The organism is Leuconostoc pseudomesenteroides KCTC 3652, from assembly GCF_014634745.1.
Taxonomy (GTDB): domain Bacteria; phylum Bacillota; class Bacilli; order Lactobacillales; family Lactobacillaceae; genus Leuconostoc; species Leuconostoc pseudomesenteroides.
In genome coordinates, this window is sequence record NZ_BMBP01000006.1 from 57672 (window position 1) to 102305 (window position 44634).

General features: G+C 39.7%; 50 protein-coding genes and 2 tRNA genes (1 of these 52 cut by a window edge). 46 read left to right on the top strand and 6 right to left on the bottom strand.

Going from position 1 to position 44634, the window contains the following annotated elements; translation table 11 throughout:
• The 8 genes from uvrA to IEU65_RS07030 form a co-directional block, all read left to right on the top strand.
• Positions 1–2353 carry the 3' portion of an excinuclease ABC subunit UvrA gene (gene uvrA / locus IEU65_RS06995; protein ID WP_010279921.1) on the top strand. The gene continues 509 nt to the left of window position 1, outside the view, so only the last 2353 of its 2862 coding nucleotides appear in the window; the start codon falls outside the window, past its left edge; it ends in the stop codon at positions 2351–2353.
• Positions 2354–2475: 122 nt separating this feature from the next.
• Entirely contained in the window at positions 2476–2598 is a 123-nt protein-coding gene (locus tag IEU65_RS07000) for a putative metal homeostasis protein (protein WP_004911390.1), read from the top strand.
• A gap of 76 nt (positions 2599–2674) precedes the next feature.
• Complete coding sequence (locus IEU65_RS07005; RefSeq protein ID WP_010279919.1) at positions 2675–3643, top strand: gluconeogenesis factor YvcK family protein; 969 nt, start codon at positions 2675–2677, stop codon at positions 3641–3643.
• Positions 3644–4588 carry a DNA-binding protein WhiA gene (gene whiA / locus IEU65_RS07010; RefSeq protein WP_010279917.1) on the top strand — a complete coding sequence of 315 codons (945 nt, stop codon included), beginning with the start codon at positions 3644–3646 and terminating at the stop codon, positions 4586–4588.
• Between the two features lie 86 nt (positions 4589–4674).
• Positions 4675–5277, top strand: a complete 603-nt coding sequence (locus tag IEU65_RS07015) for an ATP-dependent Clp protease proteolytic subunit (RefSeq protein ID WP_004911383.1) — start codon at positions 4675–4677, stop codon at positions 5275–5277.
• 317 nt (positions 5278–5594) lie between these two features.
• Complete coding sequence (locus IEU65_RS07020) at positions 5595–6590, top strand: D-2-hydroxyacid dehydrogenase (RefSeq protein ID WP_010279916.1); 996 nt, start codon at positions 5595–5597, stop codon at positions 6588–6590.
• 177 nt (positions 6591–6767) lie between these two features.
• Positions 6768–8006, top strand: a complete 1239-nt coding sequence (locus IEU65_RS07025; RefSeq protein WP_010279914.1) for a PTS sugar transporter subunit IIC — start codon at positions 6768–6770, stop codon at positions 8004–8006.
• 45 nt (positions 8007–8051) lie between these two features.
• A tRNA-Ala gene (locus IEU65_RS07030) sits at positions 8052–8122 on the top strand.
• 131 nt (positions 8123–8253) lie between these two features.
• On the opposite strand, the gene IEU65_RS07035 is transcribed toward IEU65_RS07030, so the two are convergent.
• Positions 8254–9096 (bottom strand): VOC family protein, encoded by an 843-nt coding sequence (locus IEU65_RS07035; RefSeq protein ID WP_010279912.1) that lies wholly within the window; start codon positions 9094–9096, stop codon positions 8254–8256.
• A 396-nt stretch (positions 9097–9492) separates the two neighbouring features.
• Between IEU65_RS07035 and IEU65_RS07040 the strand changes: the two genes are divergently transcribed.
• The 21 genes from IEU65_RS07040 (at position 9493) to IEU65_RS07140 (ending at position 26302) form a co-directional block, all read left to right on the top strand.
• Positions 9493–10143: an aggregation-promoting factor C-terminal-like domain-containing protein gene (locus IEU65_RS07040; protein ID WP_031941040.1), complete on the top strand. Its 651-nt coding sequence runs from the start codon at positions 9493–9495 to the stop codon at positions 10141–10143.
• Between the two features lie 74 nt (positions 10144–10217).
• A complete protein-coding gene (locus tag IEU65_RS07045) occupies positions 10218–10754 on the top strand; it encodes a YqeG family HAD IIIA-type phosphatase (protein WP_031941039.1) in 537 nt (178 codons plus the stop codon).
• Entirely contained in the window at positions 10744–11889 is a 1146-nt protein-coding gene (yqeH, locus tag IEU65_RS07050; RefSeq protein ID WP_010279903.1) for a ribosome biogenesis GTPase YqeH, read from the top strand. The genes IEU65_RS07045 and yqeH overlap by 11 nt, the downstream gene beginning before the upstream one ends.
• Positions 11889–12200: a ribosome assembly RNA-binding protein YhbY gene (gene yhbY / locus IEU65_RS07055; protein ID WP_010279900.1), complete on the top strand. Its 312-nt coding sequence runs from the start codon at positions 11889–11891 to the stop codon at positions 12198–12200. The genes yqeH and yhbY overlap by 1 nt, the downstream gene beginning before the upstream one ends.
• Before the next feature lie 10 nt (positions 12201–12210).
• The gene (locus tag IEU65_RS07060) at positions 12211–12849 is read left to right on the top strand and encodes a nicotinate-nucleotide adenylyltransferase (RefSeq protein WP_139968279.1); all 639 of its coding nucleotides are present in this window, start codon (positions 12211–12213) and stop codon (positions 12847–12849) included.
• Positions 12842–13426, top strand: coding sequence for a bis(5'-nucleosyl)-tetraphosphatase (symmetrical) YqeK (gene yqeK, locus IEU65_RS07065; protein WP_010279894.1), 585 nt, complete (start codon positions 12842–12844; stop codon positions 13424–13426). Before IEU65_RS07060 ends, yqeK begins: the two co-directional genes overlap by 8 nt.
• 3 nt (positions 13427–13429) lie before the next feature.
• Complete coding sequence (rsfS, locus tag IEU65_RS07070; RefSeq protein ID WP_004911956.1) at positions 13430–13801, top strand: ribosome silencing factor; 372 nt, start codon at positions 13430–13432, stop codon at positions 13799–13801.
• A gap of 48 nt (positions 13802–13849) precedes the next feature.
• Positions 13850–14605, top strand: coding sequence for a class I SAM-dependent DNA methyltransferase (locus IEU65_RS07075; RefSeq protein ID WP_010279890.1), 756 nt, complete (start codon positions 13850–13852; stop codon positions 14603–14605).
• A complete protein-coding gene (locus IEU65_RS07080; RefSeq protein WP_010279887.1) occupies positions 14602–15774 on the top strand; it encodes a nucleotidyltransferase in 1173 nt (390 codons plus the stop codon). Before IEU65_RS07075 ends, IEU65_RS07080 begins: the two co-directional genes overlap by 4 nt.
• Position 15775: 1 nt before the next feature.
• On the top strand, positions 15776–16321 hold the full coding sequence (locus IEU65_RS07085; protein ID WP_010279881.1) for a DUF177 domain-containing protein: 546 nt from the start codon (positions 15776–15778) through the stop codon (positions 16319–16321).
• A 101-nt stretch (positions 16322–16422) separates the two neighbouring features.
• Positions 16423–17112: a response regulator transcription factor gene (locus IEU65_RS07090; protein WP_004911968.1), complete on the top strand. Its 690-nt coding sequence runs from the start codon at positions 16423–16425 to the stop codon at positions 17110–17112.
• Between the two features lie 16 nt (positions 17113–17128).
• Complete coding sequence (locus IEU65_RS07095) at positions 17129–18232, top strand: sensor histidine kinase (RefSeq protein WP_010279875.1); 1104 nt, start codon at positions 17129–17131, stop codon at positions 18230–18232.
• Positions 18213–18485, top strand: a complete 273-nt coding sequence (locus tag IEU65_RS07100) for an acylphosphatase (protein WP_010279871.1) — start codon at positions 18213–18215, stop codon at positions 18483–18485. The genes IEU65_RS07095 and IEU65_RS07100 overlap by 20 nt, the downstream gene beginning before the upstream one ends.
• 71 nt (positions 18486–18556) lie before the next feature.
• A complete protein-coding gene (gene yidC, locus IEU65_RS07105) occupies positions 18557–19477 on the top strand; it encodes a membrane protein insertase YidC (RefSeq protein WP_010279868.1) in 921 nt (306 codons plus the stop codon).
• Between the two features lie 46 nt (positions 19478–19523).
• Positions 19524–20300: a TrmH family RNA methyltransferase gene (locus tag IEU65_RS07110; protein ID WP_010279865.1), complete on the top strand. Its 777-nt coding sequence runs from the start codon at positions 19524–19526 to the stop codon at positions 20298–20300.
• Positions 20301–20379: 79 nt separating this feature from the next.
• Positions 20380–20616 carry a preprotein translocase subunit SecG gene (secG, locus tag IEU65_RS07115; protein ID WP_277950318.1) on the top strand — a complete coding sequence of 79 codons (237 nt, stop codon included), beginning with the start codon at positions 20380–20382 and terminating at the stop codon, positions 20614–20616.
• Between the two features lie 100 nt (positions 20617–20716).
• Entirely contained in the window at positions 20717–23041 is a 2325-nt protein-coding gene (gene rnr, locus IEU65_RS07120; RefSeq protein ID WP_010279857.1) for a ribonuclease R, read from the top strand.
• An 11-nt stretch (positions 23042–23052) separates the two neighbouring features.
• Positions 23053–23514 (top strand): SsrA-binding protein SmpB, encoded by a 462-nt coding sequence (smpB, locus tag IEU65_RS07125; protein ID WP_010279855.1) that lies wholly within the window; start codon positions 23053–23055, stop codon positions 23512–23514.
• Between the two features lie 118 nt (positions 23515–23632).
• Entirely contained in the window at positions 23633–25189 is a 1557-nt protein-coding gene (gene rny / locus IEU65_RS07130; RefSeq protein ID WP_010279851.1) for a ribonuclease Y, read from the top strand.
• 147 nt (positions 25190–25336) lie between these two features.
• Positions 25337–25738: a DUF948 domain-containing protein gene (locus IEU65_RS07135; RefSeq protein WP_010279847.1), complete on the top strand. Its 402-nt coding sequence runs from the start codon at positions 25337–25339 to the stop codon at positions 25736–25738.
• Positions 25739–25741: 3 nt separating this feature from the next.
• Positions 25742–26302 carry a hypothetical protein gene (locus IEU65_RS07140; protein WP_010279844.1) on the top strand — a complete coding sequence of 187 codons (561 nt, stop codon included), beginning with the start codon at positions 25742–25744 and terminating at the stop codon, positions 26300–26302.
• Positions 26303–26320: 18 nt separating this feature from the next.
• Here the strand turns inward: IEU65_RS07140 and rnhC are convergent, their stop codons facing one another.
• A complete protein-coding gene (gene rnhC, locus IEU65_RS07145) occupies positions 26321–27226 on the bottom strand; it encodes a ribonuclease HIII (protein ID WP_031941038.1) in 906 nt (301 codons plus the stop codon).
• A gap of 140 nt (positions 27227–27366) precedes the next feature.
• Between rnhC and IEU65_RS07150 the strand changes: the two genes are divergently transcribed.
• The 6 genes from IEU65_RS07150 (at position 27367) to IEU65_RS07175 (ending at position 32563) form a co-directional block, all read left to right on the top strand.
• Positions 27367–27438 (top strand) — tRNA-Glu (locus IEU65_RS07150).
• Between the two features lie 206 nt (positions 27439–27644).
• Positions 27645–28199, top strand: coding sequence for a WxL domain-containing protein (locus IEU65_RS07155; protein WP_010279838.1), 555 nt, complete (start codon positions 27645–27647; stop codon positions 28197–28199).
• 84 nt (positions 28200–28283) lie between these two features.
• Complete coding sequence (locus tag IEU65_RS07160; RefSeq protein ID WP_168441527.1) at positions 28284–29291, top strand: WxLIP family cell surface protein; 1008 nt, start codon at positions 28284–28286, stop codon at positions 29289–29291.
• Positions 29281–31197, top strand: coding sequence for an autotransporter outer membrane beta-barrel domain-containing protein (locus IEU65_RS07165; protein ID WP_031941037.1), 1917 nt, complete (start codon positions 29281–29283; stop codon positions 31195–31197). Before IEU65_RS07160 ends, IEU65_RS07165 begins: the two co-directional genes overlap by 11 nt.
• A 101-nt stretch (positions 31198–31298) precedes the next feature.
• Positions 31299–31460, top strand: a complete 162-nt coding sequence (locus tag IEU65_RS07170) for a hypothetical protein (RefSeq protein WP_010279827.1) — start codon at positions 31299–31301, stop codon at positions 31458–31460.
• A gap of 485 nt (positions 31461–31945) precedes the next feature.
• Positions 31946–32563: a hypothetical protein gene (locus tag IEU65_RS07175; RefSeq protein ID WP_010279821.1), complete on the top strand. Its 618-nt coding sequence runs from the start codon at positions 31946–31948 to the stop codon at positions 32561–32563.
• Positions 32564–32675: 112 nt separating this feature from the next.
• Here the strand turns inward: IEU65_RS07175 and IEU65_RS07180 are convergent, their stop codons facing one another.
• Both IEU65_RS07180 and IEU65_RS07185 read right to left on the bottom strand, forming a co-directional pair.
• Complete coding sequence (locus IEU65_RS07180) at positions 32676–32936, bottom strand: SemiSWEET family transporter (protein WP_010279817.1); 261 nt, start codon at positions 32934–32936, stop codon at positions 32676–32678.
• 82 nt (positions 32937–33018) lie between these two features.
• Positions 33019–33315, bottom strand: a complete 297-nt coding sequence (locus IEU65_RS07185) for a DUF3892 domain-containing protein (protein ID WP_010279814.1) — start codon at positions 33313–33315, stop codon at positions 33019–33021.
• Between the two features lie 262 nt (positions 33316–33577).
• Here IEU65_RS07185 and zapA point away from each other — a divergent pair, with 262 nt between their 5' ends.
• From zapA to IEU65_RS07205, 4 genes are all read left to right on the top strand, one after another.
• A complete protein-coding gene (gene zapA / locus IEU65_RS07190; RefSeq protein ID WP_010279809.1) occupies positions 33578–33973 on the top strand; it encodes a cell division protein ZapA in 396 nt (131 codons plus the stop codon).
• Positions 33970–34491, top strand: coding sequence for a CvpA family protein (locus IEU65_RS07195; protein WP_010279806.1), 522 nt, complete (start codon positions 33970–33972; stop codon positions 34489–34491). The genes zapA and IEU65_RS07195 overlap by 4 nt, the downstream gene beginning before the upstream one ends.
• 15 nt (positions 34492–34506) lie before the next feature.
• Complete coding sequence (locus IEU65_RS07200; RefSeq protein ID WP_147651947.1) at positions 34507–36906, top strand: endonuclease MutS2; 2400 nt, start codon at positions 34507–34509, stop codon at positions 36904–36906.
• A 146-nt stretch (positions 36907–37052) separates the two neighbouring features.
• Entirely contained in the window at positions 37053–38357 is a 1305-nt protein-coding gene (locus tag IEU65_RS07205; protein WP_010279802.1) for an NCS2 family permease, read from the top strand.
• A gap of 35 nt (positions 38358–38392) precedes the next feature.
• On the opposite strand, the gene IEU65_RS07210 is transcribed toward IEU65_RS07205, so the two are convergent.
• Positions 38393–39841, bottom strand: coding sequence for a peptide MFS transporter (locus tag IEU65_RS07210; protein WP_010279799.1), 1449 nt, complete (start codon positions 39839–39841; stop codon positions 38393–38395).
• 217 nt (positions 39842–40058) lie between these two features.
• Between IEU65_RS07210 and IEU65_RS07215 the strand changes: the two genes are divergently transcribed.
• Together IEU65_RS07215 and IEU65_RS07220 are read left to right on the top strand one after the other, a co-directional pair.
• Positions 40059–40409: a hypothetical protein gene (locus IEU65_RS07215; RefSeq protein ID WP_010279795.1), complete on the top strand. Its 351-nt coding sequence runs from the start codon at positions 40059–40061 to the stop codon at positions 40407–40409.
• Between the two features lie 47 nt (positions 40410–40456).
• Positions 40457–41533 (top strand): hypothetical protein, encoded by a 1077-nt coding sequence (locus IEU65_RS07220; RefSeq protein ID WP_010279791.1) that lies wholly within the window; start codon positions 40457–40459, stop codon positions 41531–41533.
• 74 nt (positions 41534–41607) lie between these two features.
• On the opposite strand, the gene IEU65_RS07225 is transcribed toward IEU65_RS07220, so the two are convergent.
• Positions 41608–41949 (bottom strand): hypothetical protein, encoded by a 342-nt coding sequence (locus tag IEU65_RS07225; protein ID WP_010279787.1) that lies wholly within the window; start codon positions 41947–41949, stop codon positions 41608–41610.
• 258 nt (positions 41950–42207) lie between these two features.
• On the opposite strand from IEU65_RS07225, the gene gmk reads away from it, so the two are divergent.
• From gmk to IEU65_RS07250, 5 genes are all read left to right on the top strand, one after another.
• The gene (gene gmk, locus IEU65_RS07230) at positions 42208–42801 is read left to right on the top strand and encodes a guanylate kinase (protein WP_010279784.1); all 594 of its coding nucleotides are present in this window, start codon (positions 42208–42210) and stop codon (positions 42799–42801) included.
• A 21-nt stretch (positions 42802–42822) separates the two neighbouring features.
• Entirely contained in the window at positions 42823–43035 is a 213-nt protein-coding gene (gene rpoZ, locus IEU65_RS07235) for a DNA-directed RNA polymerase subunit omega (RefSeq protein WP_010279781.1), read from the top strand.
• Positions 43036–43052: 17 nt separating this feature from the next.
• The gene (locus IEU65_RS07240; protein ID WP_010279778.1) at positions 43053–43640 is read left to right on the top strand and encodes a peptidylprolyl isomerase; all 588 of its coding nucleotides are present in this window, start codon (positions 43053–43055) and stop codon (positions 43638–43640) included.
• An 80-nt stretch (positions 43641–43720) separates the two neighbouring features.
• The gene (locus tag IEU65_RS07245; protein WP_010279775.1) at positions 43721–44104 is read left to right on the top strand and encodes a CvfD/Ygs/GSP13 family RNA-binding post-transcriptional regulator; all 384 of its coding nucleotides are present in this window, start codon (positions 43721–43723) and stop codon (positions 44102–44104) included.
• A gap of 11 nt (positions 44105–44115) precedes the next feature.
• Complete coding sequence (locus IEU65_RS07250; RefSeq protein WP_010279773.1) at positions 44116–44487, top strand: hypothetical protein; 372 nt, start codon at positions 44116–44118, stop codon at positions 44485–44487.
• Positions 44488–44634: the final 147 nt, after the last annotated feature.

A 44634-nucleotide genomic window follows, 5' to 3' on the forward strand; every position in this document is an offset into this window, starting at 1 on the left:
GATGCGGAAACAAGGCTACATTCGCGCCCGTGTTGATGGTGATTTGATTGAGTTAGACTCAGACAATAAGACATTAGATAAAAATGAAGCACACGATATTGATGTTATGGTTGACCGCATTGTTTTACGTGATAATTCTCGATCACGTTTATATGATTCAATTGAGTCAGCAGTGCGTCTCGCGGCTGGGCGCGTGACAATTGAGGTCGTATCACGAGATGAAAAAGCAGAATCAATTGTTTTAAGGTATTCTGATCATTACCTTGGCGAATTGAAAGATTTTCGTGTTGGTCGGCTAGAGCCACGACTATTTAGTTTTAATGCACCGCTAGGTGCTTGTGAATTTTGCCAAGGATTAGGCGTTACCCGTGAGGTTGATATTGATTTGGTTATTCCGGATCGGCACAAATCGCTTAACGAAGGGGCCATCGTACCGTGGAATCCTATTTCATCTAACTATTATCCTGAAATGCTAAAGCAGTTTGCCGAACAATTCAAAATTGATATGGACAAACCGTTTGAGAAACTAACTGCTAAACAACAAACACTCATCTTAAATGGCTCTGGCAATAAAGATTTTCATTTCCATTATGAAAATGATTTTGGTGGTGTTCGTGATGTTGACATACCATTCGAAGGTGTGATTAACAACATTTCTCGTCGTTTTAACGAAACTAATTCTGACTTTACACGGGATCAGATGGCCAACTATATGACAGAGTTAACTTGTAAAGCATGTGGTGGCTATCGTTTGAACCCGGCAGCTTTATCAGTGAAAATTTCGGGCAAGCATATTGGTGAAGTTTCTGAAATGCCTGTTGACCAAGAACTTAATTTTTTTAATGGTATCAGCTTGGGTCAACAAGATACAGAAATTGCGGCACCAATTATTAAAGAAATTAAAGATCGTTTGGGATTTTTGGAAAGTGTTGGCTTAAAGTATTTAACGCTTTCTCGTTCTGCTCGGACACTATCCGGTGGCGAGTCACAGCGTATTCGCTTGGCTACGCAAATTGGTTCTAATTTATCTGGTGTGTTATATGTTTTAGATGAACCATCTATTGGGCTGCACCAAAGGGATAATGACATGCTTTTGGCATCATTACAACGCATGCGTGATTTAGGTAATACGTTAGTAGTTGTGGAACATGATGAGGACACAATGCGTGCTGCTGACTACCTAATTGATGTTGGCCCTGGTGCTGGTGAACTTGGTGGAAAAATTGTTGCCAGTGGCACACCGGCGATTGTAGAGGCCAATCCCAACTCCTTAACGGGGCAATATCTATCCGGTAAAAAGTATATTCCCGTGCCGATTAAGCGTCGATCAGGAAATGGTGAGTACATTACCATTAAAGGCGCTAAAGAAAACAACCTTAAAAATGTCACCGTGAAGTTTCCTTTGGGGAAGTTTATTGCTGTTACTGGGGTGTCTGGATCAGGAAAGTCAACGTTAGTTAACACGATTTTAAAACGAGCCCTCAAGCAAAAACTAAACAATAATTCTGAAAAACCTGGCCGTTTTCGTGCCATTGATGGTGTTGAAAATATTGAACAAGTTGTTGACATTGATCAATCACCAATCGGGCGGACGCCTCGTTCAAATCCTGCTACTTATACTGGCGTATTTGATGATATTCGTGATTTGTTTGCACAGACAAATGAAGCAAAAATGCGTGGCTACAATAAGGGGCGGTTTTCATTTAATACCAAAGGAGGGCGTTGCGAAAATTGTCGTGGTGATGGTGTTATCAAAATTGAAATGAACTTTTTGCCAGATGTCTATGTGGCTTGTGAGGTATGTGGTGGCACACGTTATAATTCTGAGACACTTGAAGTGAGCTACAAAGGCAAAAATATTTCACAAGTACTGAATATGACAGCAACTGAAGCACTTGATTTTTTTGCACCAATTCCTAAAATTGCCCGAAAATTGCAAACCATTAATGACGTTGGATTAGGGTATGTCAAATTGGGTCAATCAGCCACAACACTTTCTGGTGGCGAGGCCCAGAGAATGAAGTTGGCGTCGGAATTGCATCGTCGTACTAATGGTAAAACAATGTATATTTTGGATGAACCAACCACGGGACTTCATACAGATGATATTGCGCGTCTACTGCAAGTTCTTGAACGGTTGGTTGATGCTGGTAATACAGTGGTTGTGATTGAACATAATTTGGACGTGATTAAATCTGCAGATTGGTTGATTGATATGGGACCTGAAGGTGGTGCAGGCGGTGGTGAGGTATTAGTCACGGGCACACCCGAAAAAGTCATGAAAACAGAGCAGTCCTATACTGGACGTTATCTCAAAACAATTATTGAACGTGACTTAGATCGCGGTAAATAGTTGCATTTCCATTAAAACGTGGTATAGTTATTAAATGTAAGTAAGATTGCTAGAGTAATTAATTGAAAAATATTGATTACTCCGTCCCTATTTGCAAAAAAACAAATTGGAGATCTCATACAATGACAGAAAAATTAGACATTGCCTCAGCGGCTCGCAAGTTGAAAAGTCCTAATATTAAGACGCGTAAGCGTGCTCTAAAGGCAATTCATGACCTTGCCCGTCAAAAAACAGTTTCTAAGTAACAGGTAGTCGTCCTACAAAATTGTGGGGCGACTTTTTGTGTTAAAATGAAGTTAGTTTTTGGAAAGGTTAAAAAATATGAACCCTAAAATCGTGATTATTGGTGGCGGTTCCGGTTTGCCAGTTATCATTAAGCCTCTAGTCAGAGAAGCGGTTGATTTATCGGCCGTGGTGACTGTTGCTGATGATGGTGGCTCGAGCGGACTGCTAAGAGATTACATTAATATCGTGCCACCAGGTGATATTCGTAATATTTTGGTGGCAATGGCCGATGTCGATCCAGAAATATTAAAGCTCCTACAATATCGTTTTCATGCAGAAGACGAATTCTTCGCTGAACATGCTGTGGGTAATTTAATTATTGCTGCGATGACGGAAATGCAGGGTAACATTTTTGATGCTGTGCAACGGTTAGCAACGTTTTTGCACGTCTGTGGTCACGTCTATCCTGTTTCAAATGAGCCGTTAGTTTTACATGCAGAATTTAAAAATGGATCGACTTTGGCGGGTGAGTCTGAAATTACGCATGCGCATCAAACAATTGATCATGTGTGGGTCACTGGTGATGAACCAGGTGAGGAACCGAAAGCAGCACCGGAAGTTGTGACAGCAATTATGAACGCTGACATGGTAGTGTATGGGCCGGGTAGCTTGTTTACTTCGATTTTACCAAATGTTGTGGTGCCAGAAGTGAGACAGGCTCTCCAGCAAACATCAGCCAAACAAGTCTATATTGCTAATATCATGACGCAAAAAGGCGAAACAGATGCCTATACAGATGCACAACATTTGCTAGCCCTTAATGCACATATTGGTGCACCCGTTGTTAATTATGTTGTTTCAAATAGTAAAAAGGTACCAGACGATTTCGTTGATTTTCAGAAGTGGAATGAGATTTCGAAACAAGTTAAACTTGATGAATCAGCTGTAAAGGTTCAGGGCGCTCAGCAAATTGCGGGTGATTTTTTGCAATTACGTGATGCTGGGGCCTTCCATGATGGTCAAAAGATTGCTGATAAGTTGATGGAAATTTTAGGAAAAAAATAGATGTCTTACGCTGCTGAAGTAAAAAAGGAACTAACTGGTTTGATTGTGCATGGCGGTAATGCCAAGGCAGAGTTATCGGCACTCATGCGCATGAATGGCGTCAGCACACTCGGGCTAGATCAAAGCATTCGCGTTCAGACCGAAAATGCGGCAATTGCTAGACGCATTTACACGCTTTTAAAACAAAGTTATGATAATGTTGAGGTCGAAGTGACAGTCAGTGATCACAACCATTTGTCTCGACATAAGTCATACGGTGTATTGTTGAAAAGCCAGATCGATGATGTGCTAAATGACCTTGGGGTTGATCCTTTTGGTCTTCATCCAGAGATTCCATCGCGTCTTCTAAATCAAGTCGATAAAAAAAGATCTTTTTTACGTGGCGCTTTTTTGGCGACGGGTTCTGTCAATTCGCCGGAAAAAGCAAATTATCATTTAGAAATCTATACGACACATGAAGAACTAGGCGAGCAACTTTTGATAATGATGTCCGGGTTTGATTTGCCAGCCAAAATGACTGATCGCGGTAATGGTTTCATTGTCTATTTAAAACGTGCTGAGAAAATTGTTGATTTTTTACAAACTATCGGTGCAACGCAATCTATGCTGAGATTTGAAGACATTAGAATGATGCGTGATATGAGAAATTCGGTGAATCGGTTAGTCAATGCTGAAACAGCCAACATGCAAAAAACGGCGATTGCCGCTAATAAGCAGGTGTCACAAATTCAGACGATTGCAAAGCAAATCGGTGGTTTGGATTTTCTGCCCCAAAAGCTTCGAGAAGTGGCACAGGCGAGACTAGATAATCCGGATGAATCATTGGCAGAACTAGGTGAAATGTTAGAAATTAGTAAATCAGGTGTTAATCATCGTATGCGAAAATTAAAACAATTGGCAGAAATGATTGAAGCTGGTGAAGCGTATGATTTGACTAAATTGTAAATTTTTAGCACTCACGCTGTTAATGTGCTAAAATAATAATAAGTTAATTATTTGAATTAACCAAGCTAGGATACGAGGTAAAATTTATGTGGCCCGGAGTTATTGAACAAACTGCAAATGGACGTGAAAACTATGATTTACCATCACGTTTATTAAAAGATCGTATTATTTTGGTTCAAGGAGAAGTCGAAGATAGTATGGCAACCTCGATTGTTGCTCAGTTACTATTTTTGGAAGCTCAAGATCCAAACAAAGAAATTTCAATGTATATCAACTCACCAGGTGGTTCTGTTACAGCCGGACTATCGATTACTGACACAATGAACTTTATTAAGGCGCCGGTAACAACAATCGTGATGGGCCTTGCGGCATCAATGGGTACTATTATTGCTGCTTCAGGTGAAAAAGGTCATCGTTATATGTTGCCAAATGCCGAGTATTTAATTCATCAGCCAATGGGTGGTGCTGCCGGTGGCACACAACAGACAGACATGGCAATTATTGCTGAACAATTGACCAAAACACGTGCAAAGTTGAACAAAATTTTGGCTGATGCTTCTGGTAAAGATTTGGATCAAATCGCGCACGATACTGAACGTGATAACTGGATGAGTGCCGAAGAGACATTGGAATACGGCTTTATTGACGGTATTTTAACAAAGTCTGGTGATAAGCCTATCTCAAAATAAAAACAACCGAGAGGTTGTTTTTTAATGCAGAAAAAAAGCAGCTTCATCACGGCTGCTTTCATGAATTTAGATGTTGCGGGCATCTAAAAAATTCGAAGGAGAGTCATCTAGCGATGACGTTATTTAGGAGAGTTTCCAGCGCGTGTTGCTCTGGAATATCTATAATATTACAGCTTAATTGTGAATAAAGTGTGTTTTTAGTTTAAGCATTTTGAGAACAAATTATGAGAAAAAGGTTGATTACTGATAATTAAATGTCGTGCTTTCATTAGTGAAATAGGGTACAATGTAAGTGTAATAAAATTTTGGAGGAACTCATGAAGATTTTTGCTTACGGTATTCGTGATGATGAAAAGCCATCACTTGAAGAATGGAAAGCTGCCAACCCAGAGGTTGAAGTTGACTATACACAAGATTTGTTGACACCTGAAACAGCTAAATTAGCTGAAGGGGCTGATTCAGCCGTTGTTTATCAACAATTGGATTACACTCGTGAAACATTGACTGCTTTAGCCAATGTTGGGGTTACTAACTTGTCTTTGCGTAACGTTGGTACAGATAATATTGATTTTGATGCTGCGCGTGAATTCAATTTTAACATTTCAAATGTCCCAGTTTATTCACCAAATGCAATTGCTGAACATTCAATGATCCAATTGTCACGTTTGTTACGTCGTACAAAGGCTTTGGATGCAAAAATTGCCAAACATGACTTGCGTTGGGCACCAACAATTGGTCGCGAAATGCGTATGCAAACGGTAGGTGTTATTGGTACAGGTCATATTGGTCGTGTTGCTATTAACATTTTGAAGGGATTTGGCGCAAAAGTAATTGCTTATGACAAGTTCCCAAACGCTGAATTGCAAGCTGAAGGTTTGTATGTTGACACGCTGGACGAATTGTATGCGCAAGCAGATGCTATTTCACTCTACGTGCCAGGTGTTCCTGAAAACCACCATTTGATTAACGCTGATGCGATTTCAAAGATGAAGGATGGTGTTGTTATCATGAACGCTGCCCGCGGAAACTTGATGGATATTGATGCTGTGATTGATGGCTTGAACTCTGGTAAAATTTCCGACTTTGGTATGGACGTTTACGAAAATGAAGTTGGTTTGTTCAACGAAGACTGGTCAAATAAGGAATTCCCAGATTCAAAGATTGCCGATTTGATTGCACGTGAAAATGTTTTGGTTACACCACACACGGCTTTCTATACAACAAAGGCTGTCTTAGAAATGGTTCATCAATCATTTGATGCCGCTGTTGCGTTTGCTAATGGTGAAACGCCAGCTATTGCAGTTAAATATTAATTGAGCATTTTTTTACAAATACAACTATTAAATTCCCAGACTAGACCTCTGGGAATTTTTATGCGGAGTACTTGTGAAATAATAATCAAGTGATATAATTGTTAGTGTAATATACTTATGTGCTGTGGTGTTGAGATAGTGGGAGACATCACAAGCGTTGGAAAGAGGAAGTTTGATATGACTATCAAAGCAGACGGCCAGAAATGGTCATCGAAAGCGTCGCAGGAAGTTCGGAATGAAGCTTATGCACGCAAAGCCAAAGAAAATGCGCCCGTAGCATTTAGCGGCCAAACAAATTTACATTTAAAGGATTTTTTCTTTAAAGTACTATCTGGATCAGCCCAAGGAATTTTGATTGGTGTTTTGCCATCAGCTGTGATGAAGTACATTATTCAGTATTCAGGTTTAGGGACAACTGCTTTTGGTGCTAACTTGAGTGCTATTCTAACTTTGTTTACATCGTTGATTCCGTTCTTAATTGGTATGGCTGTTGCTTTACAATTTAAGATGAAGAGCTTGGATGTTGGTGTTGTGGCTATTGCAACGGCGGTGGCATCTGGCTCAATCAAGTGGGCAGTTGCACCAGCAGGGTTTGTTAATCCAGTCACTGGCTTGAAATCGGTTGCACCGGCAAACGTATACATCGCCAGTGGTGCTGGTGATGTTATCAATGCTATGATTGTGTCTGCGATTGCTGTTTTTGTGACATGGTTGGTAGCCCGCTATTTGAAAGGATTTGGTTCAGTTGCCATCATTTTGAGCCCAATTATTGTTGGTGGTGGTGTTGGATTAATTGGAAAATCAATTGCACCATACGTTGGTGATATTACGACTTGGATTGGTAACTTGGTTGAAACATTTACCAAGTTAGCCCCAATCCCAATGGCGATGTTAATTGCAATGGCGTTCGCCATTATCATCATCACACCTGTGTCAACTGTTGGTATTGCCTTGGCAATTAGTTTGTCTGGTATTGGTTCTGGTGCCGCTGCAATGGGAGTTGTTGCTACGACTATTGTCTTGCTAATTAATTCTTGGAAGGTGAACAAGCCTGGTGTGACGGTTGCAATTGCTTTGGGTGCTATGAAAGGTATGATGCCTTCTGTATTTGCTAAGCCTGTGACAATGTTGCCATTCTTATTGACAGCGGCAATTTCAGGTATTCCAGTAGCGCTATTTAATATTCAAGGCACACCAACAACCGCTGGATTTGGTTACATTGGTTTGGTTTCACCAATTCAATCAATGGTTAAAGATGCTGCAGTGCCATCATCAGTGATGAATAACTTTATCAATCCGTTTGTGGCAATTATTGCATGGTTGGTCATTCCAGTGATTGCAGGGTTCATTGCACAATTTGTCTTCAGTAAGTTATTGAAATTATATACACCTATGGATTTCCAACAAGATTTATAATTTACAATAAAAAAATACAATGGTTTAGCAAAGCCATTGTATTTTGGGGCTATAGTATAGAGGGAGTACGGCTGGTTCGCAATCAGCAAACACGGGTTCGATTCCCGTTAGCTCCAATTAAATTAGGCTGCTTTACCGTTATTGTCGGTAAGCAGCTTTTTTGATTGTCAAACATTGATTCGATTGAAATCCAATACTGTAGTATTAATCTTGCCAAACATAAAAAAAGCAATGGCACTGCTTGGTTTCACATCTGGTTGGCATAGTCTTCATTAATCAATAATCGGCTACCAAAAGGATCTACCAAACAAATCTGACTTGATTGCGTTGAGTGATTTTGGTCGTGGAGTGAATGTTGTAATATTGTAAAAAGTTGTTTGTCAACTAAAATTGTCCAATCGACTAAACCATTTTCATCAGAGCGCCGTCGTGCCACGTTGGGTCCAAACCATGTATTATAGGCGTGGTGATGATGGTAGGCATTGTGAGCGTAAAAGTGTGCGCTCTCCGTTATTTTTGCAGTTAATGACATTTGTAACATAGTGATAAAAAACGCATCGCCTTTATGAACACTATCTCCCACGAAGTGTAGGTGGCCGATCGTCATACCAACAGGAAATCCCGACCAATCGGCTTGCTTAGTCTGTAATAGGCTTAAGACATCTACTGCTTTCGTACCCATTTTGACGAACCCTTGGTCCCATTCCCACAGTTCTGTCGGTCGATCGTGATAGAGTTCAATGCCGTTGCCATTGGGATCATTTAAATAGAATGCTTCACTGACATCGTGGTCTCCCGTGCCTAACGGATATTCGGACAAAATTAACCGTTCTATCAAACTTGCTAAACTCGCTTTATCTGGGAAAAGCAACGCAAAATGATACAATCCTTGTCGTTGCTTTAATGGCTTACGTCCAGTAAATGTTAAGGTTAGGAAAGGCTGATCTTGATTAGTGAAGGCATAAGAAAACTGATTTTTCGCTTTCTTTCGTTCGACAAGTCCTAACATGTCACGATAAAAGCTACGCATATTTTGTTCATCATCTGCCAACAGGGTGATGTGGGCAATTTTATAATTTACGTTAAACATACAATCTCCTACCACTTACTATTTATTAGTATAATAATATAACTAGTTAATTTTGTCTAGGTTTTAAGAGATTTAACCATTAATCTACGAATAAATAAAAAATTAAATCAGGGCTTGACGGAAATAAAATGACTGTTATAATAATATTGTAAGCGTTTTCATGTGTGATTCGTTTATAGTCTGATACCGTACAATCAGATTACTCCTTAAACAGCACAACACTGTGCAAATAGATCAACAATGAGACTGACAAATTCATTGTTGATTTTTTATTTTAATAATAATTGTTATTTTTCCTTATATAGTATACAAATTATTGTTAAATTGTTTATTATGTATTTTTGGTCTACGTTTTTGTTAATTTTCGTAACGCCCATGTAACATAAACAAGGCACAATGGAAGACATGATAAAGAGAATATTGATTGCAAGCGCTACAATGACGGGAGTTGCATTGGGTGCATTGGGAACACAACTACAAACAGAAAATCAGCCAACTGATGCTGCAAGTCTTGACCAAAAAGTCGACGTCAAAGCAGTTGACGCGGCTGCTGAATCATTGGCTGATGTTAAGATGATTTCATTGCCTAAGGCACAAGTGCCAAAGCCTTCAGAAAAAGTTGACGACAAGACTAAAGATCAGCCAGTGGCTACATCTGAAACAGCAACGGCTCAAAGTGACGCTAATCAGGCACCAACAGTAACTGAGGTTAGCACTAATGCTAATACAAACAACACGGATAATGTTTCATCAGTCGCTAATAGTCAAGCCACAGTGACAGCGGTATCGCAACCCGCTACGCCAGCAGTATCCGCCGACATTCAGTGGTTGATTCAACGCGAAAGTGGTGGCAATCCAAATGCTCAAAACGGTCCATATTATGGTATTGGTCAATTAACTGAAGCATATTACGCGCAATATGTTCCTGGTCAAGATTACCGTGGTAATTACGCTGTTCAGTTAGAAGCTATGCAAAAATACATTGCCGCTCGATATGGTTCAGTAGCTAATGCAATTGCACATTGGCAAGCCAATAATTGGTATTAATAAACGTGTAACCCGTCTTACGGGTTTTTTTGTTATAATAGATAAAGAAACAAACGAGATGAAAGATGGATACGATGCGCTTAGAACACTTTACACCGACATATATGGTCGAACGAATATATGATTTAACAGTCGATGATTTGAAGGCGCATGGAATTAAAACAGTGCTCGCAGATTTAGACAATACATTGCTGGCATGGAACAATCCTGAGGGTACGCCCGAATTACGTCAATGGTTACAGGACCTACGTGATGGCGGTATTGAACTAATTGTAGTATCAAACAATACGACAAAACGAGTGGCTAAAGCAGTTGCACCATTGAACGTCAATTTTGTTTCATGGTCGCTAAAGCCATTGCCGCGTGGCATACTACACATACTAAGAACTCATCATCTTAAGCGCGATGAAGTAATTATGGTTGGCGATCAAATGCTAACTGACGTTTGGGCTGCACACAGTGCTGGCATTAGAAGTGTTTTAGTTCAACGTCTAATCGAGTCGGATATGTGGCAAACATGGCTTAATCGCAGTATTGAAAAGTACATTAAGAAAATTGTCTTTAAAGCACATCCATATTTAAAATGGGAGAAAACATTACGTGACAACTGAAATCACTGACGACTACGTTCAAACACAATTAAATGAAGGCTTACGCTGTATTGGCTGTGGAGCTTTAATGCAAATTACTAGCCCAGAAAAAGCTGGATATTTGCCATTAAGCGCCTTAAAAAAATCCATTGATAGCGATGCGCTTTTCTGTCAGCGCTGTTTTAGGCTACGTCATTATAACGAAATTCAACCAGTCGAATTAACTGACGATGACTTCGCCAGATTATTGCATCAAATTTCTGAGACAAAAGCGTTGATTGTCTATGTAGTGGATTTATTTGATGTGACTGGGTCTGAAATTGCTGGGTTGCCACGTTTTGTAGGTGACAACAACCCTATTTTAGTGGTGGGAAATAAAGTAGATTTGCTTCCTAAGCTATTGAAGCAGAATCGACTAAAACAATGGTTGCAGGCAATGCTTAAAACTCAAGGGATTAAACCAGCTGATATTTTTTTGACTTCTGCTGCGCATCCTAAAAATTTAGATGAATTACTTGAATGCATTGACCAATTGAGACACGATCGTGATGTTTACGTAGTGGGTGTGACTAATGTTGGTAAATCAACACTGATCAATCAAATTATCAAGTCACGGACTGGTGTTCAGGATTTGATAACAACTTCACGTTTTCCAGGGACCACATTGGACCGCATTGAAATTCCGTTAGCAGATGGTCATCAATTAATTGACACACCAGGCATTATCAAACGTGAGCAAATGGCACATGTTATTGCTGATAAAGATTTAAAGTATGCGTTGCCGAAGAAAGAAATCAAGCCACGTACTTATCAGCTCAATCCGGAACAAACGCTGTTCTTAGGTGGATTGGCTAGGTTTGATTTTCTGAGTGGGGAACGTACGGCTGTCACGGCTTATTTTGAAAATAATTTAAATATCCACCGCACTAAATTAAATGGCGCAGATGAATTTTATAATCGACATGTTGGTGAATTACTAACACCAGCGCCACTGAATTTGACGACTTCACCACTTGTCAAACGTGAATTCAATATCATCGAAAAAAGTGATCTCGTTTTTGCTGGATTAGGTTGGATTACCTTGCCAGCGGGCATTAAAGTTGCCGGATGGGTACCAGAGGGCGTTGACGTTCTAATTAGAAAGGCTATGATTTAATGACACTTACAGGAAAACAAAAGCGTTTCTTACGCTCACAAGCAAACACTTTATCGCCAATTTTTTCGGTCGGTAAAAATGGTTTGACGACAACTTGGCTAGAGGAATTAGTGATGGCGATTGCAAAGCGTGAACTAATTAAGATTAGTTTGCAACAAGGATCTGAGGAAACGGTTGATTCAGTTGCCGACTATATCGAGACGCACTCAGATATTTCAGTTGTTCAAACGATTGGCCGGACAATTGTCTTATATTTACCAGCAGTAGAAGAGAAATATCAGAAAGTTTCAGTTGCTTTAGAAAAAATCTAAGGGTGTCAATATGCGAGAAACAGTAACCATTGCGCCACAAGTCCAAACGGAAACAGCGCCTCAGAAAGAAAAAAAACGAATAGGTATTTTTGGTGGGACGTTTAATCCGCCGCATATCGGACAACTCGTTTTAGCTGAAAGTGTTGGGCGACAATTAGGCCTTGAAAAAGTTTATTGGATGCCGAATGCTCAACCCGTTGATGGCACACATGCCAGTGCGATTGCGCCATCATATCGTATGCAAATGGTTCACTTGGCAATTACTGATAATGCTTTTTTTGACATAGAACTTTTGGAAATTCGCAATGGTGGTGAGTCGCATACCTTCAATACGATGCGCGAATTAGTCTCATTGCATCCTGAAAATGAATACTATTTTATTTTGGGAGCAGAAAAAATCAAAACATTAGCAACTTGGGACCATATAGATGAGCTGAGTCAACTGGTTACTTTTGCTGCTGGTGTGCGTGAAGGACAATCTACTTCATCAGATTACCCAGTATTGTGGTTTAACGTGCCGGATATTCGTGTCAGTGCATCAGAAATACGAACTAGAATTAGAATGAATCAAAGTATTAATTATTTAGTACCTGAACGCGTGGCCCTATTTATGCAAGAATATAATTTATATCGAGGATTTTATGACTAAATATTTTGATGGCAGTATTGCTCAACTCGAAGAAAAAGTTGAGGCTCAGTTATCAGATTACCGTTTTCAACATGTACGCCGTGTACGGGATTATGCGGTTCAATTAGCGGAAGCAAATGGTGTTGATCCCGATCAAGCAGAGGTAGCGGCATTAGTTCATGACTATGCTAAAGAACGCTCAGATAGTGACTTTATAGCTGTTATCAAACGCAAAAAAATGGATCCCGATTTATTGAATTGGGGCAATTATATTTGGCACGGTGTCGTTGGTGCTGAAATGATTCATGATGAACTAGGCATTACGGACCCTGATATTTTAACGGCTGTGCGTGAGCATACCACTGGTGCTGGAGCGACGATGAGTAAGCTTTCACAAGTGATTTTCATGGCAGACTATTTGGAAGTGGGTCGTGATTTTGATGGCGTCCAAGTGGCAAGAGATATTACTAAGCAGTCCCTTGAGCAGGGTGTAAAATACCAAATTGTGCATACGTTGGCACGATTGGTGAAAAAAGAAACGCCAATTTATCCCAAATCATTGGAAACTTATAATTACTGGGTTAGGAAAGAAAACTAAAATATGACAACAATTTTAAATGTGAACACAGTTTTGGAAACAGCAGTTGCGGCAGTTGATGCCAAAAAGGCTAATAATATTGTAGCGCTAGATATGCGTGAAGTGAGCTTGATGGCAGATTACTTTGTGATTGCCGATGCTGCCTCTACCAGACAAGTACAAGCCATTGCGACGGAAGTGAAAGATAAAATTGAGGCTGCCGGTGGTGAAGTACGATTTACAGAAGGTTTTCGAGAAGGTCAATGGGTATTGATGGACTTAGGGGACGTTATCGTACACATCTTTGATACTGAAAGTCGTGATTTTTATAACTTGGAACGATTGTGGCATGATGCACCATATGTTGATTTAACAAGTTTATTAGTAGAGGATTAAAAAGGCTGGGACAACTTGTGCCAGTTTTTTTATGTTAAAATTGAGAATATGACTAAGAACATTAACGATAATTACACAACTTTTGCTGCTAAATATGACCGATTATTTGATTCGGACATGTACCAGGATTGGCTATCCTATGTCACCCAATACACCACTCCGACAAATGTACTCGATCTGGGTGGTGGCGCTGGACGGCTAGGTGTTTTGTTAGCAGAACATCAATATCAGGTCACAGTTTTAGATTTGTCACCAGATATGTTATCTTTAGCTCAGACACATGCAAGTCATGCTAACGTTGATTTGACACTTTTACAGGCAGATATGCGTGAATTTAGTGATTGGTCAACGGCATATCCGTTGATTGTTAGCTTTGCAGATGCGTTGAACTATTTACCAAATATTGCTGATTTAGAGGCTGCGTTGATCCAGGTTTTTGATCATTTAACTGATGGTGGCATGTTCCTGTTTGATGTGATTACACCTTATCAAATTAATGTTGGTTATGATAATTACTACTATAATAATGACGACGATCCAGAAAATATTTTAATGTGGACTAGTTTTGCTGGAGATGAAATGAACAGCGTCGATCACGATCTTAAATTTTTTGTTTATGATGAAACGATTGATGGTTTTAAAATTATGCGTGAAATTCATCATGAGCAAACATATAGTTTAGCGACCTATGAACAGTTGTTAGCAAAAGTCGGTTTTCAAAACATTGAAGTTAGTGCAGATTTTGGTCGTGATGACATTCAAGAAGATACAACGCGTTGGTTCTTTAAGGCGGTGAAACCATGAAAGCAGTTGGCTTAGTCACGGAGTACAATCCTTTTCACAACGGTCATATTTACCATATTGAAGCAGCCAAAGCTGCAACAGGTGCTGACGTTGTTGTCGCTGTCATGTCTGGCAATTTTGTTCAACGCGGTGAACCAGCGCTTATTGATAAATGGCATCGAGCGCAATTAGCTTTGTTGCATGGTGTTGATTTGGTCATCGAGTTACCAACCTTTTTTGCAGTACAGCCCAGTCATTTATTTGCTGATGGCGCGATTCAACTGTTAACCGCCTTAAATGTGAAACAAGTTGTGTTTGGGAGCGAACATGCTGATGTTGATTTTTTATCTTTGGCACAACAGGCACCAGACGTTAATCAAAATGATCAATTTAAGCAACATAATCAAACGTTCGCAAGCGTATACGCACAACAACTTTCAGACAAAACTGGTTTTGAGCTAAAAGAGCCCAACGATATTTTGGCGTTGGGATATGCAACAGCTGTTTTAAAGCAACAGTCACCGATTGAACTGATACCGATTCAACGCGTAGCTGCAGGATATCATGAATTACATTTTTCAGAAACACAAGAAATTGCGTCTGCTTCTGCCATTCGTCTGGCCCTCCACAAAGATCGTGCAGAAAAAATAAAAAATGTTGTACCAAATGATGTTTATCAAACTTTGACGTCTGAAGCCTCCACAATCAATTTTGAGGAAAAGTTTTGGCCCCTGTTGAAGTATCGTATTACAACAGATACGGTTGGCCAGCTAGGGCAAGTCTACCAAATGGCGGAAGGATTGGAACATCGTTTGGCCTCAGTTATGTTAACAGAACCAGCACCTACGAATTACCAAAATTTTATTAAAAGAACTAAATCAAAACGTTATACGTTTGCACGAATGCAACGCACATTATTGTACACGTTGCTGAATGTTAAGGTTGACCAAATGCAGGCCGCAATGCAAGACCCATATTTGAGAGTTTTGGGTTTCACACCGAATGGGCAACAGTATTTGAATGAAATCAAAAGAGACGTAACTTTACCATTGATTAGTAAAGTTGACAGTAACTTAGCCAGAGCGCAATTGCGTTTAGACTATAAAGCCGGCAAACTATGGCAACTCCTTGCCAACAATGCGACTGAACAACAAGATGTGACACGCGCACCAATATTTGTGGAGAAATAAAATGAAATTTGCAAAGAACCAATTATTAAAATATCGTCAAAAGCCCATGCTGTTGGCTGAACAGATAAATCTTGAACCTATTGCTAAAGAACGTTTCCCTGAGACCGTTTTAGCGTTGTCGCCTTTAGAAGTTGTGGGGCAAATCAGTTATTTAGGTAACGAAGATATCATTTTAAAAGTGACGGTTAAAGGCACAATTACCGTACCCTCGTCACGTTCTTTGGATGCTGTTGAGCTGCCAATTGATGTGACATTTGAGGAACGATACATTGAAGAAGTGACGCGCTTATCCGAATTTGAAGAAACAGACGCCGTATTTGTCCTTGAAAACGATGTGCTGAATGTGGATGATGCTATTTTAGATAATATTATTGCTAATTTACCGCTACAAATTTTAACGACTGAAGAAGAAAATAGTGATATTTTGCCATCAGGCAACGATTGGCATGTCATCAGTGAAGAAACATATAAAAATGAGAAAATGAGTGATAATAGCGCTAAATTAGACCCTCGTTTAGCAAAATTAGATGATTTTTTCAAAGAATGAGAAAACACTTGCAAAAAATATCAAAATCATCTAAACTAAAGTGAGTAATAGAATATAATATAGACTCGGTTTAAACCGATTTAAAATGTTGAGGACAAAAAATGAGTAAAGTATTGATTGTTGAAGATGAGGAAAACTTGGCAAAGTTTGTTGGTCTTGAACTTAAGCATGAAGGATATGAAGTTGAAACAGTTCATGATGGCCGTTCAGGTTTAGATTTGGCATTAGAAAATGATTATGATGTTATTTTGCTTGATTTGATGTTGCCTGAGTTAAATGGTTTGGAAGTAGCGCGTCGTCTTCGTGAGGCAAAGAAAACGCCAATTATCATGATGACAGCTCGAGATTCAGTGATTGATCGCGTTTCTGGTTTGGATTATGGTGCTGACGATTACTTGGTTAAGCCTTTCGCTATTGAAGAACTTTTGGCTCGAATTCGCTCGCTTTTGCGTCGTATTGCCATTGAGACGGAAGTGAACGATAAGCACCGTTCAATCATTAATTTTAAAGATTTGCGCATCGAAAAGGAAAATCGTATTGCACGTCGAGATGATCAAATTATCAACTTGACAAAACGTGAGTACGATTTGTTATTGACACTCGTTGAAAATATCAACGTTGTACAGTCTCGTGAGCAATTGCTTAAAGAAGTTTGGGGATTCGACTCAGAAGTTGAAACAAACGTTGTTGATGTTTATATCCGATATCTTCGCAATAAGATTGATGACCCAGAAAGCAAAGCGTCATATATCCAAACAGTACGTGGTACCGGTTATGTTATGCGTAGCTGATTTTAGGAACTAAAATATGGATACTGATAGAAACACAACTGAAAAAGCCGCACGTCGCTTCTCACTGCGTTGGCAGTTAGCAATTGGAATGGCGTCTGGCTTTTTTGTTATCTTTATTATTTTTGCACTCATTGTAACGGCATTAGTTCAAAAGTATTATGGCAATCCGCCAGATGCGATGATTATGTGGTTGTGGTCGATTGTTATTCTGGGTGGATTTGCTATTTTCATTTTTGCTTTTTTGTTGACACGATTAATTTTGAGACCAGTCACATCGATAGAAAGTACAATTGAGGCGTTTGAAGATGATCCAATGACAGACGTGCGTGTTAGTGAAGTAGGTGCTAATGATGAATTTTCGGATTTAACACGAATTTTAAATCGTACGATTGATCGATTACAAGGTTTAATTGGCGCGCAACAACAATTTGTGTCGGATGTTTCACATGAGTTGCGGACACCTGTTGCCATTGTTAAAGGACATATGGAACTGCTGAACCGTTGGGGTAAAGATGATCCGGAGGTACTTGATGATTCGATAAAGTCATCTCTGGCTGAAGTACAACGGATGGAGACACTCATCAATGAAATGTTAAATTTGACACGAGCAGAACAAATTCCAATCGAAAATATCAAAGAAATCACTGATGTTGGTGGTACCGTTCATCGCGTGTATGATAATTTCAAATTGATACATCCGGATTTTATTTTTACACTTGACGACGATTTATCTCAGCAAGCTGAAGTTAAAATTCGTCAGGACCATATGGAACAAATTTTGATTATTTTAGCAGATAACGCGGTCAAATATTCGTTAGACCGAAGAGAAATTCATTTTGCCTTGTCTCAAACAGCTAATCGTGTGGAAATTGGGGTGCAAGATTTCGGTGAGGGCCTTTCTGCTAAAGACTCTCAACGTGTGTTTGATCGCTTTTATCGTGTTGATAAGGCTAGATCTCGCGCCAAAGGCGGTAACGGGCTTGGGTTAAGCATAGCCCAACGATTGGTAGAAGCTTATGGTGGTGAAATTGCCTTGGAAAGTGCTGAAGGGTCAGGTTCAATTTTTACAATTCATCTCCCTTTGTACCATGAGGATGAAAATGAAAACGCTGGAAGTTAACGTATTTGGTGTTGTACAAGGTGTTGGGTTTAGATGGTTTGCGCAACAGGCGGCACAAAAAAATAATATCGTTGGTTGGGTGCGTAACCGAAAAGATGGCTCGGTCACAATACAAGCCCAAGGGACAGAAGAAAACATGGCTAATTTTTTAACCACTATCAAAAAGGGACCGGGATTTTATAGTCGCGTTGATGACGTTGAAATTGAATCAATTGCACCATTTGAATCAAATGTTTTTGCTATTCGATACTAATTCTTGGTATAATTATAATTTGTAATTATACGATGATTTTTAAACACGGTTTTCGAGGAGAAACTTTGATTATGAAACAACTAAAGCGCGTTTTAACTATTGCGTTTGTGATTTTAGATATTGTGTTATTGACGGGCGGTTATGATCAAAATAGTCGTATGTATCGTTGGATTGGTCATCCGCTTGCTGAAGTAATGACCAACATTGCTCACTTTATTGGTGGGGTTGACGGCATTGGTTGGGCGATTGTGATTATCACAGCCATTCTACGTTTGATTTTGTTACCGTTTTTCTTGAATCAACAAGTGAATACGACAATTAATCAAATCAAGATGCAGACACTGAAACCTGAAATTGACAAATTACAGGCCATTTCGCGTAAAGCTGGTACACCAGAAGAGCAACAAAAGGCTAGTATGTCAATGATGTCACTCTATCGAGAAAACGATGTCAGTGTCATGGGTGGCATGTCCTTTTTGACAATGGCGATGCAACTGCCAGTCTTTTCAGGCTTGTATTCAGCCATTTTGCATGCACCAGCCCTAAAGGGGGCATCATTTTTCAATTTTGATCTTGGGAAACCACAACTTGTCTTTGCGATTATCGCCGGTATTATTTATTTAGCTCAAGCGTGGTTAATGATGCAACACATGCCACAAGAGCAACGTAAAACATCAGCAGCTATGATGTTTATTAGTCCAATCATGATTTTTGGTTTTGCGATGATTGCAAGTGGCGCGATTGGTCTTTACTTTGTGGTTGGTGGTATTTTTGCTTTGATTCAATCGTTGATTCAGCATTTGCAACGTCCAGGTCTCGAAAAGCGCGTGGCTGGTGAATTTAAGATTAAGAAAACTGCTGATGATCTAATGGCTGAAGCGGCGACTGCACCAACTAATCCATCGATTCTTAATAACGCTCAAGCGTCGAGAAAGCCTTCTCAGAGCAATCAAAGCAAAAAAGGACGCAATGCCGGTAAACAAAAACGCTAGAATTAGAGTAAATTTTGCGTTTCAACAATCATAGAAAGAAAAGTACATGGAAAGAATTATTTCAAATCAAAATTCACGTGTCAAAGCATGGGCAAAATTATCGTCAAAAAAAGGTCGATTAGAAAATCATACTTATTTGCTTGATGGCTGGCACTTAGTCGAAGAAGCGGTTAAGGCGAACGCTAAGTTTCATGCAGTCATGGCAACATCATCACAAATGGCACTACATTTACCAGAAGTACCACATGGTGTACCCGCTTTTGAAATCAGTGAAGAAGTTGCTAAGCATATTGCTGGCACTAATACACCACAAGGGATTTTTGCAGAGATCAGTTTACCTGAAAAGACATTCGATCCCGCATACGTTCATGATGGTGCGTGGTTATTGCTTGACCAAATTCAAGATCCCGGTAACGTTGGAACATTAGTTAGAACAGCTGATGCTGCTGGCTTTAAAGGTGTTGTACTAGGTGAAGGCACTGCAGACGCTTTTGCGCCTAAAGTAGTACGAGCTATGCAAGGCTCTCAATTTCACTTAGAAGTTCTAAATGGTGATCTCAATCAATGGGTTGATGCGTTGACAAATAACGGTTTGCCAGTATATGGTTCTCAGTTGAATGAAGCAGCGCAATCATATCGTGATATTGAGCCAAGCACACAGTTTGGATTGATTTTAGGAAACGAAGGGCAAGGCATGTCAGATGAATTGGCAGCTAAAACAACAGCTAATTTGTATATTCCAATTCAGGGACAAGCAGAAAGCTTAAATGTCGCCATCGCTGGCGGTATTCTCATGTTCAGCTTGTCTCTAGGCAATGAATGAGCGACGGTTTCTCCAATACTAGCGATTTAGGGATAGATTTGCTATAATAGAAATATCGATTTAAGTAGAGGTTATGATTGTGGAAAAGACACTCACCGTTGCTTTGATTGTCGTAGGCTTTATGCTTATCGTCACAGTCATGATGCAACCTAGTAAACAACAGGACGCGTTATCAGCTTTATCTGGTGGTGCTGGCGATTTGTTCGCTGAGCGCAAGTCTCGAGGATTTGAAGCGGTTATGCGCCGTGTAACGTCTGTTCTTGGGGCGCTATGGTTCATTATTGGTTTTGCGCTGATGTACGTCTCAGCTCATTAAAAAACGAATTGGTCAGTTTACGCTTTTTTCGTAGACTGACTTTTTTTGTAGCAAACGTTGCGTTATTAAAAAGAAAATACTTAATTTAAAAGGAAAACACATGCATTTAGAAGAATTAAAAGCACAGCTGAATGGCTTTTTAAAGGCCAATTCATCACAGTCCTTTTCAGCTCAAAATCTAGCTGATGGTCTACGTATGAATGATAGTGCTGGTTATAAACAAGTGGTTAATGCGCTGAACGCGCTTGTCCGAAGTGGCGATGCACTTGATCGTGAACAACAATATCAGTATAACCCGAATGCGGGCTACACGTTTGGTGAGTACCGTGCTAATGACAAAGGTTTTGGCTTTGTCAAGTATGATGATGAATTACCAGACTTTTTTATCAATCCCGAAAACACATTGCAAGCAATGCAAGGTGACCGTGTTCGAGTTGAAACGATTAAACCTTCGCCTTCTCCAGATCGCGGTCCTGAAGGTAAAGTAGTTGAAATATTAGAGCATGCTTACGAGAGAATTGTGGGTACTTTTTCGCTTGGCTCTGATGCCAAGGACATGATTGGGGAACTTACCATTAGCGATAAAAAAGCGATGAGTTTCAAAGTCTTGGTTAATGGGGAAGGCTTGAAGCCAAATGATGGTCAGGTTGTTGTGGCTGAAGTTGTACGTTTTCCCGACCAAATTCACCCCAAAGAGCTCGTAGCAACCGTCACTGAAACGCTTGGTTACAAAGATGAACCAGGAATGGATATTTTGCAGATTGTTTACAGCAAAAAAGTTCCCAATGAGTTTCCTGCTGATGTGCTAGCGGATGCTGGTAAAATACCAACAGATGTACCAGAATCTGAATGGGCTGGTCGTGAGGATATCACCGAGCAAACATTGGTGACCATTGATGGTGCGGATACCAAAGATATTGATGATGCGGTTGTTGCTTGGAAGTTAGACAATGGTAATTACCATTTAGGTGTTCATATTGCTGACGTTTCCCATTACGTGACGGAAGGCTCGAGCATTGATCGCGAAGCATATAATCGTGGTACATCAGTGTATTTGACGGATCGTGTCATTCCAATGTTGCCACGTAATATTTCTAATGGTATTGCTTCACTTAATCCCAATGTTGTTCGTTTGGCCATGTCAGCTGAAATGGAAATTAATCCACAAGGTAAAGTTGTCAAACATCGGTTACATACTTCGGTTATGAAGTCACATGCTCGTATGACTTATGATGCAGTGAATAAAATTCTCGAAGGGGACGTTTTTGTTCAAGAAGAGTATGCAAACTTAGTACCTATGTTCAAAGTGATGGGGGAGTTGCATGATATTTTGTACAATATGCGTAAGCAGCGTGGTGCGATTGAGTTTGACGCACCAGAGGCGCAAATCATTGTTGACGACGAGGGTAAAGCCGTCGATATTAAGCTGCGCGAACGTGGCACAGCTGAGCGTATGATTGAATCCTTTATGTTGGCAGCTAACGAAACTGTTGCTGAGCATTTTGACAAATTAGAAGTACCATTTTTATATCGTATTCATGAAACACCAGACGCAGAACGTGCCAAATCATTTTTTGAATTTTCAAAAGCTTTAGGACATCCAGTGATTGGAGATCCAAATAAAGTGACACCAATTATGCTGCAAAAACTAATGAATGATGTTGCCGGTGACCCTGCTGAACAAATGATTTCGACAATGATGTTGCGTGCGATGAAGCAAGCTAAATATTCACCGGATCCAGTTGGGCACTTTGGTTTGGGCGCTGATTTTTATACACACTTCACTTCACCGATCCGACGCTATCCCGATTTAACTGTGCATCGGTTGATTAAATGGTACACTCAAAACGGTTATGGTGTATCAGCACAAGAAAAGTATGCCAGCCATCTTGGCCAAATCGGTGAAGATACTAGTACTCGTGAGCGTCGCGCCATTGATACAGAACGTGATGTTGATGCACTCAAAAAAGCTGAATATATGCTTGATAAGATAGGACTAGAGTTTGACGGTGTTGTCAATTCAGCTCTGAAATTTGGTCTGTTTATTAGTCTAGAAAATACTGTTGAAGGACTGGTGCATATATCAAATCTGACAGATGATCATTATGAGTACGATGAGTCACACGCAGCACTGATTGGGCGATCCAAACACCATATTTTCCAGATTGGTCAAAAGGTTCGTGTCAAAGTGATTCGAGTTAATAAGGATGAGCGTACAGTTGACTTTATGTTGGTCAATCCGCAAGATGCACCAACCACTACTATCCGCGTTGCTTCTCAATCGCATGGCAAATTTGGAAAAGGACGTAACCGCGATGAACGTCGTAAAAATGAACGTCGCGGCAAGTCAGAAGGTCCAAAAACTAAGCGAGGACCATTGGACAGCAAACAAGGGCACAAACGAGATAGTAAACGTAATTTCTAAGGTGGTTTTGAATGGCAAAGAAAAAACAGAATGAACAATATCTTGCTCAAAATCGAAAAGCTAGGTTTAATTATGCAATTTCAGAAACCTTTGAGGCGGGTATTTCGCTGACGGGGACAGAAATCAAGTCAGTGCGCGCCTCACAAATTACAATTAGTGACGGATTCGTTACCATACATGATGGGAATGCGCTGTTAACGAATGTCAATATTGCTTCTTATGCGCAGGGTAATCAATTTAATGTTGATCCTTTACGTACTCGGCAACTTTTACTTCACAAGCGAGAAATCCTCACGTTAGCAAAAGCTGCACAAGAACAGGGTGTGACAATTGTACCGCTCAAAGTGTATCTGAAACATGGCTTTGCCAAAGTATTGATTGGCATTGGTCGTGGCAAAAAGAAGTACGATAAACGTACTGATATAAAAAAACGTGATCAAGAAAGAGAACTAGCACGGCGATTTAAAAATTAAATTTGATCCGTAACAATAACCGTTTAGCCACTATCCTCACTATTGACCGGAACTCTAATAATCGCTATACTTAATGTATGTGAAAATAGAGTTTCACAAGCTGAAAGGAAATGCTAACATGATAGTTACAATCATTTCAGCGCTCTTCGCAATTGTGATTGGTTATGGCATTGGCTACTATATGCGTAAATCTCAAGATGCACGCCAAGTAGCTTCTACTAAACAAATTGCAGCTAACATTCTTGAACAAGCAAATAAAGAAGCTAAAAGTTTAAAACGTGCAGCTGAAGTTGATGCCAAAGATTTGGCACAGACTTATCGTAACAAGGTCGATGATGCATTCAAAGACCGGCAAACGCAGTTGCAACAACAAGAACAAAGGCTTGAAGACCGTATCAGTAACCTCGATAAAAAAGATGCGGCCCTCAATCAACGTGATGCTTCTCTGATTCAAAAAGAAAATCAGGTCCAGACACGTTTGGACGATGCAGAAAAGAAACACACGGTTGCCCAGAATTTGATGGTATCACAACAGGAAAAGTTGGAAGAAATCGGTCAACTTTCTCCAGACGATGCTAAAGAACAAATTTTAAGTAAAACAAAGACAACGCTCGTTCGCCAGCGTGCTGCCCTAATTAAGGAAGCACAGGACGACGCAACGAGCGAAGCTGAAAAACGAGCACGTAATATCGTCGTGCAAGCGATTCAGCGGTCGGCAGCAGACTCGGTGGCTGATGTTACTGTATCTGTTGTGAACTTACCAAGTGAAGATATGAAAGGTCGAATCATTGGGCGTGAAGGCCGCAATATTCGAACACTTGAGTCTTTGACTGGTATTGATTTGATCATTGATGATACACCTGAGTCGGTTGTCTTGAGTGGCTTTGACCCTGTTCGTCGAGAAATTGCCAAAATGGCCCTTGACGCATTAGTGGCAGACGGTCGAATCAATCCGTCTCGTATTGAAGAGATGGTTGAAAAATCAAGACGCCAAATGGATGAAACCATTCGTGAAAAAGGTGAACAGACTGTATTTGAATTGGGTCTACGCGGTATTCACCCTGATTTGATCAAAATGATTGGACGTATGAATTATCGAACTTCATACGGACAAAATGTGCTCCAACATTCAATCGAGGTCGCAAAACTTGCGGGAATGATGGCAGCAGAGCTTAAAATGGATGTCGCGCTTGCGAAGCGCGCTGGTTTATTACACGATATTGGAAAAGCAGTTGATGCTGAAGTTGAAGGATCACATGTTGAGTTAGGCGTTCGATTGGCTGAAAAGTTTGAAGAAAAGCCGATTGTTATCAATGCAATAGCTTCTCATCATGGTGACGTTGAGTCGATTTCTCCAATTTCAGATTTGGTTGCTGCAGCTGATGGCATTAGTGCAGCTCGACCTGGGGCTCGTAGTGAGTCACTAGAAAATTATGTACAGCGTTTAAAGGATTTGGAAGCTATTGCTAACAATTATCCTGGCGTGCATACTGCTTATGCGATTCAAGCAGGACGAGAAATTCGCGTCATTGTTGAACCTACCAGAGTCAATGATTTGCAGGCCACAGTATTGGCACATGATATTAAATCTACTGTTGAAGAAAAGTTGGACTATCCTGGTCACGTTAAGATTACGATTATTCGTGAAACGCGTGCTGTGGATTATGCCCACTGATATAACAAATTGAAGTGTAAGATCAAGTTTAAAAAAAGTCGTTCATTGAACGATTTTTTTTGTTATAATTAACCTAATTGAAAACGTTTTATTTTTCATAAAAGTTTAACAAAACGTGATTCTAGTAGCATCAACAAGGAGGAGTATATGGAACCTGGACAACTTGCTTTACTGATTTTCGCCGTTGCATTTTTAATTTTGGTGATTTTTATCGGTATTTTCCTAATGCGTTTAACACGCTCTCTAGGTGTTATTACGCTGGACGTCGATACAATTGCAAGATCAAGTAATGAAATACTCGGTAATGCTAACACATTGTTGAACGATGTGAACGGCAAGGTTAAAAAACTTGACCCGACTGTTCAAGCGATGGCTGATCTGTCGGAAACGGTATCACATCTCAATAGTTCGGTGCAAAATGTTACGAACCGATTCTCTAGTGCAAAAGCTACGGCGAGTGCTGGAGCTGGTGGTGTGGCGGCTGTGGTTGCAAAAAAAGCAACGTCAGCTGCAATGAACAAATTCAAATCAAAAAAGACGGAGGTCTAACACATGTCAAAAGCAAAAGGTTTATTTTTTGGAATTTTAGCTGGGGCGGCAGCGGTTGTTGCATTCAAAGCTTTACCTAAAACTAAGCAGGATCAGCTCACTGAAAAAGCACAAGAAACAGGTGTTCTATTGCGTGACAAAGCCTATGATGCTGCTTATGCTGCTGCGGATTTAGCGGGAGACGTCACTGAAAAAGCTAAAGCTAAAGCCACAGAACTAAAGTCACAAAGCCAAGAAAAATATGGTGATCAGTTAGATTCAGCTTCTGGTAAGCTCAAGGAAATTACCGATCAAGCAGCACCGTACGTTGATAAGGCGAAAGACTTTGTATCGCCTTATGTTGCCAAAACACAGGATGCAATTGCCGATTTACGTGACAAGTTTGCCAGTGAGGATATCGAATTAACGCAGGATGATGTTGATCTGGAATCTGCACTAGATGATTTGGCTGATGAGGAAAAATCAGATGAGACAGTTGCAGCAGAGTCTACTGCTGATGTAGAAGAAGTTTCTGCTGAAAAAGCTGTTGACGAATTAACAGATGATAAGCCAAAAGCAAACTAATTTAAAAAGCTGAACACTTTATACAAGATGTTCAGCTTTTTTTGTGTTGGCGAAATGTAATTTGGCAAATTGACTAAGGTCTTTGCCGTTGCGTAGTAGTTGAGCGGCAACTTCGTCAACCGCGTGACCAGCGCCAATAGGCAGTGCCACACCGGCGTCTTTGCTGAGTTGTTTGAGTGTGTTCAGCTCTACGACTCTAGCTAGAATTGAAGCTGCGGCAACGCTTAGGTGGTATTGCTCGCCTTTCGTCGTGAAATAAACATTTTCTGAAATAATACGCGGTTGGTGTGATCTACTAAGATAACGATAGTAGGTATCGCGTTGTGCAAATTGATCGATTAAAATTGCTCGTGGTTTTGCCGGTGCAATTTTGTCAAGCACTTTTGCCAACGCAAAATTGTGCGAAATTGCTTTTAGTTGATTGACATTATTATTTGGTTGCAGTTGATTGTACTTTTCTGGCATCAAATTAACGACATGATGTGGTAGACGTGCAATTATTTCTGGTGCAATGGCTCTCATTTTTTGATCGGTTAACGTTTTTGAATCCGCAATACCTAATTGACGTACCCAGTCAAGATCGTCCTCACTGACAAAAACTGCAGCAGTTGTTAGTGGACCAAAATACGCACCGGCACCAACTTCGTCAGATCCTAATACAGACCAATTTTTAAAATCAATTGGTATACTGTCTGAATTGTGATTTGCTTTACTTGCAGGTGTCAGAGTTTGCCATTTAGCTGCTTCAAGACTATGTCCTTTACCTTGAAACATAACTTTGCCCGATTGGTAGCCAGTAATGTGTGCGGTTGGGGTGCGGGCTGAAAAAATAGCACCATTGGGAATCACATTACCGCTATACTTGGCATAGTATTGCGCCATCTTTTGTAATTGTCCGGAAGTAACTTGAATAACTGTTTGCATATTAGCAAGTATAGCAGTTTTTGAGGGTGAGGTCGATAACATGTGTTGCCGATTAGCCCGTCTAAGCGTCGTGACGAAGTCGAGACTTAAAAAACATGTTGACGAGAGGCTTTTTTTTCGGTATACTTAATATTTGTTATGGCGCTATGGTCAAGTGGTTAAGACGTCGGCTTCTCAGGCCGAAATCGAGGGTTCGACTCCCTCTAGCGCTATTCTAGCCGTTCTATCAAAATTCTTGATAGAACGTTTTTTTGTTATCATAATGTTATTTTTCACGCTGATAATGACTATAAAACACTAAAAATAGATAAATAAATGAAAATATATGTTATAATTATGGTGTAATAAATTAATTGTAAACGCTACCATATTCAAACCAAAATATGAACTAGATGGGTGGCGATGACGGGAGAAAGCTATGACAAAAAACACTCAAAAAATAACAGCAATCATTGTTTCTGTTGCACTTACTGGTGCGTTTGCCATTAGTGCACCACTTATCGCTAACGCAGCTGTGAATGATACGGTAAATGGAACTACAAGCCTAACGCTAACTGGGGATACTACCGCGCTGACATTAGATAGTGTGCCAAGTTTTGCATGGGGTTCAATGACAACAACAGCTGCACAAACACAACAAAACATTACAGGAACTGGTGATCTCCAAGTGACTGATGGGCGTGGTGGATCAACTGGCTACACTGTGACTGCTGTAGCTTCTAATATGACTAGTGGCGATGACACATTACCTGTCACTGCTATGTCAATTGATACGACGGCGTCATCTCCGTTGACAGGAGCGACAGGCGCAAATATCCTAACATCTAACACAGTTCTCTCAGGTGGCGTTGATTCTAACGGTACCCTAGCTACAACCGCTTCAACAGGCCATATAACAGTCGGTAATGCTGCCAAGACTGGTACTTATTCAGGTACAATCACATACACTATAAACGATGGTGGCCTTGAGTAATTGTGCTGTTAAATGCTAAATAAATGACGCAAAAGCAGGCCAACCATGACCTGCTTTTCGTTTCATAAACGCAAGAGGTCTTACATGATAAAAAAGATAATCGCAGTGCTGGCAGCAACCCTATTTTGTGCTGTTAGTCACCCTGTTTTCGCTGCTGATGTTGCTGAACAATCAGGTTTTTCCATTATTAGCCAGCCAAATGAGCTACAAGCCTCAAATCAGTCTTATTATGATTTGAAAATGCAACCTGGGCAAACCACAACATTGACATTAGGCGTTAAAAACATGTCCAACGTGTCATCGACATACGAAATTGCTGTTAATCCCGCTCAAACATCAGATAATGTCATTATTGATTACTCTTCTGCTGGCAATGGTAAGGGCGTGGGTGCAACGCCAAACCTGCAAATTAAAAGTATGACGAAGTTGAGTACAACCCAGATCACAGTACCGGCTAACGCCAGCAAACAATTTTCAGTCACTTTAACGATGCCAGACAAAACGTTTGATGGTATTGTCGCTGGTGCAGTTCGAGTTGAACGGCTGACAAAAAACGAAAAAAACGGTATTACGAACAAATTTGCCTATGTGAAAGGTATTGTTGTCCGCCAAAATGATAACGCTGTTGATCCTGCACTACAAATCAACAAGATTAAAGTCGGTCAGTACCATTATTTGCCTGGCGTGATTGTCACAATGGCGAATCCCACAAATATCAATATCTCAAAATTAAAAATTGATGCTAAAGCTGTCAATGATAAAACGGGCGAAACTTTGAACACGAAAACAGTTGCTTCAGGATCAGTAGCACCTAATTCTGAATTTAACTATGTCATTCGTTATTCAAAAACGATTCCAGCTGGAAAATATCACTTCGTCGGCACTGCTACCGATCAAAAGGGTCATCATTGGGAATGGCGCGAACCATTTACAGTCAAGAAAGCTGAAAAAGTTGCCAATCAACCGATAAGTGTTCGGGGGAGCTTTGAATGGGGGTGGCTACTGATTGTGATTCTCTTGTTGATTATTCTCGCCCTAATTTGGTGGATCATTTTAATGAAACGGAAAAAGGACCATGACGATGAAGAATAACAAAAAAATACAATTTTTACTTTTATTTTTCACGATGCTGATTGGATTTGTTTTTGCCACAACGGTCAATGCTGATGTGACGAAGGATGGGGATGTTTATCATATTACGACGGGACAAGATTTGGATATGTTGCTTGGATTAGGAAATAACTCGGGGTATTGGAACGGGACTGATAATAAAACGCCCACTAGCATTAAAATATCAGTTGATAACGATATTACCCTAGTCAAACAACAACACGAAATTAATTCGGTGTTCAAAGACACAATTGATATTGATTTTAATGATCATATGTATTATGTCACTGAGCAGGACAATTCTTCATTTAAAATGGACAAGTCTACACTTGTTGATGTGTTTGTTCGCAATCTGAAATCATCAGAAAGTAATGTTGCTAATACAACTGGTACACTAGCAGGAGTTCCTGATCCAACAGATGCCACAAAAACTGTGGCTGGATATTTGTTGAGTGCCAACTCCCTATTCACGGGTGCAGGGGACCAAGGTACTGCTAATGGTACCGTGACGTATGATAATGTCTTAATTAACTATCCAAATATACATGACGGCAAAAGCCAAATGTTAACGACTGGTTATGTTCCCATAAAGTTTACAGGCACTAACTTGTTGGCACTTGGCGGACAATCAGGTGACAATTTCTGTCGTACAACAGATCTAACAGTTGTTGATGGCGATACTACGATGACGTGGGGGCCAGGATTAGGTGGAAACAGCATAGCTATGTTCAATATGAGGGATGGTGTTGGATTTCCTACCTCTTCAGTTAATTTTACAGTTGGTAGTGGTGCTACTCTAACCATCAATAATCATGTCAACACAAATACTATTGCTTCTGGGAACAATGCTGGCAAAATAGTTAATATCACTAATAATGGTATCCTAACAGCCACGATTGATGGGTATGCAACAGACTCGAGTTCAAGTTACCAAACTGCAACTAGTTCGTTCGTTTCGGGTGGAACTGGCTTGACAAATACAAATATTACCTTTGGACCTAACGCAGTCACAACAATAACCAGCAATACTGGTTTAATTCAAATGGATAAGGTTGCCATTTTAAATATTAAAGCACAGTCGAACAGTCAAACCACACTGACATCAAAAAATATCAGGAATGCGGCAACGGCTCGTGTATTTAATGGCACAGCGACTTCCGGTTCATCACTTACATTGGATAGTGTCGATTCTTTTTCAATGAGAAGTGTCGCCACAGCACCACTTCAGCAAGACAATATGCGAATTGTTATTGCCAATACGCCACTAACAATTTTAGGCTATGCGGCGAACAATGACACTGTTACAGCACGTTATGTAGCTGAAATTGGCAGTATCAACGGCGCTTGGGACGGCAATGGAACGCCTGGGGATCAAATGAGCCCGCCGTTAGCCACGAATAATAGTGAAACTAAATTAAAGCCTGCTTTTGGGATTCGTTTTGAACCTGGAGTGTTAGCGAACAGCTATACAGTTAATCCAAGCGTTTGGAATTACGCTTTATCCAACCCAATTTTCCCGGCCGACAACACACCCGTCTGGCTGAGTCGTAATGGTAGTGGGGATAATACACAAACTTTTGATATTTATGACTCGCGTTCCCAAACAGCTTCATTCAGGCTACAAGCATTAGTGACCGGAACAGGTAGTCGACAATACGGTTTTAAGAAGAATGGCACCAATGAGGTGTTATCATTAAACGACCAAGCGCAAACGATTTTAAATGCGAGTGATTTCACGGCTGGCACCATTGGTGATGCGGCAACTGCTGGTCATTGGACATATACAACTGACGCCGATCACGGTTTGCTAGTGCAAGCCGCACGATCTGAAAAAATCGGGACTTATGCGGGGTCAGTAACCTATTCTTTAGTTGATGGACTAGAATAAAAAAATACTAAAGGTTCAATCTAACAAGTTGATTGAACCTTTTTTTATAATAAGATAAGTGTATAATGGCAATTAAATGAGCTTTGAAATGGAGAGGCGCCGTGAATTTAAAGACAGCGAACAATCTCGTTTTGATGACTATTGTTGGCAGCATCATACTCAGCATGGTCATTGAAGCGTTATGGTTCAAGATATTAGCCACTATAATGATTGCAGTTGCGATGATTAATTATTTTATTGTCATGAAACATGAAAAGCCGTGACACAACATACCTTTTTTTGTGATAATACGGTAATATATCATGAGTTCAGAATGATAAAAATGGGTGTAAAATAATTAACAAGAGGGGTAATATTTTTAAGGAGATATTGCCATGTATTTAAGTTCTGAGGATTACATCAACATTTGGTTGTACTTTGTGTTTTGTTTGGCATTAGGATTGATGATGGTAACGGCAATGATTTATTATCATTTTAAAAAATGACCCTAGTTGACAATGAAGTATCATCACATCACGTTAAAAGACATTGGCTTTCGCTAATGTCTTTTTTAGATTTTGGTATCGTTTTTGAACATAAATATAACAAAAACGGTTAAATATTGATAAACGAATAGCAATAGCTTTATGGCAACGTTTTTAATGCAAAAAATAAATAAAATAATGTATATATTTTAATTGACAAATGTATATATACAAAGTATGATATTAAACATGTGCAAATTATGAACAATTTTCTAGGAGAAATGATGAAGTACAAAAAAACTATTGCTACGATAGCTATTGCCGCCGCTTTTGGCACAGGAATCGTTTTAGCCGACAATAACACATGGCAAGGGTCACCTAATTTAAGCCATACACGCTCAATTATTGACCAGTTAGGTGATAAATTGACAGCACAGTCAAACAAAATTACATCATTGAGCACGCAAACTACGACAGCGCAAAATCAATTGACGGATGCGCAAAATAATGTGTCAAACATGCAATCTCAATTAACTAGTCTGCAAAACCAATTAACACAGGCTAAAGATCAATTGACTCAAGCTAATAACCAAAAGCAACAAGAATTACAACAAAAGCAACAAGAAATTCAACAAAAAATTGACGAAATCAATCAAAAAATTGCTGAGGGCAATCAAAAAGTTGCCGACAAACAAAAGGAACTTGACGGTGTTCAAAGTCAGCTTTCAGAAGCTAATAACAAAGCCTCACAGTTACAAAATCAATTAAATGATGCGCAACAAAAACTAAATGAAGCTAACAACAAAAATTCCGATTTGCAAAAGCAATTAGACAATGCTTTGCAAGATGCAAAGGATACAGAGGCTCATGCGCAATCTGTATTAAACGCACACCAACAATAATGTGAACTGTTTGCACATCGCGCAATCGAGCCATTCATCAGGCTCTTTTTTTGTGTGCAAAGGTATAAAAAAAGACATGCGTAACATGTCAACTTAAAAATATTAATGAATATTATAAGGCGGTCCAGAAAGTGACAATACCAAAAATAATACCGGGGAAATTAGCTGCTGCTAATGGCAAGTCACGATCTTCTTTGATCAAACCATAAGTGACCCACAAGGCACAATTTATAGCGGCAACTAGGGGTTGCACGGGATTTCCTTTTGAACCAGAGAGATTGTTCAAAATTTGGGGGATGTAAGAAACATACATCATAATTGACATGATGGTCGCTGTCCAACTCAAATATTTGATAAATTTTTCGTTTTTCATTGAATACCTCTTACTACAAAATTATAAGGCAAATCATATATCAAAATCAAATTGATAGTTTCGGTTTTTAGGTGTTATAAAACTAGTCATAAGTTGGCAGATGGCCTAAATAATCAGCTTTAATACCATCAGGTGTAATCTTAATATAACCATTTTCATCAATTGCCACGGGATTGCCGACATGCCATTGCCCGTCGCTTTTAGTTAATACTCTAAATCCAAATCCGTTTTGGATTTTGGATACAATCGTTTCTCGGTCGAATGAGATGACTTTAGTGGCATCGAATTGATGATCGTCTGTGACACGATAGACGTGAGCTGCCTTGATTAGGGCATGATTTGATGAAGGATTTATCTCGACTATATAATATGCTGCCATTGTGGTTCCTCCTAATGAAATGATAATTTTAGCAATGTAAACGTTTACTTTATACATTAATCATAACGCAAAAATTGAAAAGTTAAAAGAAGACGAACTTGTTATTGCACATAATATTTTTCTGCAAAATCGAGTCATCGTTTAGTAATGTGTTGGAAAACCTTGAGTTTGTTAATTCTGTTTGTGTCAGTGCGAATAATCTAATCAAAGCAGATGACCTCGTTTTTTAGCGTGTTGATAGGTTTTATTGTATAATTAAAACATGACAAAACAAGCAAAAAGACAATATAAAGCCGTCATTGCCGGCAAAAAATACATTATATCCGGCCATGCGAGCATTCCGCATTTTAAAGCAACCGAAGAATTGATCAATAAGCAGTTTGCCCAAATAGCTATTGTTGCGCCAAAACTTGCACCTTTAGATCAAGCAACTTTGGTGACATTTAACGCAATTTCTGATCAGCTTTACAAGCAAGCAGAAATAGATGATTTGCAGCAACAAGTCGCGCGGTTACAGGCTGAACTCGACAAGAAGCGTAACGAAATACCTACACAACCTAAGGCTAAAACAAGTGCCGTGTCAAGTATTATTGATACGGCAAAGCAGGAAAGTCGTTCGCGTACTTCGAATCAAATCTTTAAGCGTACAGAACAATGATTATATTAGGATTATCGTTCTTATTTGTGTTATTGTGGATTTTTTCTGGCTATCGTCAAGGGGTCATACGTGCGTTACTACGACTAATTCTTTGGGTAGTGGTCTGGTACATTGCGATTAAATTATCTCAACCAGTTGGGCAATATCTGACACACATTGTATCTGGTCAATTTGTCCGCACCACAATTCCAGAATCAGTGATAGGCGACGGGTCGCAATTTCTAGCTTCTGGGCTGGTATTTGGTTTAATAATCATTGTTGGTGGTATCCTCAGTCACGCTATTTTGAGAACAATTAAAATTGTGCGGCGTATACCGATTCTTGGTTGGTTAGATGGCGTTTTGGGCGCGATATTTTGTGGCCTTATTGGTGCAAGCATTGCTTTTTTTGTACTTGAAATGTTGTCGGTTGTTCCCAATGCATGGGTGCAGGACCAATTTTTAAATACGCCACTGCTTAATACCATACTGGATAAAACCCCGTTTTTGGCTGACCAAATTTATCACTGGTGGTTGTAATTTTAGGAAAAATAAATGAACAGTAAAGTTTTAGAGACACTTGAATACGATAAAATCAAATCCCAATTAGCGGCATTTTTAGTGACTTCGTCAGGGCAACAGGAAGGTCGTGCGCTATTGCCCAGTATTGATGAGCAAGAAATCAATTATTGGTTGCAAGAAACAGCGGATGCTGTTTTAATTGATCGCCTCAAGGGTGGTATTCCACTCAGTAAATTAGCTGATATCAGCGCTCATTTGAAGCGTTTGACAATACAAGCGTCACTAAGTGCAACTGAAATTTCTCAGGTAGGTCAGGTGCTACGTAATACGGGCACAATCGCTAATTTTTTTGTACAAATGCAAGACGAAACGATTGGTGAATCATTGCATGTGCTACCAGAACAGGCGGCAAACTTAGCAACGTTACCTGATGTAACGCGACTGATTCAAATTGCTATTGACGAAACCGGTCGCATTAATGATGAAGCATCTTTTGAACTAAAATCTCTGCGCGGGAAAATTGTGGGTAATGAGAATGCGGTTAAAAATCAAATGCAGGCGTTTACTCGTGGTAAATCTGCTCAGTATTTGAGCGATCCGATCGTCACGATTCGTTCCGATCGCTATGTTATACCGGTCAAAGCGGAATATCGTCATCAATTTGGTGGCGTTGTCCATGACCAAAGCCAATCTGGTTTGACACTGTACATTGAGCCACAGTCGGTTGTTGATTTAAATAATAAAATTAGTGAGTTGCGCGTCAAAGCACACGCAGAAGAGCAACGGGTGTTACAGGAATTATCAGCTGAGTTAATGCCATACGTGACTGAAATTCAACGTAACGTGTCTATTCTCGGTCATTTTGATTTTGTAAATGCCAAAGCACGACTGGCTGCAAAATTAAATGCCATGCAACCACTTGTAAATCCAGCCAATCATATTTCATTGGCTCAGGCTTGGCATCCATTATTGGATCAAAAAATTGCAGTGGCTAATGAAATTGCAATTGGTGACCACTATAAAACAATTATCATTACAGGACCTAATACCGGTGGTAAAACAATTACCATCAAGACATTAGGACTGCTGCAATTGATGGCACAGTCAGGATTGTTTATTACGACGAAGCGACCATCAACTGTCGGTATTTTTAAAGAAGTGTTTGCGGATATCGGTGACGAGCAATCTATCGAGCAGAATCTGTCAACATTTAGTTCGCACATGGCAAATATTGTGTCGATGCTGGACAAAATTGATGATAAAAGTTTGGTTATTTTCGATGAACTCGGTGCCGGTACCGATCCGGCTGAAGGGGCAGCGTTGGCAATTGCTATTTTGGATAAAGTTGCGAGCTTAGGAGCTTATACTATTGCCACGACACATTATCCTGAATTAAAGTTATATGGTTATAATCGACCTGAGACACAAAATGCTTCAATGGTTTTTGATGTCGAAACGCTACAACCAACTTATCAATTTTTGATGGGTGTCCCTGGACAATCTAACGCTTTGGCGATTGCTAAGCGCTTAGGATTTGGTGAGGATGTGATTGGTGCAGCGACCTCCTTGACCAACGACTCAGACCAGGATCTGAACAATATGATTGCTGATTTGGTGGCGCAACGTGATGAGGTAAAAAAGAAAAATGTATCATTGACTAATCAGTTAAATGATACAAAATCGCAAGCTGAAGCATTACGTGAGAAAGAAATGCAACTTGAAAAAGATCAAGCGCGTATATTGCTAGATGCCAAAAATGAAGCCAATCACATTGTTGCAGCTACCAAAAAGAAAGCAGAGCAATTAATTAGTGAAATTCGTCGAGAACGTTTAAATGGTGGTGCAAAAGCCACATCTACCGAACAAGAGTTGCAACAAAAGAAGGGGCAACTTGATAATTTACGCCAAAATGTGAGTTTAGAAAAGAATAAAGTCCTTCAGAAAGCTAAAAAAGCCAAGCAATTATCACCTGGAGATGACATTACCGTACAATCCTATGGACAACAAGGCACGCTTTTGAAAAAGCATAGTAATGGTCAATGGGAAGTTGAGATGGGCATTTTAAAGATGTTGGTTGACGAAGACGACATTGTAAAAACTGAAGCGACGATTAAGGCTCAAAAGGAAAAATCAAAGCAGAAACAACAGAAAATAACCCGTACCAAAGCTGCAGGATCGGCACGTGCCACGGTGAAATCAACGCTTGATTTGCGAGGCATACGCTATGAAGCAGCCCTTAGCGAACTAGACAAATACCTTGATACAGCAGTGTTAGCTAATATTAGTCCAGTTGAAATTATTCATGGAAAAGGCACAGGTGCACTACGACAAGGCGTGACCGAATTTTTACGTTCGGACCGGCGTGTTGATTCATATCATTTCGCTAACGCTAATGCGGGTGGTGATGGTGCGACAATTGTGACACTTAAGTAAGCAAAGCGCTTACTTTTTTTACGGTCAAAATTTGTCCGTGCTTTTGTATTCAATGCAAAAAAGTGCGACAATTAATCTTGTGTCATTTTGAGACGTAACCGTATTTGTGCGGTTCATATTTAAAAAGTGAGGAGAAAAAAATAGGCATGATTGAGAAATATTTTAACTTAAGCGCTAATCACACTACGATTAGAACTGAGTTTGTGGCTGGTTTAACCACATTTGTGTCCATGGCGTATATTTTGTTTGTCAACCCAAGTGTTTTAGGTGCGGCTGGTATGGATAAGGGAGCTGTGTTTACAGCCACAGGGTTAATTGCAGCGATTGCCACAATATTTATGGGTGTCGTTGCAAAATATCCATTTGCTATTGCACCGGGTTTGGGAATCAATGCTTTTTTTGCTTATTCTGTTGTTTTGGGGATGGGCGTTAAATGGCAAACGGCCTTGGCTGCTGTGTTTGTTTCTGGTATCATATTCTGGCTGTTAACTATTTTTAAAATTCGTGAGGTCATTATTAATGCGATTCCTGCTGATCTAAAATCAGCAATTGCAGGTGGTATTGGTCTTTTCATCGCCTTTTTGGGGTTGTCTGATGGTGGCATTGTTGCGGCTAATAAGGATACAATCATTGGGTTTGGCGATTGGAGTAAACCTGCGACATTATTGACGATATTTGGTATTTTGGTGACATTTGCTTTATTTGCTCGCCACGTTCCTGGGGCGATTTTCATTGGATTGGTGATTACCGCTGTTGCTGGTTTGATCATCGGACAGGTTCACGCGCCTACTGAAATTATTAGTACAGTGCCCAGCTTAAAGCCCACATTTGGACAGGCAATTTTTGGATTGAAAGACCTTGGGTCGTTACAAATGCTAGTTGCTGTTGTCACATTCTTATTAGTGGCTTTCTTTGATACCGCTGGCTCATTAATTGGTGCTGCTCGTGCAGGTGGTTTTTTGGTTAATAATGAATTGCCCAATGCAGGGAAGGCGCTAATGGCTGACTCAATTGGTATGCTTGGTGGCTCGTTGCTTGGTACGTCACCTACAACGGCCTATATCGAATCATCAACAGGAATAGCTGTTGGTGGTCGAACTGGATTGACTAGTGTTTTCACAGGAATTTTCTTTATACTTGCCTTAGCCTTTTCACCACTGTTAACTGTTGTTACTTCGCAGGTTACAGCACCAGCCTTAATTGTTGTAGGCGTCTTGATGGCAGGTAGTTTAGGCAGTATTGATTGGGAAGATTTTCCAATGGCAGCGGCAGCTTTTCTCACAGTGTTAGGTATGCCATTATCTTATAGTATTTCTGATGGTATTGCTTTAGGATTTATTGTCTATCCTTTCTTGATGCTAGTGACAGGTCGTGGTAAACAAGTTCATCCCATTATGTATGGTTTAGGTCTAGTTTTTGTAGCGTTTATGGTTATTTTACAAATTGGTTAAACTAAAAAAGATTGCCCTTCTAAGGACAATCTTTTTTAGTTAACGCCTTGCATTAAGCGATGGATATAACGTGATAAGAAGACGAGAACCACACCCAATATGACAGATCCTAAACCAAACCAGAAAAAGTAACTCACTTCGTTTTTGGCGTTATATAGTGTCACAAGTTGTGCGTTAAGCGCAGAACCTACTGCACTTGATAAAAACCACATCGACATCATTTGTGAATTAAAGGCTTTTGGTGCCAACTTTGTCGTGACCGATAGGCCAACTGGAGAAATCAACATTTCACCAACAATGACTAGTGCCCATGAACCAACTAACCAAAAAGGTGAAACTTTAACATCTGTCCCAAATAGGGAACCGGGAACGGCCATGAGCAGAAAGCTTGATCCAGCGAACATTAAGCCAATCGCAAATTTCATTGGTGATGTCGGCTGCTTTTGCCACTTTGACCACAAAACGGCAAAAAATGGTGTGTAAAGCATGATGAAAAATGGATTTAAAGATTGGAACCAAGAAGCTGGAAAGAAAGACAAATCAACGCGTTCTGCAGCAAAAGTGGCTAACACAATGGCACCTTGCTCTTCGATTGCCCAAAATAAAACAGCGGCTAAAAATAATGGAATATAAGCAATTACTCTGGAACGCTCTGATTTGGTTACTTTCTTGGAAGAAATCATGGTGATAAAATAAGTGACTGGAATTAAAATGGCAACAAGGGTTAGCAAATTAATGAAATCAGGTAAACTGTTCCAACCAACTAATATCATACCAACAATGATCAAAATTAATGCCGTAACGCCCATAATTATCTTTGTTAATAAGGGTTTAATTTCATTTTCAGATAGTGGATCACTTGGCAGCATTGTCGCAGGCGCCAAGTTTTTATTCGCACCGAAATGATACTGTATCAAACCAATAAACATACCAATAGCAGCTAATGAAAATCCAACATGGTAGCCAGCTATTTCTTGCGCTTTTCCAACCAACAGTGGTGCAATAAAACCACCTAAGTTAATCCCAAAAACGAAAATAGAAAATCCAGCATCACGACGTTTGTCGGCATCACTATATAGTGAGCCCACTAATGTAGAAACGTTGGGTTTCAAAAAGCCAGTGCCGAGTACGATAAGAATGATTGATAAAAATAAAGCTTTAGCGCCAAATGGCGTTGATAAAGCAATGTGCCCAGCCATTATCAATACGCCACCCCAGAAAACTGTTCGACGTGGCCCGAGTATGCGATCGGCGACAAAACCACCAATCGCACCAGTGAGATAAACCATTGAAGCATAAATGGCCATAATGGAAGCAGCCGTAGCACGACTAACGTTGAGTTGACCGTCAGCGATTAATGACCACATATAGTAGAGTAGAATGGCGCGCATGCCATAATAGGAAAATCGCTCCCACATCTCTGTCATAAACAGTGTGAGTAATCCACGTGGTTGTCCTAGAAACTGTTTTTCTTTGACTTTCAAAAGTCTCTCCTTTTACCTTGTAAAAATAACTAATGTTAATAAATAGGCATTTACAAGATTTTTATTAAAAGTAACGATACCAGTCTACGCTTATTCTGTGAAATATTCAATCCTTAATATTTTCACTGATTTTAAAAAATTGAATTAAAACGGGACACCATTAGTGAGGTTGGTTGTTTTATAGTATAATCAAATCAGAATAAATTAAGGACATTTTATGGCAAACGAAAAATTTGATGCTTCGGCATTTTTATCATCACTCTTTCACTACGCACGAGATTTTAACTACAATCATATTATTTTTGATGCAAATCGTTACAAAATATCGGTTAATTTAGTACGGAAATCATCAACCTATGGAAATGCTGAGATGTTTTATGTTTCCGCAGATCCTAAAGCTTTTGCGCCTGTTATTTCACGTATTAATAGTGCGATTGAAATTGCTGAGTTAGAGGGATCACAACAAGCAACCATTAAAACACCGCTATTGGCCCGCGAAAATCAGGTGTTTCAATTCAGACTAAAAGAATTCGGAAACGGTAAATATAACTTAGATCTCAGTATATAAGGGGGAAGCTGTCCAATGGTTTGACAACCATTAGGACACAAAATATTATGAAGCAAGGCAAAGCAGCACAAATTAAAAAAATGCGTCACGTACAATCAAAACAAAAGTTAACGGCAAGGAAAGCGATGCCAGCTTTCAATTATGATGAATTTGCAGGTTTTTTAAGGGCACGATATTTTTTGACGCATCACAATAAGTATGCACCAGAAACATTTGAAGTTGCATCATTCTTTCTTGATGATGTCATTGCCACTATGGTTCAACAACATTTTACGCAATTTACCAGTAATGAGCGTGCAACGATTAACCTGAATGAAACGATGCAGGCTGCCTTGGTTAATAGTGATGATCGTGATTGGCGTTATTTTGTTTTACTAGTACCGGTGCTATTTGATATGCAACAATTTTTGGCCAAAGAAAGCCAAGTCAACGATCGTTTTGTCGCGCAAACGACTAATTTTGATGTTAATTTTTGGCGTATGATTATGCGTACAGTGATGGCAATCAACTTTTTCAAATGGCAAGGTAAAGATGTTTCAGAAATGATGAAAACATCAAATGCTATTGATACCTTACAATTTAAGTTTTTGAGCGAAAATGAAGACGATGATGATTTTAATATGGCAGTTATTGCCGAAACATTTCGTGGTTTAGAACCAAAGTTGAAGCCGCTCAAAGTTTCAGAGGCATTCTTAAAGCCCAACGAAACGTTAACAGCAGAAGAAATTCAAGCTGAAGAAGCCTACGCAGAAAAACGTCTCGTACAATTTAAAGAAAAATCAGTTAAAGGCGTTGTGAGTGAGAATGTCATCAACTTGTTGCACGCATTTCACGTCGGTATTGCCAAAGAGTATAATCTAACGCACGAACAATGGGATGCAAATGTGTTGAACGATTTTGTGCAACAACATTTGATGACGTATTGGACGCCACAGTGGTCGGACTTAGATGGTATTGGCGGCGAGGTCAAATCCTATTTAAAGTTTTTAAGCCAAAAAAAAGCCATCACAGGCTTGGGCAAAATTGTGAGTGGCATTATAGATCTTGATCATTATATTGATGTTGCTGCGATTAATAGCTTATTGCGTCAATTAAAAGGTGAAGACTTGGAAAAGCTTGTCTAAAAACACGTACAGTATAGTAACAACTAGTGCTGGATCCTATTCTAGCTTTCGGGTTGTTACCACTGACGTGTTTTTTAGGATTTCGTGTTGATAAGTAAAGTAATATGACGAATTGTCCCTGGTAGAATTGCGATTGACTGATGCGTTTTGACGGTGTGTAACCAGAGTTGGCCGCCTTGTGTTTGGTATACATAACCTGTCAATTCAGTGATTTCTTCACTCAAGAGCGATTGGTTGATTTGAATCGTGACAGGTTCCTCTTGATTAATGGCGCATGTCAATCTTGTGATGATTTGATTAGCAGTGAGTTGGCGCTTTAAAGGAACATGCTTTTTTGGTGTCAAAAGCTGCTTTAATCCTCTTAGTATGCGACCTAACGGTGACCTATATTGATGGCGTACAATATAATTTTGCATATTCATCTGCTCCACTCGTAATTGATTAATTCCATCATACGAACAAATGTTCAAAAAAGCAATCTTTTTGTTGCCTCTTAATAAATTCTTGAATAATTAATTAAAGCGTGGTTGTTGATAAAATTGGGATAATTGTTGATAACCGCAAAATATGTCCATGCGAACAAATATTCATTCATCCAGCCTGATACATCTATTCGTTGAATTATGAGATGAAAATTGGTATAATCAGTCTATTAGTTTATAAAGAGGAATATTATGACACAGCGTGGTTTATTGATTGTGCTTTCTGGTCCATCAGGCGTGGGTAAGGGGACTGTTCGCAAGGCGATTTTTGAAGAAGAAGGAATTGATTTTCAGTATTCCATTTCAGCAACAACGCGTTCCCCTCGTAAGGGTGAAGTAGATGGTGAGGATTATTTTTTCGTCACACGCGAACAATTTGAGGAAAGAATTAATAACGGCGATATGTTAGAATACGCCCAGTATGTTAATAATTACTACGGTACCCCTAAAAGTTTCATTGACCAAACACTTGCGAGCGGCAGAGATGTTTTTCTTGAAATTGATGTTCAAGGCGCGCTTCAAGTGAAATCAAAAATGCCTGAGGGTATTTATATTTTCTTAACACCACCCGATTTAACAAATCTGCGTTCACGATTGGTTGGTCGTGGCACTGATTCTAGTGAAGTGATTGAAAAGCGTGTTGCTGCGGCTCGTGACGAACTGAAAATGATGATAAACTACGATTATGCAGTTGAAAACGACGTGGTTTCTCGTGCAGTAGATCGTATCAAAGCTATTATTACGGCCGAGCGTTTACGCGTTACACGTGTATTTGAACAAATTTAACTATAATTAAGGAGAACATAAATGTTATTATATCCATCAGTTGATAAGCTCTTAGAAAAAGTTGATTCGCGCTATAAGTTGATTGCACTTGGGGCAAAGCGTGCACGGGAATTAGATGCCGGTATGCCAGCAACACAAGAAACATTCAAATCCAACAAGTCAGTTGGTCAAGCACTGGAAGAAATTGAAAATGGGGACGTTGTTATTGACCCTGATTTCGAGGACGAAGTTTAATTTATCTAGGAGGCAACATGGCAGAATTTCCACAATTAGAACCCCAAAAATTTGCAGGACCAGTGGCGACATTTGACACTAACCACGGCACTATTAAGGTAAAGTTGTTTGCTGACCTTGCACCAAAAACGGTTGAAAATTTTACCACTCATGCGAAAAATGGCTATTACAATGATGGTGTTTTTCATCGCGTTATTCGTGACTTTATGATTCAAGGTGGCGATCCTGATGGCACAGGTATGGGTGGCGAAAGCATTTGGGGAAACAGCTTCGAAGATGAATTCAGCGACCAATTGTTTAATGTTAGAGGGGCATTGTCAATGGCTAACGCTGGACCAAACACGAATGGTTCACAATTTTTCATTGTCCAAGCGTCTGAATTTCCAGCGCAAATGGCTTCGGCTTTGAGAAATGTACCAACAGAAATTGCTGACTATTATCGTCAAAATGGCGGTACACCATGGTTAGATGGCAAGCATACTGTATTTGGTCAAGTTATTGAAGGCCTTGATGTCGTTGACGATATTGCCGATACACAAGTTAATATGATGGATAAGCCCAAAGAAGATGTCATTGTTAAGACAATTACGATTGCAGGAGAGTAACCTGCTTTTTTTATGCTCTTAACTGGGAATTACACTAGAAATTAATGGTCGTGATATAATATTTTATAGAGGTTAACTATATGTCATACTACGTTGGGCAAAAAGTAAAAGGTAAAATAACGGGAATTCAGCCTTACGGTGCCTTTGTGGCACTTGACGAACATACGCAAGGGCTAATCCATATTTCTGAATGTAAATCAGGGGTTGTGCGAGATTTGAAGCATGAACTCACTCTTGGTAAAGAGGTAGAAGTGGTGATTATGGATATTGAACAATACAACGGCAAGATTAGCTTGTCGTTGCGTCAAGAAGATATGCATGTATATTCGCAGGCGCCTTTAATAAAAAACACCAACCTTCGCAAGCGTTTTTGGACAAATTATCATCTGGATTATGGTTTTTCGCCAATTGCAAATCAAAAAGAAGAGTGGATCAAAGAAGCGTTGACGCGCATCGGAAAGTGAGAGAGGACCCTATGTCACTAATCGCAGCTACCGCAATAGCGGTCAAAGACAACTTGCCGTATTTTTTGGTAGAACAATCAAAAGATAACAGTTACCGATTTTTTACAACAAAAATGCATCGACACAATAATGACACCTCGCTAGGGGCAGTCTTGAGAGGGTTGAAGTTACTTGGTCCCGTTGATTTTGATGATTGGCGTTTGGGAGAACTGACTAGTGTTTCAGATGGTAGTAGTTTGATGTCGATTTATTCGTTTGACGTTAAAGATATGCCTAAAATTGAAAAAGAATTAAATCATCAACTAGTTTTTGTGCCTGCTAATGAAATTCATCCACTGCTAGAAACCTTGCAAACAACGGCTTTTGTTAGTTTTGAAGAATAAAACCTCAAAAAGGTATTGACAAAGGGAAAAAAGAGCGTATAGTTTTAATAGTTGTCTAAGAGGCACCGACGCGAGCGAAAAAAAGTCAACGAAAGAAGTAGTTGACAAGGCGAGCGAAAGGTGATAAGATAATATAGTTGTCTCAAG

What these genes read in the sequence shown, in the direction of transcription:
- IEU65_RS07000 (WP_004911390.1), top strand. Translation starts at nt 2,476, where the DNA reads ATGACAGAAAAATTAGACATTGCCTCAGCGGCTCGCAAGTTGAAAAGT.
- IEU65_RS07005 (WP_010279919.1), top strand. Translation starts at nt 2,675, where the DNA reads ATGAACCCTAAAATCGTGATTATTGGTGGCGGTTCCGGTTTGCCAGTT.
- whiA (WP_010279917.1), top strand. Translation starts at nt 3,644, where the DNA reads ATGTCTTACGCTGCTGAAGTAAAAAAGGAACTAACTGGTTTGATTGTG.
- IEU65_RS07015 (WP_004911383.1), top strand. Translation starts at nt 4,675, where the DNA reads ATGTGGCCCGGAGTTATTGAACAAACTGCAAATGGACGTGAAAACTAT.
- IEU65_RS07020 (WP_010279916.1), top strand. Translation starts at nt 5,595, where the DNA reads ATGAAGATTTTTGCTTACGGTATTCGTGATGATGAAAAGCCATCACTT.
- IEU65_RS07025 (WP_010279914.1), top strand. Translation starts at nt 6,768, where the DNA reads ATGACTATCAAAGCAGACGGCCAGAAATGGTCATCGAAAGCGTCGCAG.
- IEU65_RS07035 (WP_010279912.1), bottom strand. Translation starts at nt 9,096, where the DNA reads ATGTTTAACGTAAATTATAAAATTGCCCACATCACCCTGTTGGCAGAT.
- IEU65_RS07040 (WP_031941040.1), top strand. Translation starts at nt 9,493, where the DNA reads ATGGAAGACATGATAAAGAGAATATTGATTGCAAGCGCTACAATGACG.
- IEU65_RS07045 (WP_031941039.1), top strand. Translation starts at nt 10,218, where the DNA reads ATGCGCTTAGAACACTTTACACCGACATATATGGTCGAACGAATATAT.
- yhbY (WP_010279900.1), top strand. Translation starts at nt 11,889, where the DNA reads ATGACACTTACAGGAAAACAAAAGCGTTTCTTACGCTCACAAGCAAAC.
- IEU65_RS07060 (WP_139968279.1), top strand. Translation starts at nt 12,211, where the DNA reads ATGCGAGAAACAGTAACCATTGCGCCACAAGTCCAAACGGAAACAGCG.
- yqeK (WP_010279894.1), top strand. Translation starts at nt 12,842, where the DNA reads ATGACTAAATATTTTGATGGCAGTATTGCTCAACTCGAAGAAAAAGTT.
- rsfS (WP_004911956.1), top strand. Translation starts at nt 13,430, where the DNA reads ATGACAACAATTTTAAATGTGAACACAGTTTTGGAAACAGCAGTTGCG.
- IEU65_RS07075 (WP_010279890.1), top strand. Translation starts at nt 13,850, where the DNA reads ATGACTAAGAACATTAACGATAATTACACAACTTTTGCTGCTAAATAT.
- IEU65_RS07080 (WP_010279887.1), top strand. Translation starts at nt 14,602, where the DNA reads ATGAAAGCAGTTGGCTTAGTCACGGAGTACAATCCTTTTCACAACGGT.
- IEU65_RS07085 (WP_010279881.1), top strand. Translation starts at nt 15,776, where the DNA reads ATGAAATTTGCAAAGAACCAATTATTAAAATATCGTCAAAAGCCCATG.
- IEU65_RS07090 (WP_004911968.1), top strand. Translation starts at nt 16,423, where the DNA reads ATGAGTAAAGTATTGATTGTTGAAGATGAGGAAAACTTGGCAAAGTTT.
- IEU65_RS07095 (WP_010279875.1), top strand. Translation starts at nt 17,129, where the DNA reads ATGGATACTGATAGAAACACAACTGAAAAAGCCGCACGTCGCTTCTCA.
- IEU65_RS07100 (WP_010279871.1), top strand. Translation starts at nt 18,213, where the DNA reads ATGAAAACGCTGGAAGTTAACGTATTTGGTGTTGTACAAGGTGTTGGG.
- yidC (WP_010279868.1), top strand. Translation starts at nt 18,557, where the DNA reads ATGAAACAACTAAAGCGCGTTTTAACTATTGCGTTTGTGATTTTAGAT.
- IEU65_RS07110 (WP_010279865.1), top strand. Translation starts at nt 19,524, where the DNA reads ATGGAAAGAATTATTTCAAATCAAAATTCACGTGTCAAAGCATGGGCA.
- rnr (WP_010279857.1), top strand. Translation starts at nt 20,717, where the DNA reads ATGCATTTAGAAGAATTAAAAGCACAGCTGAATGGCTTTTTAAAGGCC.
- smpB (WP_010279855.1), top strand. Translation starts at nt 23,053, where the DNA reads ATGGCAAAGAAAAAACAGAATGAACAATATCTTGCTCAAAATCGAAAA.
- rny (WP_010279851.1), top strand. Translation starts at nt 23,633, where the DNA reads ATGATAGTTACAATCATTTCAGCGCTCTTCGCAATTGTGATTGGTTAT.
- IEU65_RS07135 (WP_010279847.1), top strand. Translation starts at nt 25,337, where the DNA reads ATGGAACCTGGACAACTTGCTTTACTGATTTTCGCCGTTGCATTTTTA.
- IEU65_RS07140 (WP_010279844.1), top strand. Translation starts at nt 25,742, where the DNA reads ATGTCAAAAGCAAAAGGTTTATTTTTTGGAATTTTAGCTGGGGCGGCA.
- rnhC (WP_031941038.1), bottom strand. Translation starts at nt 27,226, where the DNA reads ATGCAAACAGTTATTCAAGTTACTTCCGGACAATTACAAAAGATGGCG.
- IEU65_RS07155 (WP_010279838.1), top strand. Translation starts at nt 27,645, where the DNA reads ATGACAAAAAACACTCAAAAAATAACAGCAATCATTGTTTCTGTTGCA.
- IEU65_RS07160 (WP_168441527.1), top strand. Translation starts at nt 28,284, where the DNA reads ATGATAAAAAAGATAATCGCAGTGCTGGCAGCAACCCTATTTTGTGCT.
- IEU65_RS07165 (WP_031941037.1), top strand. Translation starts at nt 29,281, where the DNA reads ATGAAGAATAACAAAAAAATACAATTTTTACTTTTATTTTTCACGATG.
- IEU65_RS07175 (WP_010279821.1), top strand. Translation starts at nt 31,946, where the DNA reads ATGAAGTACAAAAAAACTATTGCTACGATAGCTATTGCCGCCGCTTTT.
- IEU65_RS07180 (WP_010279817.1), bottom strand. Translation starts at nt 32,936, where the DNA reads ATGAAAAACGAAAAATTTATCAAATATTTGAGTTGGACAGCGACCATC.
- IEU65_RS07185 (WP_010279814.1), bottom strand. Translation starts at nt 33,315, where the DNA reads ATGGCAGCATATTATATAGTCGAGATAAATCCTTCATCAAATCATGCC.
- zapA (WP_010279809.1), top strand. Translation starts at nt 33,578, where the DNA reads ATGACAAAACAAGCAAAAAGACAATATAAAGCCGTCATTGCCGGCAAA.
- IEU65_RS07195 (WP_010279806.1), top strand. Translation starts at nt 33,970, where the DNA reads ATGATTATATTAGGATTATCGTTCTTATTTGTGTTATTGTGGATTTTT.
- IEU65_RS07200 (WP_147651947.1), top strand. Translation starts at nt 34,507, where the DNA reads ATGAACAGTAAAGTTTTAGAGACACTTGAATACGATAAAATCAAATCC.
- IEU65_RS07205 (WP_010279802.1), top strand. Translation starts at nt 37,053, where the DNA reads ATGATTGAGAAATATTTTAACTTAAGCGCTAATCACACTACGATTAGA.
- IEU65_RS07215 (WP_010279795.1), top strand. Translation starts at nt 40,059, where the DNA reads ATGGCAAACGAAAAATTTGATGCTTCGGCATTTTTATCATCACTCTTT.
- IEU65_RS07220 (WP_010279791.1), top strand. Translation starts at nt 40,457, where the DNA reads ATGAAGCAAGGCAAAGCAGCACAAATTAAAAAAATGCGTCACGTACAA.
- IEU65_RS07225 (WP_010279787.1), bottom strand. Translation starts at nt 41,949, where the DNA reads ATGCAAAATTATATTGTACGCCATCAATATAGGTCACCGTTAGGTCGC.
- gmk (WP_010279784.1), top strand. Translation starts at nt 42,208, where the DNA reads ATGACACAGCGTGGTTTATTGATTGTGCTTTCTGGTCCATCAGGCGTG.
- rpoZ (WP_010279781.1), top strand. Translation starts at nt 42,823, where the DNA reads ATGTTATTATATCCATCAGTTGATAAGCTCTTAGAAAAAGTTGATTCG.
- IEU65_RS07240 (WP_010279778.1), top strand. Translation starts at nt 43,053, where the DNA reads ATGGCAGAATTTCCACAATTAGAACCCCAAAAATTTGCAGGACCAGTG.
- IEU65_RS07245 (WP_010279775.1), top strand. Translation starts at nt 43,721, where the DNA reads ATGTCATACTACGTTGGGCAAAAAGTAAAAGGTAAAATAACGGGAATT.
- IEU65_RS07250 (WP_010279773.1), top strand. Translation starts at nt 44,116, where the DNA reads ATGTCACTAATCGCAGCTACCGCAATAGCGGTCAAAGACAACTTGCCG.